Source organism: Williamsia muralis NBRC 105860 (genome assembly GCF_001598915.1).
Classification (GTDB): domain Bacteria; phylum Actinomycetota; class Actinomycetes; order Mycobacteriales; family Mycobacteriaceae; genus Williamsia; species Williamsia muralis.
Genome location: NZ_BDAP01000012.1, coordinates 1 through 57,090, shown reverse-complemented (window position 1 = coordinate 57,090; position 57,090 = coordinate 1). Strand labels below are relative to the sequence as shown.

At 65.4% G+C, this 57,090-nt stretch carries 55 protein-coding genes, 2 tRNA genes and 1 riboswitch (1 of these 58 only partly in view); of the genes, 37 read left to right on the top strand and 20 right to left on the bottom strand.

Annotated elements, in window-relative coordinates:
* Positions 1–84: the 5' portion of a non-homologous end-joining DNA ligase gene (gene ligD, locus WIMU1_RS24945; RefSeq protein ID WP_062801139.1), read on the bottom strand. 882 nt of this gene lie to the left of the window's left edge; only the first 84 of its 966 coding nucleotides appear in the window; its start codon is at positions 82–84; its stop codon lies off the left edge, out of view.
* A gap of 46 nt (positions 85–130) precedes the next feature.
* Here ligD and WIMU1_RS24940 point away from each other — a divergent pair, with 46 nt between their 5' ends.
* Together WIMU1_RS24940 and WIMU1_RS24935 are read left to right on the top strand one after the other, a co-directional pair.
* Entirely contained in the window at positions 131–919 is a 789-nt protein-coding gene (locus tag WIMU1_RS24940; protein ID WP_062801137.1) for an enoyl-CoA hydratase/isomerase family protein, read from the top strand.
* A gap of 29 nt (positions 920–948) precedes the next feature.
* Positions 949–1,914: a class I SAM-dependent methyltransferase gene (locus WIMU1_RS24935; RefSeq protein WP_062801166.1), complete on the top strand. Its 966-nt coding sequence runs from the start codon at positions 949–951 to the stop codon at positions 1,912–1,914.
* Between the two features lie 67 nt (positions 1,915–1,981).
* On the opposite strand, the gene WIMU1_RS24930 is transcribed toward WIMU1_RS24935, so the two are convergent.
* Complete coding sequence (locus WIMU1_RS24930) at positions 1,982–2,695, bottom strand: HNH endonuclease family protein (RefSeq protein ID WP_062801135.1); 714 nt, start codon at positions 2,693–2,695, stop codon at positions 1,982–1,984.
* Between the two features lie 36 nt (positions 2,696–2,731).
* On the opposite strand from WIMU1_RS24930, the gene WIMU1_RS24925 reads away from it, so the two are divergent.
* Positions 2,732–3,922: a THUMP-like domain-containing protein gene (locus WIMU1_RS24925; protein ID WP_062801165.1), complete on the top strand. Its 1,191-nt coding sequence runs from the start codon at positions 2,732–2,734 to the stop codon at positions 3,920–3,922.
* A gap of 22 nt (positions 3,923–3,944) precedes the next feature.
* Here WIMU1_RS24925 and WIMU1_RS24920 read toward each other — a convergent pair whose 3' ends face one another.
* Positions 3,945–5,246: a lactonase family protein gene (locus tag WIMU1_RS24920; RefSeq protein ID WP_062801133.1), complete on the bottom strand. Its 1,302-nt coding sequence runs from the start codon at positions 5,244–5,246 to the stop codon at positions 3,945–3,947.
* 93 nt (positions 5,247–5,339) lie between these two features.
* On the opposite strand from WIMU1_RS24920, the gene WIMU1_RS24915 reads away from it, so the two are divergent.
* Positions 5,340–6,086, top strand: coding sequence for an acyltransferase (locus WIMU1_RS24915; RefSeq protein ID WP_023963874.1), 747 nt, complete (start codon positions 5,340–5,342; stop codon positions 6,084–6,086).
* A 91-nt stretch (positions 6,087–6,177) separates the two neighbouring features.
* Here the strand turns inward: WIMU1_RS24915 and WIMU1_RS24910 are convergent, their stop codons facing one another.
* Genes WIMU1_RS24910 through WIMU1_RS24900 form a run of 3 tightly spaced genes read right to left on the bottom strand, consistent with a single transcriptional unit; the run spans position 6,178 to position 9,835 of the window.
* Entirely contained in the window at positions 6,178–7,449 is a 1,272-nt protein-coding gene (locus WIMU1_RS24910) for a glycosyltransferase family 4 protein (RefSeq protein WP_062801132.1), read from the bottom strand.
* A complete protein-coding gene (locus WIMU1_RS24905) occupies positions 7,446–9,017 on the bottom strand; it encodes a 1,4-alpha-glucan branching protein domain-containing protein (protein WP_084248557.1) in 1,572 nt (523 codons plus the stop codon). Before WIMU1_RS24905 ends, WIMU1_RS24910 begins: the two co-directional genes overlap by 4 nt.
* On the bottom strand, positions 9,014–9,835 hold the full coding sequence (locus WIMU1_RS24900; RefSeq protein ID WP_084248556.1) for a class I SAM-dependent methyltransferase: 822 nt from the start codon (positions 9,833–9,835) through the stop codon (positions 9,014–9,016). The genes WIMU1_RS24905 and WIMU1_RS24900 overlap by 4 nt, the downstream gene beginning before the upstream one ends.
* Positions 9,836–10,048: 213 nt before the next feature.
* On the opposite strand from WIMU1_RS24900, the gene WIMU1_RS24895 reads away from it, so the two are divergent.
* From WIMU1_RS24895 to WIMU1_RS24865, 7 genes are all read left to right on the top strand, one after another.
* Positions 10,049–10,834 carry an electron transfer flavoprotein subunit beta/FixA family protein gene (locus tag WIMU1_RS24895; protein ID WP_023963866.1) on the top strand — a complete coding sequence of 262 codons (786 nt, stop codon included), beginning with the start codon at positions 10,049–10,051 and terminating at the stop codon, positions 10,832–10,834.
* A 51-nt stretch (positions 10,835–10,885) separates the two neighbouring features.
* Positions 10,886–11,842 carry an electron transfer flavoprotein subunit alpha/FixB family protein gene (locus WIMU1_RS24890; RefSeq protein WP_062801131.1) on the top strand — a complete coding sequence of 319 codons (957 nt, stop codon included), beginning with the start codon at positions 10,886–10,888 and terminating at the stop codon, positions 11,840–11,842.
* Positions 11,843–11,974: 132 nt separating this feature from the next.
* Positions 11,975–12,784 (top strand): GNAT family N-acetyltransferase, encoded by an 810-nt coding sequence (locus WIMU1_RS24885; RefSeq protein WP_062801160.1) that lies wholly within the window; start codon positions 11,975–11,977, stop codon positions 12,782–12,784.
* A complete protein-coding gene (locus tag WIMU1_RS24880) occupies positions 12,781–13,665 on the top strand; it encodes a lysophospholipid acyltransferase family protein (RefSeq protein WP_062801130.1) in 885 nt (294 codons plus the stop codon). The genes WIMU1_RS24885 and WIMU1_RS24880 overlap by 4 nt, the downstream gene beginning before the upstream one ends.
* A gap of 61 nt (positions 13,666–13,726) precedes the next feature.
* On the top strand, positions 13,727–14,944 hold the full coding sequence (locus WIMU1_RS24875) for a cysteine desulfurase family protein (RefSeq protein WP_062801128.1): 1,218 nt from the start codon (positions 13,727–13,729) through the stop codon (positions 14,942–14,944).
* Complete coding sequence (gene mnmA / locus WIMU1_RS24870; RefSeq protein ID WP_062801127.1) at positions 14,944–16,092, top strand: tRNA 2-thiouridine(34) synthase MnmA; 1,149 nt, start codon at positions 14,944–14,946, stop codon at positions 16,090–16,092. The genes WIMU1_RS24875 and mnmA overlap by 1 nt, the downstream gene beginning before the upstream one ends.
* Entirely contained in the window at positions 16,089–17,102 is a 1,014-nt protein-coding gene (locus WIMU1_RS24865) for a uroporphyrinogen decarboxylase/cobalamine-independent methonine synthase family protein (protein WP_062801125.1), read from the top strand. Before mnmA ends, WIMU1_RS24865 begins: the two co-directional genes overlap by 4 nt.
* Positions 17,103–17,333: 231 nt before the next feature.
* On the opposite strand, the gene WIMU1_RS24860 is transcribed toward WIMU1_RS24865, so the two are convergent.
* Entirely contained in the window at positions 17,334–17,738 is a 405-nt protein-coding gene (locus WIMU1_RS24860; protein ID WP_062801123.1) for an MmcQ/YjbR family DNA-binding protein, read from the bottom strand.
* A gap of 44 nt (positions 17,739–17,782) precedes the next feature.
* Positions 17,783–17,997, top strand: a riboswitch (cobalamin riboswitch).
* Positions 17,998–18,121: 124 nt separating this feature from the next.
* Here WIMU1_RS24860 and WIMU1_RS24855 point away from each other — a divergent pair.
* The 4 genes from WIMU1_RS24855 to ligA all read left to right on the top strand — a co-directional run bounded on the left by WIMU1_RS24855 (position 18,122) and on the right by ligA (position 23,229).
* Positions 18,122–19,159, top strand: a complete 1,038-nt coding sequence (locus WIMU1_RS24855; RefSeq protein ID WP_062801158.1) for a FecCD family ABC transporter permease — start codon at positions 18,122–18,124, stop codon at positions 19,157–19,159.
* On the top strand, positions 19,159–19,995 hold the full coding sequence (locus WIMU1_RS24850; RefSeq protein WP_062801122.1) for an ABC transporter ATP-binding protein: 837 nt from the start codon (positions 19,159–19,161) through the stop codon (positions 19,993–19,995). The genes WIMU1_RS24855 and WIMU1_RS24850 overlap by 1 nt, the downstream gene beginning before the upstream one ends.
* Entirely contained in the window at positions 19,996–21,000 is a 1,005-nt protein-coding gene (locus WIMU1_RS24845; protein ID WP_062801120.1) for an ABC transporter substrate-binding protein, read from the top strand.
* 93 nt (positions 21,001–21,093) lie between these two features.
* Positions 21,094–23,229 (top strand): NAD-dependent DNA ligase LigA, encoded by a 2,136-nt coding sequence (gene ligA, locus WIMU1_RS24840; RefSeq protein ID WP_062801118.1) that lies wholly within the window; start codon positions 21,094–21,096, stop codon positions 23,227–23,229.
* Between the two features lie 23 nt (positions 23,230–23,252).
* Here ligA and WIMU1_RS24835 read toward each other — a convergent pair whose 3' ends face one another.
* Entirely contained in the window at positions 23,253–23,918 is a 666-nt protein-coding gene (locus WIMU1_RS24835; protein WP_062801115.1) for an ACT domain-containing protein, read from the bottom strand.
* Positions 23,919–23,986: 68 nt separating this feature from the next.
* Complete coding sequence (locus WIMU1_RS24830; protein WP_030172081.1) at positions 23,987–24,328, bottom strand: YbjQ family protein; 342 nt, start codon at positions 24,326–24,328, stop codon at positions 23,987–23,989.
* A gap of 109 nt (positions 24,329–24,437) precedes the next feature.
* Here WIMU1_RS24830 and WIMU1_RS24825 point away from each other — a divergent pair, with 109 nt between their 5' ends.
* From WIMU1_RS24825 to gatA, 3 genes are all read left to right on the top strand, one after another.
* Positions 24,438–25,004, top strand: a complete 567-nt coding sequence (locus tag WIMU1_RS24825) for an antibiotic biosynthesis monooxygenase (protein ID WP_062801113.1) — start codon at positions 24,438–24,440, stop codon at positions 25,002–25,004.
* Between the two features lie 107 nt (positions 25,005–25,111).
* Positions 25,112–25,411, top strand: coding sequence for an Asp-tRNA(Asn)/Glu-tRNA(Gln) amidotransferase subunit GatC (gene gatC / locus WIMU1_RS24820; protein WP_023963838.1), 300 nt, complete (start codon positions 25,112–25,114; stop codon positions 25,409–25,411).
* Positions 25,408–26,901: an Asp-tRNA(Asn)/Glu-tRNA(Gln) amidotransferase subunit GatA gene (gene gatA, locus WIMU1_RS24815; protein ID WP_062801111.1), complete on the top strand. Its 1,494-nt coding sequence runs from the start codon at positions 25,408–25,410 to the stop codon at positions 26,899–26,901. Before gatC ends, gatA begins: the two co-directional genes overlap by 4 nt.
* Positions 26,902–26,969: 68 nt before the next feature.
* On the opposite strand, the gene WIMU1_RS24810 is transcribed toward gatA, so the two are convergent.
* Both WIMU1_RS24810 and WIMU1_RS24805 read right to left on the bottom strand, forming a co-directional pair.
* The gene (locus WIMU1_RS24810) at positions 26,970–28,172 is read right to left on the bottom strand and encodes an alpha/beta-hydrolase family protein (protein WP_062801109.1); all 1,203 of its coding nucleotides are present in this window, start codon (positions 28,170–28,172) and stop codon (positions 26,970–26,972) included.
* 118 nt (positions 28,173–28,290) lie between these two features.
* Positions 28,291–28,782, bottom strand: coding sequence for a hypothetical protein (locus WIMU1_RS24805; RefSeq protein WP_307715696.1), 492 nt, complete (start codon positions 28,780–28,782; stop codon positions 28,291–28,293).
* Positions 28,783–28,948: 166 nt separating this feature from the next.
* On the opposite strand from WIMU1_RS24805, the gene WIMU1_RS24800 reads away from it, so the two are divergent.
* From WIMU1_RS24800 to gatB, 4 genes are all read left to right on the top strand, one after another.
* Complete coding sequence (locus WIMU1_RS24800; protein WP_062801107.1) at positions 28,949–30,226, top strand: sensor histidine kinase; 1,278 nt, start codon at positions 28,949–28,951, stop codon at positions 30,224–30,226.
* Between the two features lie 9 nt (positions 30,227–30,235).
* Positions 30,236–30,889 (top strand): response regulator, encoded by a 654-nt coding sequence (locus WIMU1_RS24795; RefSeq protein ID WP_062801105.1) that lies wholly within the window; start codon positions 30,236–30,238, stop codon positions 30,887–30,889.
* A 112-nt stretch (positions 30,890–31,001) separates the two neighbouring features.
* On the top strand, positions 31,002–32,036 hold the full coding sequence (locus tag WIMU1_RS24790; protein WP_023963826.1) for an ATP-dependent 6-phosphofructokinase: 1,035 nt from the start codon (positions 31,002–31,004) through the stop codon (positions 32,034–32,036).
* A gap of 102 nt (positions 32,037–32,138) precedes the next feature.
* On the top strand, positions 32,139–33,629 hold the full coding sequence (gatB, locus tag WIMU1_RS24785) for an Asp-tRNA(Asn)/Glu-tRNA(Gln) amidotransferase subunit GatB (RefSeq protein ID WP_062801104.1): 1,491 nt from the start codon (positions 32,139–32,141) through the stop codon (positions 33,627–33,629).
* A 4-nt stretch (positions 33,630–33,633) separates the two neighbouring features.
* Here the strand turns inward: gatB and WIMU1_RS24780 are convergent, their stop codons facing one another.
* The gene (locus WIMU1_RS24780) at positions 33,634–34,776 is read right to left on the bottom strand and encodes a PQQ-dependent sugar dehydrogenase (protein WP_371850316.1); all 1,143 of its coding nucleotides are present in this window, start codon (positions 34,774–34,776) and stop codon (positions 33,634–33,636) included.
* Positions 34,777–34,852: 76 nt separating this feature from the next.
* Here WIMU1_RS24780 and WIMU1_RS24775 point away from each other — a divergent pair, with 76 nt between their 5' ends.
* Positions 34,853–35,917 (top strand): DoxX family protein, encoded by a 1,065-nt coding sequence (locus WIMU1_RS24775; RefSeq protein WP_062801102.1) that lies wholly within the window; start codon positions 34,853–34,855, stop codon positions 35,915–35,917.
* Positions 35,918–36,024: 107 nt separating this feature from the next.
* Here the strand turns inward: WIMU1_RS24775 and ilvD are convergent, their stop codons facing one another.
* Together ilvD and WIMU1_RS24765 are read right to left on the bottom strand one after the other, a co-directional pair.
* Entirely contained in the window at positions 36,025–37,872 is a 1,848-nt protein-coding gene (gene ilvD, locus WIMU1_RS24770; RefSeq protein WP_062801100.1) for a dihydroxy-acid dehydratase, read from the bottom strand.
* A gap of 230 nt (positions 37,873–38,102) precedes the next feature.
* Positions 38,103–38,627, bottom strand: coding sequence for a PH domain-containing protein (locus WIMU1_RS24765; RefSeq protein WP_245968959.1), 525 nt, complete (start codon positions 38,625–38,627; stop codon positions 38,103–38,105).
* Positions 38,628–38,952: 325 nt separating this feature from the next.
* Here WIMU1_RS24765 and WIMU1_RS24760 point away from each other — a divergent pair, with 325 nt between their 5' ends.
* From WIMU1_RS24760 to ilvC, 3 genes are all read left to right on the top strand, one after another.
* Entirely contained in the window at positions 38,953–40,974 is a 2,022-nt protein-coding gene (locus tag WIMU1_RS24760) for an acetolactate synthase large subunit (RefSeq protein ID WP_084248554.1), read from the top strand.
* Positions 40,971–41,474, top strand: a complete 504-nt coding sequence (gene ilvN, locus WIMU1_RS24755) for an acetolactate synthase small subunit (RefSeq protein ID WP_023963810.1) — start codon at positions 40,971–40,973, stop codon at positions 41,472–41,474. The genes WIMU1_RS24760 and ilvN overlap by 4 nt, the downstream gene beginning before the upstream one ends.
* Positions 41,475–41,615: 141 nt before the next feature.
* Complete coding sequence (gene ilvC / locus WIMU1_RS24750) at positions 41,616–42,617, top strand: ketol-acid reductoisomerase (RefSeq protein ID WP_030172040.1); 1,002 nt, start codon at positions 41,616–41,618, stop codon at positions 42,615–42,617.
* A 291-nt stretch (positions 42,618–42,908) separates the two neighbouring features.
* Here ilvC and WIMU1_RS24745 read toward each other — a convergent pair whose 3' ends face one another.
* Positions 42,909–43,571: a S1 family peptidase gene (locus tag WIMU1_RS24745; protein WP_023963806.1), complete on the bottom strand. Its 663-nt coding sequence runs from the start codon at positions 43,569–43,571 to the stop codon at positions 42,909–42,911.
* A 257-nt stretch (positions 43,572–43,828) separates the two neighbouring features.
* Here WIMU1_RS24745 and serA point away from each other — a divergent pair, with 257 nt between their 5' ends.
* Both serA and WIMU1_RS24735 read left to right on the top strand, forming a co-directional pair.
* Entirely contained in the window at positions 43,829–45,424 is a 1,596-nt protein-coding gene (gene serA / locus WIMU1_RS24740) for a phosphoglycerate dehydrogenase (RefSeq protein WP_023963804.1), read from the top strand.
* Positions 45,421–46,434, top strand: a complete 1,014-nt coding sequence (locus WIMU1_RS24735) for a 3-isopropylmalate dehydrogenase (protein WP_062801096.1) — start codon at positions 45,421–45,423, stop codon at positions 46,432–46,434. Before serA ends, WIMU1_RS24735 begins: the two co-directional genes overlap by 4 nt.
* A gap of 28 nt (positions 46,435–46,462) precedes the next feature.
* Here WIMU1_RS24735 and WIMU1_RS24730 read toward each other — a convergent pair whose 3' ends face one another.
* Positions 46,463–47,704 (bottom strand): MFS transporter, encoded by a 1,242-nt coding sequence (locus WIMU1_RS24730; protein WP_120802699.1) that lies wholly within the window; start codon positions 47,702–47,704, stop codon positions 46,463–46,465.
* A 120-nt stretch (positions 47,705–47,824) separates the two neighbouring features.
* On the opposite strand from WIMU1_RS24730, the gene WIMU1_RS24725 reads away from it, so the two are divergent.
* The 5 genes from WIMU1_RS24725 to WIMU1_RS24705 all read left to right on the top strand — a co-directional run bounded on the left by WIMU1_RS24725 (position 47,825) and on the right by WIMU1_RS24705 (position 51,224).
* Positions 47,825–48,601 (top strand): fumarylacetoacetate hydrolase family protein, encoded by a 777-nt coding sequence (locus WIMU1_RS24725; RefSeq protein WP_062801154.1) that lies wholly within the window; start codon positions 47,825–47,827, stop codon positions 48,599–48,601.
* A gap of 1 nt (position 48,602) precedes the next feature.
* Positions 48,603–49,430: an alpha/beta fold hydrolase gene (locus tag WIMU1_RS24720; protein ID WP_062801093.1), complete on the top strand. Its 828-nt coding sequence runs from the start codon at positions 48,603–48,605 to the stop codon at positions 49,428–49,430.
* 48 nt (positions 49,431–49,478) lie between these two features.
* On the top strand, positions 49,479–50,951 hold the full coding sequence (gltX, locus tag WIMU1_RS24715; RefSeq protein WP_062801091.1) for a glutamate--tRNA ligase: 1,473 nt from the start codon (positions 49,479–49,481) through the stop codon (positions 50,949–50,951).
* Between the two features lie 101 nt (positions 50,952–51,052).
* Positions 51,053–51,124, top strand: a tRNA-Gln gene (locus WIMU1_RS24710).
* A gap of 27 nt (positions 51,125–51,151) precedes the next feature.
* A tRNA-Glu gene (locus tag WIMU1_RS24705) sits at positions 51,152–51,224 on the top strand.
* Positions 51,225–51,323: 99 nt separating this feature from the next.
* On the opposite strand, the gene WIMU1_RS24700 is transcribed toward WIMU1_RS24705, so the two are convergent.
* Both WIMU1_RS24700 and WIMU1_RS26785 read right to left on the bottom strand, forming a co-directional pair.
* Positions 51,324–52,355, bottom strand: a complete 1,032-nt coding sequence (locus WIMU1_RS24700) for a peptidoglycan recognition protein family protein (RefSeq protein WP_062801089.1) — start codon at positions 52,353–52,355, stop codon at positions 51,324–51,326.
* 38 nt (positions 52,356–52,393) lie between these two features.
* On the bottom strand, positions 52,394–52,624 hold the full coding sequence (locus tag WIMU1_RS26785; protein ID WP_062801087.1) for a hypothetical protein: 231 nt from the start codon (positions 52,622–52,624) through the stop codon (positions 52,394–52,396).
* 144 nt (positions 52,625–52,768) lie between these two features.
* Between WIMU1_RS26785 and WIMU1_RS24690 the strand changes: the two genes are divergently transcribed.
* Positions 52,769–52,993, top strand: a complete 225-nt coding sequence (locus WIMU1_RS24690) for a hypothetical protein (RefSeq protein WP_030172013.1) — start codon at positions 52,769–52,771, stop codon at positions 52,991–52,993.
* 28 nt (positions 52,994–53,021) lie between these two features.
* Here the strand turns inward: WIMU1_RS24690 and WIMU1_RS24685 are convergent, their stop codons facing one another.
* A complete protein-coding gene (locus WIMU1_RS24685; RefSeq protein WP_023963788.1) occupies positions 53,022–53,528 on the bottom strand; it encodes a pyridoxamine 5'-phosphate oxidase family protein in 507 nt (168 codons plus the stop codon).
* Between the two features lie 89 nt (positions 53,529–53,617).
* The gene (locus WIMU1_RS24680; RefSeq protein WP_030172009.1) at positions 53,618–54,337 is read right to left on the bottom strand and encodes an IclR family transcriptional regulator; all 720 of its coding nucleotides are present in this window, start codon (positions 54,335–54,337) and stop codon (positions 53,618–53,620) included.
* 86 nt (positions 54,338–54,423) lie between these two features.
* On the opposite strand from WIMU1_RS24680, the gene leuC reads away from it, so the two are divergent.
* The 3 genes from leuC to WIMU1_RS24665 all read left to right on the top strand — a co-directional run.
* Positions 54,424–55,845 carry a 3-isopropylmalate dehydratase large subunit gene (gene leuC / locus WIMU1_RS24675; RefSeq protein WP_062801152.1) on the top strand — a complete coding sequence of 474 codons (1,422 nt, stop codon included), beginning with the start codon at positions 54,424–54,426 and terminating at the stop codon, positions 55,843–55,845.
* A 30-nt stretch (positions 55,846–55,875) separates the two neighbouring features.
* Positions 55,876–56,484 (top strand): 3-isopropylmalate dehydratase small subunit, encoded by a 609-nt coding sequence (gene leuD / locus WIMU1_RS24670; protein WP_023963784.1) that lies wholly within the window; start codon positions 55,876–55,878, stop codon positions 56,482–56,484.
* A gap of 147 nt (positions 56,485–56,631) precedes the next feature.
* Positions 56,632–57,090: HU family DNA-binding protein (locus WIMU1_RS24665; protein WP_062801149.1), on the top strand; the 459-nt coding region annotated here is incomplete at its 3' end.

The following is a 57,090-nucleotide window of genomic DNA, read 5'->3' as shown; positions in this document are numbered from 1 at the left end:
GTACACCCGTTCAGGACTCGATACGCGCACGACGCGGTCGCCCACGGAGATCTCGATCGGCTCGCCGTGCGAGCTAGCTGCCATCCCCCGACAGTAGGGGATGGACCGGACACCCGGTAGCCTCCGATACATGCCTGAGTTCGTCACATTGCAGACGTCCGACGAGTTCCCCGGTGTCGGCACGATTCTTCTCAACCGCCCTCCGATGAACGCTCTGAGCCGGCAGGTGCAGAGTGAATTGGCCGACGCCGCCCGCGAAGCCACCCGCCGTGACGACATCAAATCGGTTGTTGTCTATGGCGGACCGAAAGTGCTTGCCGCAGGGGCCGACATCAAAGAGATGAACGACATGACCTACGCCGAGATGCGTAAGGTCGCCGGCCAGTTGCAGGACGGTCTGAGTTCCGTCGCCGCCATTCCCAAGCCGACCGTTGCGGCCATCACGGGATACGCCCTCGGCGGCGGGCTGGAAGTTGCGCTCGGTGCCGATCGCCGGATCGCCGGTGACAATGCGAAGCTGGGCGTTCCTGAGATTCTTTTGGGCGTCATCCCGGGTGGCGGGGGCACGCAGCGCTTGGCACGGCTGATCGGGCCCGCCAAGGCCAAGGACATGGTGTTCACGGGCCGATTCGTCGGCGCCGCCGAGGCCCTGCAGATCGGGCTCGTCGACGAGGTCGTCGCTCCGGACGAGGTCTACAACGCGGCGCTTCGGTGGGCGTCGAAGTTTTCGGGCGCGGCCAGCGTGGCGCTTGCCGCGGCCAAGGCGGCCATCGACCAGGGTCTCGACGTCGACCTGCGCACCGGCCTGAAGATCGAGGAGCATCTGTTCGCCGCGTTGTTCTCCACCGACGACCGGGCGATCGGCATGGCGTCGTTTGTCGAGAACGGCCCCGGCAAAGCAGAGTTCACGGGTAAATGAGTATCGATCCGAAAGCAGTTGTGGAACCAATGACTTCGCCTACCAGTGATCCCGCTCCCAACCCGCATGCCACCGCGGACGAGGTCGAGGCCGCACTCGCAGACACCAAGCTCGCGCAGGTTCTCTACCACGACTGGGAAGCCGAGACCTACGACGACAAGTGGTCGATCAGCTACGACGAGCGCTGCATCGACTACGCCAGGGGTCGCTTCGACGCCGTTGCGGCCGACGAGCCGTTGCCGTACGGGCACGCGCTCGAATTGGGTTGTGGCACGGGATTTTTCCTGCTCAATCTCATGCAGGGTGGGATCGCGACAAAAGGTTCGGTGACCGATCTGTCGCCGGGCATGGTGAAGGTGGCGTTGCGCAACGCGGCGAACCTGGGCCTCGACGTCGATGGCCGGGTGGCCGACGCAGAGACGATTCCCTACGACGACAACACCTTCGACCTCGTGGTGGGTCATGCGGTGCTCCATCACATCCCCGACGTCGAGAAGTCGCTGCGCGAGGTGCTGCGAGTACTCAAACCCGGGGGACGGTTCATCTTCGCCGGCGAACCGTCGACCATCGGTGACTTCTACGCACGGTGGCTCTCGCGTGCCACGTGGGCAGCGACGACGAAGGTCACCAAACTGGGGCCGCTGCAAGGCTGGCGCCGACCGCAGGCCGAACTCGACGAGTCGTCGCGCGCTGCGGCGCTCGAGGCGGTCGTCGACATCCACACCTTCGATCCCAGCGACCTGGAGCGGATGTCCACATCAGCCGGAGCTGTGAACGTGAAGACCGCAACCGAAGAGTTTGCCGCCGCCATGCTGGGCTGGCCGGTTCGGACCTTCGAGGCCGCCGTTCCGCCGGAGAAGCTCGGCTGGGGCTGGGCGCGGTTCGCGTTCGGCGGCTGGAAGCGGCTCACCTGGGTGGACGAGACCATCTTGCGAAAAGTGGTGCCGCCCAAGTTCTTCTACAACGTGATCATCACGGGCACCAAGCCGGAGTAGTTCCGGGCCCGCCTGAGTCGGAAAAGGATGCAGGCGCTCACGGCGACAGCCCGGTCCGTGTAGTCGATCAGCAGGTGGCCACGATTTGGGCCATGGCTTGCTTCTCGGCTTCCGTGACCCACAGGCTGTAACGCGCCTTGACGTCGATCTGCCGAGACACATAGGTGCAACGGTAGGACTTGTTGGGTGGAAGCCAGGTGGCCGCATCGCCCGCGCCCTTGCTCTGGTTGGTCGGCCCGTCGGTGGCCTGCAGATTGGCCGGGTCGTTCGCGAAGTCTGTCCGCTTGGTGCGGTCCCATTGCGCTGCTCCCTTCTGCCAGGCGTCGGACAACGCTACGACGTGGTCGATTTGTACTGCGGGAGAGGTTTTCTCGCCTCGGACGAAGTCGATGCGACGGCCGGTGTAGGGGTCGTCCAGGACGCCGGTGAGAATGACACATTCGCGTGTACCGGGCTTCACCGTGACAACAGTCAGGTCGCGACGCAGGATGTCGTTGCGGGTGTCACATCCGTTGTGGCCCTGCGCGACATTCACGTCGTCGGTCCACGCCTGCCCGAATTGCTCGCGGCTGTAGCCGGTTTTGGGCGCCCGGCCCTTGACCGTCAGCGAGTCGAGCCGAGCAAGCACAGGGCTCTGGGCCGTCGGCGCGTCGGGTTGGGCAGGGCGGGCCGCGGTCTGACTCCCGGGCGGGACGGGCGCGTCCTCGATCTGACAGGAGGCGACTGCCAGCACACTCAACAACGTGAGCGCCAGGTGGCGGCCCTGTTCGGGTCGGTTCACGTTCTCCTCGGTTTCGGCACGGATACTGTTATACCCGTGGGCTACGACTTCTCGACCGACGATGTGGCGTTCCTTCGTTCCGAAACCGGACGCGAGGCACTGCGGTTGGCGGATTCGCTTGCTCTGCAGCCGGATTCATTGATGACCGACATCGGACGCCTGACCGCTGCCTATCCCGGACGGCAGGCGGCGCTGGTGGAGACGGTCACGTGCCGCCGTCGGGCAGTCGGGAAACTGCGCGACCCGCATCGCTGGCTACTGACCTCTGACGCCCTGCAACAGGCCACCGCCTACCCGGTCGCCGATCACCGGGCAGCTGAACTCGCCGCCCGATATCCCGGTGCCACCGTCCACGACGTGACCTGCTCGGTAGGCGCCGATCTCGCGTCGCTGACGCAGGCCGACGGGTTGGGCGGCGTGATCGGCAGCGACATCGACCAGATCAGGATGGCGATGGCGGCGCACAACGTGCCCCAGGCCGCGCTGGCCCGCGCCGATGCACTCACGCCGACGAGTGCTGCCGACGTCTATGTGGCCGACCCCGCACGCCGCAGCGGGGGTCGCCGGAGCTTCCGGATCGAGGACACCGCGCCGCCGCTCCTGGAACTGCTGACCGTCTACGCCGGCCGGTCACTGGTGGTCAAGTGCGCGCCCGGGCTCGACTACCGACTCTTGCGCGATCGTTACGGATTCGCCGGCGAAGTACAGATCATCTCGCTGAACGGCGCGGTGCGCGAAGCGTGCCTGTGGAACGACCCCCGCCCTGGCGTCAAGCGCCGGGCAACCGTGATCCGCACGGACGGCTCAGGTTTCGAGATCACCGACGCTGCCGACGACGATGCAGGCGTCGATGACGCAGGGGAGTGGATCTTGGACCCGGACGGCGCCGTCGTCCGGGCCGGTCTGGTCCGCCACTTCGCAAAAGCCCACCGGCTGTGGCAACTCGACCCCCAGATCGCCTATCTCAGCGGCGATCACCTGCCGACGGGTGAACGCGGATGGCGGGTCATGGAACAGTTCAACTTCTCGGAGAAACACCTCAAGCGACGCCTGGGCGAGTTGGGTTGTGGCACCCTCGAAATTCTGGTTCGCGGTCTCGACATCGACCCCGACAGGTTGCGGAAGAGACTGAAGCTCAAGGGTTCTGCGGCCCACGCTGTGGTGATCACCAGGATCGGGCGGCGCGGGGTGATGTTCATCTGCGAAGAGGGGGTGCGGCAACGCTGATGACCACCGCGATGTGTGCGGTCTATTTGTCCTTCGGTGCGTCGTAGAAGTAGACCTCACCGAGGTTGGTCGCAGTCGCGACCTGCCCGGTGTTCGACACGGCCACACCCGTGGTGAAACCGACCGACCCGGGGATCGCAAACTTCCGCACCGTGGCACCGTCGGCGGAATCTACCTCCATCAATGTCAGTTCGTCCGCGTTGTTCTCGCGCACGACCGTCCAGGCGGTCCCGGAGGTGGTGAGTGCCGACAGCCCCACCGATTGCACATCGGTGCGTTGCCACACTCGTTCGGCCTTGTCGCCCAGATCTCGGTAGGCGCGCACCGGTGCGTTGAGCAGTCCGGTCGGGATGATCAGGCCGTCGGGTGAGACTGTCATCGTCCCGAAACCGTAGTTGTCCACGAAGTAGTCCCATTTGGGCGTGCCGGTGAGGGCGTCGAGGGCGTAGATGCTGCCGAGGCGGTTGAACACGTACAGCGTGCGACCGTCGGCCGACAAGGTGGGCGTCCCGATGACGCCGCCCGGGATCTCCGCTTGCCACGACTCGCGAATCGAGCGGGTGCCGTTCTCCTCGGAGTAGTCGTAGCCGCGGACCCCAGATGCGATGACACCCTCGGGCCAGTAGTTCAGATAGAAGCGCTCGCGATCGGAATCGACTGCGGGAGGCGCCTGGACGGGGCAACGAGGACCACCCGAGACGCAGTCGCCGAGGCCGTACAGCGGCTGTGCCGGGTCGGCATCAGGACGCAACGCGATACCCGGCGCGGCAAGTTTGCCGGTCTGCGAGTCGAACAGCAGGATCTGGCCGAGATGGCTCACCATCAGCACCAGCCCGGGCGCCGCGAACTTTGCCGAGAGCGGCACGCCGACGACGCCGAAACGCCACCGGAAATCACCTGCTCCGTTGAGCCCGTAGAACATGCCGGCGTCACCGATGTAGATGTTCTCGTACTGATCGAACAGCATCGAATTGAGTTCGATGCCCGGTCCGTAGTACTTGCAGAAGTTCTTCCGTCCGGCCCGCTGATCGAAGAGGAATGTGTTGCAGCCCCCGGGGGTGGCGGCCGTGACGCCTACGTTGGATCGACCGGAGATCGTCAGGGGCGAGGAAATCGGCCCACCGACCGGCCGCGACCACGAGAGCTCGAGTTCGCCGGTCTTGGGATACACGAAGTTCGAGTTGTGGGCGTTGCCCCCATAGCTGGACCAGCCTGCGCTGGCCACCGAACGCACGTCGTCGACACCGTCAGAGCACGAACTGAGCAGAACGGCCAGCAACATCACCAGGGCCGCGGCGGCTCGTGCGGTGGTCCGGCGCCCCATCGTGCTCCTCTTCGTTGCTTCGGCAGATCGGGCCTGAGCCTATCGCGAGTGACCCGCAGGATCGGGTATCGGCGTCCATTAGTGTTCGTATCCATGACGAGCATGTGGAACGCACCGCTGCATCGCCGGTGGCGTGCTGGAATGCGGCGGGAGCCGGAGCAGGCCCGTTTCCTCACCCGGGAATCGCTGCGGTGGGTGCTGGAACATCGGGCGTACACACCCTGGTATCTGGTGCGGTATGTACGGCTCCTCCGGTTCAAACTCGCCAACCCACACGTGATCCTGCGCGGGATGGTGTTCCTCGGCAAGAACGTGGAGATCCACGCGACCCCTGAACTGTCCCGGCTCGAGATCGGCCGGTGGGTACACATCGGAGACGGGAACTCGATCAGGTGCCACGAGGGTTCGCTGCGCATCGGCGACAAGGTCGTCTTCGGTGAGAACAACGTCGTCAACACCTACCTGGACATCGAGATCGGCGCGTCGACTTTGGTCGCGGACTGGTGTTACATCTGCGACTTCGACCACCGGATGGACGACATCACCGTTGCCATCAAAGACCAGGGGATCGTCAAGGGGCCCGTGCGGATCGGCCCGGACACCTGGATCGCCGCCAAGGTGTCGGTGCTCCGCAACACCCTGGTCGGCAGGGGTTGTGTGCTCGGATCTCACGCGGTGGTGAAAGGGACGATCCCGGACTACTCCATCGCGGTCGGTGCGCCGGCGCGAGTGGTGAAGAACCGCATGGACGACTGGGCGAGCAACGCTGCCGAGCGAGCCGAACTGGAGCGTGCTCTCGCCGACATCGAACGGAAGAAGGCTGCTGCCCAAGGGGATTGAGCCCACGGGGATTGAGCCCAGGGGATTGAGACCAGGCGGTTCAGGCCGGGGGGATCGAACCGGCAGGCCGGATGGCCCTCACGTCGACGGATCAGATCGGTTGAGCGGGGTCCCGCTCGGGCAGTGGCCTGTCGACGATGGTCGGCCGCCCCAGTGGGCGCCGTGGGCGCCGTGTGGCCTTCTCGTAGACAGCCGCCGTGCGCGCCGCGACCTGATCCCAGGCGAATCCCTGTGACACCCGGACGCGCGCGGCGATGGCGCGCTGTTGGGCGGCCACGGGGTCGGCGAGAGCGGCGCGGATCGCAGCCGTGAGGCCACCGACGTCGGCCGGGGCGAAACTGAGCCCGGTGACCCGGTCGGTGACGGCCTCGCCGAGACCGCCGGCGGTCGAGGTGACCAGCGGGGCGCCGGTGGCCGCCGCCTCCAGGGCGACGATCCCGAACGGTTCGTATCTGCTGGGAAGCACCATCACGTCGCAGTCCTTCATCAGTTCGGCCAGTCCCGCCTTGTCGACGGCACCGACGAAACGGACCGCCCGCGACACCTTGTGGTCGCGGGCGACCTCCCGCAGCCACGACAACTGCGTGCCGTCACCAGCGACCGTCAGCACTGCTCCCCGGTGGGTGCGCCGAATGCGTGCAAGGGCCGCGATGGCGTCCTGGACACCTTTCTCGTATTCCAGGCGCCCCGCGAACAACAGGCGCGGGGGGCCGTCGTGCGCGACGCGGCGCGCGAATGGCCACGCATCGATGTCGATGCCGTTGTGGATGGTATGGATCTCGGCCAGTTCGGGGCCGAACAACCGATGCACCTCGTCCCGCATCGACGCCGAACAGGTGATCACGGCGTCGGACTCGGCTGCCAGCCACCACTCCACCGAGTGAACCTGCTTGTTCACCCGTCCGCTGACCCATCCGCTGTGCCGGCCCGCTTCGGTGGCGTGGAAGGTACTCACCAACGGCACGTCGAAGTGTTCGGCCAGAGCTATCGCCGGATGGGCGACGAGCCAGTCGTGGGCGTGTACGACGTCGGGCACCCACGTGCCCTCGCCGTCAACGTCTTTCGGATACCCGAGCCCGAGACCGGCGCGGATGAGCGTGTGGCCGAGAGCCAGGACCCATGCCATCATGTCCTCACCGAACACAAAATGCGGGGGATCTTCGGCCGCGGCGATCACGCGAACCCCGTCGCACACCGTGTCGGTGCCCGGATGTGTGAGTCCGTCGCTGCCCGTGGGTTGTCGCGACAACACCACCACGTCGTGCCCCGCTCGGGCGAGCTCGGTTGCCAGGTGGTGGACGTGCCTTCCGAGGCCGCCGACCACCACCGGGGGATACTCCCAGGAGACGACCAGGATCCTCATGTGATCGCGTCGGCGGGCAATCGGCGGGCGTCGAGTCCGGGGAATACGTTGTCGGCGAGATTCCAACGCGCGGAGAGGGTTTCGGCCCATTGTTCCCGACCCCGGTCGGCGTTGTCGCAGATCTCCCTGGCAGCGTGTGCGTGGGTGTACAGGCGCCGGCGCGCATAGTCGGCTGCGGTGTTCTTCGACACCATGAAGGGCCAGTCGGACGACAGCATCATCAGCGTCTCGCGCAGGATCTGATCACTGACCCGGTCACGTCGGCGGCCGTGATCGTTCATGCGTTTGTCGACGGTCGCCAGGGCTGCGGTGACGACCTCGGCGTTGATTCGGACCAGATCGTGGACCTGCGGCCCGTTCCACACCCGCCAGTCTTTGCCTGAGCCCCAGGAGGTCTCGGGAAGGTCGACCGGATCGCCGACGAAGCCCCCGGCTTTGGCGCTCTGCAGGCTGCCCACACGGACGCCGGCGCGCGGGAGTGCACGCAACACTGCATCGAGCCATTGGGGGCCTTCATGCCACCAGTGGCCGAACAGTTCGGTGTCGAAGGCGGCGACAACCAGTGCCGGCCTTCCGATCCGTTCGGTCTCGGCGATCAACCGGGCTCGGACGTTGGTGACGAAGTCGTCGACGTGACGCTGCACAACTGCGTGGGTGCGCTCCGGTTCGTACGGCTTCTTGTCGCCGGCGGCGACGGAGCGGCCGGTCACCCGCGAGGCCTTGAGCCCGAATCGGTGGTCGTAACTGTGGAAGTCGCGGTAGGCACTGTGCCCGGGATATCCCGAGCGCGGTGACCACACCCGGTACGACACCGGCAGATCCCGGCCGAACGCGATCACATCGCTCCCACTGACCGGGCGTCCGAGTGCCGTATCCCCGTGCAGCGCAGGGCCGTCGACCATGAAGTGCTCGACGCCGGCTTCGTCGTAATCCTCTTCCATGCCGGGTGCGTAAGCGCACTCGGGTGCCCAGATCCCGCGCGGACGTGCGCCGAAGCGTTGGCCCGCATCTGCCAGTCCCTCCCGGAGGGAGAACGCCCGGAGGCGCGGATCGAGCAGGGGGCCGAAGTGATGTGCCAGCGGGCCGCCGAGCAACTCGACGGTTCCCGCGTCCACCAACGACCGGATGAGCGGGGAACCGCCGTGGCGCCAATGGCTTTCGAAGTCATCGAGAGCTTCTGCCGCACTGCGGTATTCGCGGGCACCGAGGTTGTTGATGTCGGAGGGCCGGCCGTCTGGGCTGTCTGCGACCGCGGCCTCACCGGCCCGCAGCTGCCAATCCGCGAGCCATTGATACATCGAATCCAGGCAATGCGGATCATCGAGCTGCGCCGCCAGCACCGGCGTAATCCCGAGACTCAGTTGGTCTGTGTATCCATCTGCTGCGAGTCCCCGCAGGACTGCGAACACACGTTGATAGGAGCCGGCCCACGATTGGTACAGCCACTCCTCGCCGACGGGCCATCGGCCGTGATTGGCGAGCCAGGGGAGATGCGAGTGCAGGACCAGGGCGAACATGCCGGGGACGGCGTCCGCGCCCCCGTCGTCGCGAAGACCCGCTTCGGTCACGGCTTCACCGCGACGAACAGCAGGTCGAGGCTGTTGTCGAGATCGGTGCCGGAGATGTCGAAGTCGGCGGTGCTCACCCCCGCCACGTCCGCGGTCAAGTCGTTGGGCCAGGCCTGGCCGGACAGCGCCCGGTCGATCTGGGCGTCGATGAACGAGCCACCCCATCGGGTGTCGAGTTCGCGGAGTCCCCGGCCATGACGGACGCCCAATCGCTCGATGACGGAGAAGCCCGCTGCGGAGAGCAGTTCATGGAGTTCGGCGGGATCGAGTTCCCGGGTGTGGAACGGGTTGAGTGGGGTGTCGCGGCCGGGGGAGAAGGTGATGCGGTTCGGCGTGGACATGAGCAACTCACCACCGGGTCGGAGCACCCTCAGGCACTCGGCCACGAACGCCGGCTGATCCCACAGGTGTTCGATCACCTGAAAGTTGACGACGCTGTCGATCGAGGCGTCGGCAAGGGGTAGGTCGATCAGGTTCGCCTGGTGGATGGTGAGGTGCGGGTAGCGGGCCCGCGTGTGCTCGACGGCGGACTGGTCGTAGTCGACGCACGTCACCGATCGGGCGACGGCGGAGAGCAGGTCGGCGCCATAACCCTCGCCTGATCCGGCTTCCAGGACATCGCGTCCGTGACAACGGTCGGCGATGTACTCATAGGCGACCTCGTGGCGGCGGAACCAGTAGTTCTCCTCGGGAATTCCGGGAACTGTCCGCTCCCCGGTGAGCGATAAACCCTGCTCGGGGGCTGTTGCGCCGTCCTCGGCGCCGATCGGGGCAGGCGATCCGACGGCGTTGTTGGATCCATGCGTGGGGCTGACCATCCAGCAGAGCCTAGTGGGCCGTGTGTGGAGCCGGAGGCGGACCTCACGGTGACCCTCGCGATGCGGGGTTCGGCAAGGCAGTGTGACCGACTTCATTCCCCTGCAATCGGGTGTTCGACCTGCCGGAAGTGCGCGCTAAGGTGGTAAAGAAACAGGAGTACTTACCGACGGGTAAGTTGTCCAGAACCCTACGCAGGAGGTCGACGAAGACCCATGACAAACATTGTCGTTCTGATCAAGCAGGTCCCTGACACCTACTCCGAGCGCAAGCTCAGCGACGGTGATTACACCCTCGATCGCGAAGCCGCCGACGCCGTACTCGACGAGATCAACGAGAAGGCCGTCGAAGAGGCTCTGAAGATCAAAGAAGCGGACGGCGGTGAAGTCACCGTGCTGACGGTCGGACCGGATCGCGCGACCGACGCCATCCGTAAGGCACTGTCGATGGGGGCCGACAAGGCCATCCACGTCAAGGACGACCAGATGCACGGCAGCGACGCCATCCAGACCGCATGGGTCATCGCCCGTGCGCTGGGCACCGTCGAGGGCGTCGAACTCGTCATCGCAGGCAACGAGGCCACCGACGGTCGCGTCGGCGCGGTGCCGGCCATCATCGCCGAGTATCTCGAGCTCCCGCACCTGACCCACATGCGCAAGCTCACCATCGAGGGCGACAAGATCACCGGCGAGCGTGAGACGGACGAGGGCATCTTCCATCTCGAGTCCACCCTGCCTGCCATCGTCAGCGTCGGAGAGAAGATCAACGAGCCTCGCTTCCCGTCCTTCAAGGGCATCATGGCGGCGAAAAAGAAAGAGGTTCAGGTTCTTTCGCTTGCCGACATCGGCGTCGAAGCCGAAGAGGTCGGACTGGCGAATGCCGGATCGACGGTCACCAGCGCGACCCCCAAGCCGCCGAAGAGCGCGGGCGAAAAGGTCGTCGATGAGGGTGACGGCGGCACGAAGGTCGCCGAGTTCCTGGTCGGTCAGAAGATCATCTGATCCCCGCCGATCACATCCCCCGACATCGACCACACCGCAAGGAGTTAACAAATGGCTGAAGTACTCGTCCTCGCCGAGTTGGACGCGGAAGGTGCCCTGAAGAAGGTCACTTCCGAACTCATCACCGCTGCCCGCGCACTGGGCACCCCGTCTGTTGTCGTTGCGGCCAAGCCCGGCACAACCGACGCCATCGCCGACGAGCTCAAGGAGTTCGGCGCCGAGAAGATCTACGTCGCCGAGTCCGACGACGTCGACGGCTACCTGATCACGCCGAAGGTCGACATCCTCGGCACTTTGGTGGAGCAGGTCTCCCCGGCCGGTGTCCTCGTTACCGCCAACTTCGACGGCAAAGAGATCGCCGGCCGCCTTGCCGCACGGCTCGGTTCAGGCGTTCACGCCGACGTGGTCGAGGTCAAGGAAGGCGGGGTGGGCGTCTACTCCATCTTCGGCGGCGCCTTCTCCGCCGAGGCACAGGCCGGCGGCGACGTCCCGGTGTACTCGGTGCGTCCCGGCGCGGTCGAGGCAGCCCCGCAGGCCGGCGCAGGTGAGCGCGTCGACGTCGAGGTGCCCGAGGTTCCCGAGAACGCGGTCAAGATCACCAAGGTCGAGCCGAATGTCGGCGGTGACCGTCCGGAACTGACCGAGGCCACCATCGTGGTGTCCGGTGGACGCGGCGTCGGCAGTGCCGAGAAGTTCTCTGTCGTCGAGGAACTCGCCGATTCGCTCGGTGCCGCTGTCGGTGCCTCGCGTGCGGCTGTCGACTCCGGTTACTACCCCGGCCAGTTCCAGGTCGGCCAGACCGGTAAGACCGTGTCGCCGCAACTGTATGTCGCTCTGGGTATCTCAGGCGCCATCCAGCACCGTGCGGGTATGCAGACCTCCAAGACCATCGTGGCGGTCAACAAGGACGAAGAGGCTCCCATTTTCGAGATCGCCGACTACGGCATCGTCGGTGACCTCTTCAACGTGGCACCGCAGCTCACCGAAGCGGTCAAGAAGCGCAAGTAACACCGCTCGCAGCTGAACCACAGATGACCCCCTGGCACCCTGCCGGGGGGTCATCTGCTGTTCATGCACGTTGCACCGACACGACACGCCGCCGATTCCGACCGGTCCGACGCGCTCGATACACCTGTGCCCATGAGGACACCCGCAGTCATCAGCACGACCGCACTCGTCTCCGGGCGTGACTACAGCCTGTATCTGAGTACCGACCCTTCCGACATCGACGTCATCGCACGTCTGCGTTACCAGGTCTTCGCGAACGAGCCGGGTTTCGGCGGCGCGATGGCCGGAGTCACCGACGGACGCGATTGCGACCCGTTCGACGAGTTCTGTGACCACCTCATGGTGCGCCACAACATGACCGGCGCCGTGGTCGGCTGTTATCGCCTCCTGCCGCCGCCGGGTGCCATCGCCGCCAGAGGCCCTTACACCGCTACGGAATTCGACGTCCACGAATTGGATTCGATTGCGCCGCAAACGGTCGAGATGGGCCGGGCGTGTGTTGCCCTCGAACACCGGTCCGGATCGGTCCTGGCTCTCATGTGGGCGGGCATCTTGAGGTATCTGGATCTCAGTGGCTACCGATACCTGATGGGTGCGACCTCGGTGCCGATCTGCAAGGACAGCGACCGCGACCGGCCCGGCGCACAGGTTCGCGGTATCCGGGACTTCGTGCGCGACCGGCACCGTGGTCCGTGGGAGGTGTACCCGCACAGGCCGGTGGTGCTCGACGGCCTGCGGCTCGACGACATCGCACCGCCCGAACGCCTGGCATTCCCGCCCCTGCTCAGTGGATATCTCAGGATGGGGGCCTGGGTGTGCGGAGAACCGGCCTACGACCCCGATTTCGGGGTGGCCGACTTCTTCACGGTGATCGATCGCGAGCGCGCGAACACCAGGTACCTGGACCGGCTTCGCCAGGCTGCCGAGCGGGTACCCGGATGACAGACGACCCGATGGTGACGAACGCGCCCGCTCGGCACAGCTGGTTTCCGGCGAGTGCCTGTGACAGCAGTTGCCTGTCCACCTCGAGCTGCGCAGCGGGGCGGGTACGCAGGAGCTGGCGCGTCATCGCACTGCTGACCACCGTGGCGGTCGCGGTCACCCTCGGGGTCCTGGTGCCTCTGCTGCCACGGTCGGCGCGTGCCGGGTACGTGCGGTGGATGGCTGTCCTGTTGCTGGCTTCGATCGGCATCCGGGTACGCGTCCGGCACAGCGAATTGTCTGCGGGACATCCGCGGGCCGCAGGCGCAGGCCTCATCGTCGCCAACCACATCTCGTTCCTGGACATCCTCGCGATCGCCACCGTCAGCCCTGCCCGCTTCGTGGCCAAGGCAGAACTGACCCGATGGCCGGTGATCGGAACGCTCACCCGTCGCCTGGGTGTGATCCCGATCCGCCGTGAGTCGTTGCGCGACCTCCCATCCGTCATCTCGGACGCCGTCGACGGACTCCGAGCGGGGGACAACGTCGGGTTGTTCCCCGAGGGGACGACGCGATGCGGTCGCGGCGGTGGTCGTTTCCGCCCCGCGATCTTCCAGGCCGCGGTCGAAACGGGGGTTCCGGTCCAGCCTCTGGTGGTGAGTTTTCACACACCGGACGGCGCGATCAGCCCGGTCGCGGCCTTCATCGGAACCGACAACATCGTCGACACGATGGGTCGGGTCCTGCGGGCCAAAGGTCTGACCGTGCACGTCCGCCTCTGCGAACCCCAATGGCCGGGATCGGACCGACGTGAGCTCGCCGACCGCTGCGAGCGGATCGTGTTCGGAGAACCTTCGTTGATCGGTCTCTCGTCGGACATCCCCGCCGCGATGGTGAGCTGACCACCGCACGAGACGCAGGTGGAATAGAACCTGCTCTGCGAGCGGTTATCCTGGATTGGTTATGTATTCCTCCGACCGGGCCCCGATCTACCTCGATCACGCAGCGGCAACCTCGATGGTGCCTGCAGCAGTCGTGGCGATGAGTCAGATCCTGGGCACTGCGGGCAACGCTTCGTCGCTGCACGCGTCAGGGCGGCGCGCCCGTCGGCACCTGGAGGAATCGAGGGAATCCATCGCGGCCTCGCTGGGTGCGCGACCGTCTGAGGTGGTCTTCACCGGGGGCGGAACCGAAAGCGACAATCTCGCGGTCAAAGGCATCTTCTGGGCGCGGAACAAGTCGGGTTCGCCGGCCGCCGTCCGTCGCCGCATCATTGCGTCATCCATCGAACACCACGCCGTTCTCGACCCTGTGCTCTGGCTTGCCGACACCGAGGGAGCCGAGGTCACCTGGCTACCCGTCGACCATCAGGGTCTTGTCGACCCCGCAGATCTGCGGGCCGCGCTCACCGCGCACGCAGAGGACACCGCACTGGTCAGCGTGATGTGGGCGAACAACGAGGTCGGCACCATCGAGCCGATCGCGGAGCTTGCCGCGATCTGCCGGGAGTACGGCGTTCCCATGCATTCCGACGCTGTGCAGGCGGCCGGACACCTTCCGCTCGACTTCGCCGCCAGCGGCCTCTCGGCGATGAGCATCGCCGGACACAAGTTCGGTGGGCCCCACGGGATCGGCGCGCTGTTGCTGGGCCGCGATGTGGACTGCGTGCCGCTGCTCCACGGTGGTGGGCACGAACGGGACGTTCGCTCGGGTACCCCCGACGTCGCGGCTGCGGTGGGAATGGCTGTAGCACTTGAACATTCGGTGCGAGAGCTGTCGGTCACCGTCCCGGCAGTGACGAACCTGCGTGACCAATTGTTCGCGGTGCTGACCGAGAACACCGACGACTGTGTGGTCAACGGACCCACCGGCCCCGCACGGCTGCCGGGCAACGTGCACGTGTCGTTTCCGGGCTGCGAAGGTGATTCGCTGTTGATGTTGCTCGACGCCAACGGCATCGAATGCTCCACCGGCTCGGCCTGCACCGCAGGCGTGGCCCAGGCGTCTCATGTGCTGACCGCGATGGGCGTATCCACTGCGCGGGCCCGCAGTTCGCTGCGGTTCTCACTGGCGCCCTCGACAACTAGCGATGACATCGACGCCGTAGGCGCCGTCATCGGTGAAGTGGTCTCCCGCGCCCGCGCCGCCGGGATGGCCACGGCAATGGCAGGAGAGCGCTGATGCGAGTACTCGCAGCAATGAGTGGTGGTGTCGACTCGGCGGTGGCTGCCGCACGGGCGGTTTCCGCCGGACACGACGTGGTCGGGGTACACCTGGCACTGTCCACTGCGCCCGGCGCACTGCGGACCGGATCCCGAGGTTGCTGTTCGCGGGAGGACGCGTCTGATGCCCGTCGGGCCGCAGATGTTCTCGGAATCCCTTTCTACGTCTGGGATTTCGCCGATCGCTTCAAAGATGACGTCATCGACGAGTTCGTTGCGGCGTACGCGGCCGGGCAGACCCCCAATCCCTGCCTGACATGCAACGAGAAGATCAAGTTCTCGGCTCTGGCCGAACGCGCCATCGCCCTGGGCTTCGACGCGGTTGCCACCGGCCACTACGCACGGCTCGAAGGCGGCCGGTTGCGTCGGGCGGTCGACCACGACAAAGACCAGTCGTACGTGCTCGCCGTGCTGACGCCGGAGCAGCTGTCGCGGGCGATGTTCCCCGTGGGCGACACACCCAAGGACCAGATCCGGGAAGAGGCCGCCGCTCGCGGCTTGTCCGTTGCCAACAAGCCCGATTCCCATGACATCTGCTTCATCCCCACCGGTGACACCCGGGCGTTCCTGGGTGCCACGATCGGTGTCCGGCCCGGCAAGGTCGTCGACGCCGACTCCGGTGCCGAACTGGCCCAGCACGAAGGCGTCCACGGGTTCACCATCGGACAGCGCAAGGGGCTCGGTATCGATGCACCGGCTGTCGACGGCAAACCGCGGTACGTGACCGAGATCGATCCCGACTCCGGAACCGTGACGGTGGGTTCCTCCGAGCATCTCCAGGTGTGGACGATCACCGCCCGCAAGGCCATCTGGACGTCCGGACACACTCCCACCGAACCGTTCGAGTGCATGGTCCAGGTCCGGGCACACGGCGGATTGGCGCCGGCCGTGGCCGAGGCCATCGAGCTTGAGCCTTCAGACGGTGTCGACGGACAGGGCCCGGGTATCCGCATCACCCTGCGCAGCCCTCTCACCGGGGTGGCCCGCGGGCAGGCGGCGGTGCTGTACCAGCCGGATTCGGTGTCGGGTGACCTGGTCATCGGCAGCGGACGAATTGCGGCCACCGGTTCGGTCCCGTCGGATCTCGTCAGCAGCGCCACCACGTGACCGTCCTGCCGGCCGGCACCGGAACCGGTGTCGGATCGATGCCGGGTACCGATCCGATCGAATCCGCGGGCATCAGCCTGGGCGAGTGCGAGCTGGCGTTTCTTCCCGAACTGCCGCAGCGCGGGCTCGGGGCCGACATGATCGGGCGGTCGGCTGCCCTGCTGGTGGACATGCCGATGGACACCGTGGCCTCCGGCTACCGCCTGTCGGCACGCAAATCCGGGTTGACCCGTCGCGCGCGTGACTTTCTGAACGCCGACCTCGACGCCTTCGAAGAGGCCTGGGAGCGTGCCGGGATGGCCGCGACCGACCGCTTCGTCAAGCTGCAGGCGTGCGGCCCGTTCACATTGGCCGCGTCGGTGGAACTGCGCAACGGTCACAAGATCCTGCACGATGTCGGGGCGTGGTCGGATCTCGTGGATTCGATGGCCGAGGGACTGCGAGTGCATGCCGACGAGGTCCGTCGCCGCACCGGAGCTCAGGTGATCGTCCAGATCGACGAACCGATGATCGGGCGGGTGATCGAGGGCTCGGTGGAGCCGCTCACCCGTTTCGACATCATCAGGCCCGTACCCGTCGCTGTGCTCGCCGAGAAGTACGACGGCTTCATCGATGTCGTCGGCAGGCCGGTGGTGATGCACGACTGCTCGGCGAACCTTTCGTGGGAGCTGTTGGAGCGCACCAGATTTGCTGCGGTCAGTGTGGATCTCGTCCAGATCCGCACGGCGGACCTGGACGGTATCGGGCAGCTGCTCGACGAGGGTCGGGACGTCATCCTTGGCGCCGTGCCGACAGCTGCCCCCGCAACCGAACTCGCCGCAGAACAGGTGGCCGCGTCGTGCGCCGCTCTGACCGACCGAATCGGGCTGTCCCGGAAGGTCCTGGCGGAGCAGGTGGTGATCAGTCCCGCGTGCGGTCTGGCCGGTGCCGATGCCGCCTGGGCGAAGACGGCGCTCTCGCTGTGCACCACAGCGGCGGCCGGCTTGCTCGCCGACCCGACCGCGGTATAGCGACCCGGCCCGGTCGATCGGGAACATTCATCGTCTGCGCAGCCTCTGATGAGGTATGGACAACTTCGCCTGCCGCGCACGGATATGCGCGAGACCGACGCGGGTTCGAACCGCGATGCAGGGCGGCACTTTCATCTGGCCGCTCCCGTGCCATGGCCGTGACGATGCGGGGCCCCAGCCCGCAGAGGATGGTGATGAGTTCGGCCCCGGCGCAGCAACCGAGCGATGACGTCAGGTCAGTTCGTCGGGGCGCTCGCCGGCGTCGAGCCGGGCGATCAGCTTCTTGGTCGCGACAGAGCGGTAGCTGGCATCGAGTAGTTCGGCCACCTCCGTCCAGTCCGGCCGTGCCGACAGGTCGATCCCCATCCATCCGTACGGTCCCACGTACGCCGGATAGAAGAATCGCGAGTCTTGTTCCAGTGCAACGCGTTCGGTCTGCTCCACCTTGAACAGCAGCGATTGCTCGAACTGGGGTCCACCTTTGACCCCGCCGCCGTACATGCCGAACATCTTCGCGCCGCGGAACGTCGGGCGACCGTGTGCGATCTTCTCCGTCGCATCCGGGAACGCGAGGGCGATGGTGCGCAGTCGAATCAGGACCGGGTCGTCATCGGAGTACATGATCGGGTGGGGCATGGCGACAGTCTAGAACCGGTGTCTGTTCGGGTGCCGGTGAAATGTTAGGTTGACCGGGCGTTGGTTTCCGCCGGTCAGTGACCGGCGGATCGTAAGAGGGAATCCGGTGAAGATCCGGAACTGCCCCGCAGCGGTGAGTGGAAACGAACGCGGTCACCAGCACTGGGTGTATGCCTGGGAAGCGACCGCCGGTAGGAGACACCGACTATTCGGTGTCATGTCCACGAGTCCGAAGACCTGCCAACGCGACCGCGCCGCCGGCGTGGTCGCCCGTCGACTCCGAGGGACACGGTTGACGCGGTGATGGTGTGCTCGCGCGCGCCTTCATTCGCTGACGCATGCGTACGGGTCGGCCGGCATCCGGTACAGCGGAAAGTGCGGCGATGCGCCCTCATTCGGTGACTGCGTTGGTGGTCGGGTTGTGTCTTGCGCTGGTCGCTGTGTCGGTGGTGGCACTCATGTTCGGTACCGTTCACGTTCCCTGGCGCGACACCACCTCGTTCCTCTGGGCCGAGTTGGTCGGAGGCGCAATATCCGCGGACGACGTGCCCAATTACCGGATAGTGAGCGATTCCAGAATGCCGCGACTGATCGTGGCAATGTTCGTCGGGGCCGGACTCAGTGCTGTGGGTCTGCTCGTACAGGCGATGGTGCGCAACGCATTGGCGGACCCGTATGTCCTCGGGATCTCGTCGGGGGCATCCGTGGGCGCAACCGCGGTTGTCCTGTTCGGCACTTTTGGTGCGCTGGGCATCTACGCGCTGAGTACCGCAGCGTTCCTGGGCGCCCTCGGTGCCACCGCCCTCGTCTATCTGATGGCGAGATCGGCAGCCGGATTGGTGCCTCTGCGGCTCGTGTTGACGGGAACGGCGCTCGGATACGGTTTCTCGGCGGTCACCACCGTCCTGATCTTCATGGCGCCGCAAGGTGACGGTGCGCGCAGCGTGATGTTCTGGCTCCTGGGGAGCCTGTCGGGCGTAAGCTGGGGCATGGTTCCACTGGTGGTGGTCGTCGCCGCGGTGGGAATGGTGTCCATCGCCCTGTGCGCGCGACGCCTGAACGCGTTGTCGATGGGCGACGAGGTCAGTGCCGCACTGGGACTGAACGCATCGCGGTTCAGGATCCTCCTGTTCGTCATCGCGGCCGCGATGACGGGTTGTTTCGTGTCCGTGTGTGGCGCGGTCGGATTCGTCGGTCTGGTCGTCCCACACGTGGCGCGACTGCTCGTCGGCGCCGATCACCGGCGACTCATCATCGTGACGCCCTTGCTCGGCGCCGTCTTCCTCGTTTCTGCCGACCTGTTGTCGCGCACGGTGGTACCGCCCCAGGAACTGCCACTGGGGGCGATCACCGCGGCAGTCGGGGTACCGGTGTTCGTGTTCTTGATGAAACGCCGTGATGCATCGATGGTGCAGATCTGATGCGCGTGCAGTTCGATCACGTAGACGTCGAGATCGGCGGCCGTCTGGTGGTGGGCGGCATGAACCTGACCGTCGAGGCGGGTCAGTTCGTCGGAATCGTCGGGCCCAACGGCAGCGGCAAATCCACGACGCTGCGCTGTCTGTATCGGGCGTTGAAGCCGTCCGACGGTCGTATCATGGTGGGTGAGCGCGACATTCGTGCCATCAGCATGCGCGAGAATGCCCGTCAAGTGGCCGCGTTGACCCAGGACAACACCCTGCACTTCGACTTCACAGCGCGCGAGGTGGTCGCCACCGGGCGATTGCCACACAGCGGGATCGTCGCCCGCGACCGTGCCGCCGAAGACGAGGCCATCGGGGAGGCGATGGACAAAGCCGATGCCGGGGATCTGCGCTCGCGATTGTTCTCGTCACTGTCCGGCGGTGAGAAGCAGCGCGTCCTGATCGCCCGTGCTCTGGCCCAGGAACCACAGGTGCTCGTGCTCGACGAACCGACCAATCATCTCGACGTGCAACATCAACACGGCGTGCTCGGGGCGGCAAAAGCGTTGGGCATCACGGTGATAGCGGCATTGCACGATCTCAATCTGGCCGCGCAGTACTGCGACCGTGTCCTCGTGCTCGTCGACGGCGCGGTGGTGTGTGCCGGGACCCCTCACGAGGTCTTCACCGAAACCGTGATCAACCGGTGGTTCTCGATCGGCTGCCACATCGTCGCCCATCCCCGCCTCGGCGTTCCCCAGATCATCTTCGACGGTCTCAACGGGCCTGTCTCCGACGGGCACAAGCCGGTGCCGAATTGCACACCCCACGCCCTTCACCACGAGGAGAGCTGAATGTACCGAAATCGCTGTGCCCTTGCGATGATCGTGATGGCGGTGGCAGTCAGCGCGTGCGGCGCCGACGTGGAGCAGGAGGCCCCGTCCGGCGGGCCCACGGTGACGGTGACGAATTGCGGTGCGCCACTGACGGTATCGGGGACGCCGACTCGTGTGGTGACCAATGACACCGGCATCACCGAGATGATGTTCTCGCTCGGACTGGCCGACCGGCTCGTCGGGTACACCACGTATCCCGGCAAAGAACGGGACGTGCAGACCTCGCCCTGGAAGGCGGATTTCGAATCGACCCCCGAACTGGGCAAGGCATTCACCCGGGAGATCGTGCAGGCCGCCGACCCCGATTTCGTCTTCGCCGGGTGGAACTACGGCTTCCGGGAGTCGACCGGCCTCACACCGGACTGGATCAAGCAGATCGGCGCCGTCCCGTACCAACTCACCGAGGCATGTCGTCAGCCCGGAACAACGCGCCGGGGGATCATGTCGCCGTTCGATGCGCTCTATGCCGATCTGAAGAACCTCGGCGACATCTTCGGGGTCCGCGAGCGTGCGGACAACCTGGTGGAGGAGTACCGGACCCTGGTGCGCGGGGTGAACGAGGCTGTGCCGCGAGACCGTGACCCGGCCAGGGTCTTCCTCTTCGACAGTGCCGCCCCCGAACCCTTCACCTCGGGCAGAACCGCTGCGCCCCAACAGATCATCACCGAGGCCGGTGGCCGCAACATCTTCGATGACCTGAACGACTCGTGGACCACCACCTCGTGGGAGGCCGCCGCCCAGCGTGATCCCGAGGTCATCATCATCGTCGACTACGGGGCGGGGCCGGCCGACTCCGTCGCCGCGAAGATCCGTCAGCTCGAATCGCACCCGTTGATGTCGGGTTCGACCGCGGTTCGAGAGGGACACATCATCTCGCTGCCCTACGCCGCCTTGGTGGAGGGCCCCAGGAATCCGCAGGCTGTGGTCACGGTCGGGAACTACCTACGATCCATCGGCCGCTAGAGCACTGCGGGGTCTCCACCGCGCGGTTCTTACTGATGGATCGAACCCCGCGAGTCCGGTTTCGGTGTCAGCCCTCTGGACTATCTTCGAGGGGTGGCCAACAGTGCAGACATCAGTGAGCAGACGCCCGCGGAGCCGACTCCTTCTGCGGCCAGAGAGCAGTGGTCGCAGCTGGCCGAGGAGGTGCGTGACCACCAGTTCCGCTACTACGTGAAAGACGCTCCCGTCATCACCGACGGCGAGTTCGACACGTTGTTGCGCCGCCTGCAGGCCCTCGAAGTCCAGTACCCGGAGTTGGCTGTCGCCGATTCGCCCACCAAGTTGGTCGGCGGCGGTTTCGCCACCGAGTTCAAGGCCGTCGACCATCTCGAGCGAATGATGTCGCTGGACAATGTGTTCGACGCCGAGGAGATGCGCAGCTGGGTGTCGCGGGTGGAGGCTGACGCCGGTTCGGGCTTGGAATATCTGTGTGAGCTGAAGATCGACGGCGTCGCCCTGGCGCTGGTCTACGAAAAAGGTGTCCTCGTGCGCGGCACCACCCGCGGCGACGGACGTACCGGTGAGGACGTCACGCTCAACGCCAAGACCATCAACGACGTACCGCACCGGCTCACCCCGTCCGACGACTACCCGATACCGGATCTGCTCGAGGTACGCGGTGAGGTGTTCTTCCGAGTAGCGGATTTCGAGGCGCTCAACGCGTCGCTGGTGGAGGCGGGCAAGGCGCCGTTCGCCAACCCACGCAACTCTGCCGCCGGGTCCCTCCGTCAGAAGAACCCGCAGATCACCGCCAGACGACGGCTGGGGATGATCTGCCACGGGCTCGGCCGGATCGACGGAACACCGCCCAAGACTCTCCATGACGCCTATCTGGCGCTGGGTGCCTGGGGACTGCCGGTCTCCGAGCACACCACCAAACTCACGGGCGCCGACGCCATCCTGGAGAAGATCGCCTACTGGGGCGAGCATCGTCACGACGTGGAGCATGAAATCGACGGGATTGTCGTCAAGGTCGACGACATCTCACTGCAGCGCCGTCTCGGCTCCACATCCCGCGCTCCGCGTTGGGCCATCGCGTACAAATATGCCCCCGAAGAGGCGACCACGAAACTGCTCGACATCTTGGTCAATGTCGGACGCACCGGACGGGTCACTCCTTTCGCATCGATGAAGCCTGTTCTGGTGGCGGGCTCGACGGTCGGCATGGCAACGCTCCACAACGCGTCCGAGGTCAAGCGCAAGGGCGTTCTGATCGGCGATACCGTGACCATCCGGAAGGCCGGCGACGTCATCCCCGAAGTACTCGGCCCTGTGGTCGACCTGCGAGACGGCACCGAACGTGAATTCGTGATGCCCACGCACTGTCCCGAATGCGGCACCGAATTGGCGCCGCAGAAGGAGGGCGACGCCGACATCCGCTGTCCCAACAGCAGATCGTGCCCGGCCCAGCTGAGAGAGCGGCTGTTCCACATCGCCGGTCGCGGATCATTCGACATCGAGGCTCTCGGATACGAGGCTGCCACCGCGCTTCTGAGCTCCGGGGTGCTCGACAACGAGGGTGATCTGTTCAGCCTGACCGAGGACGATCTCCGCAAGACCACTTTGTTCACCACCAAATCGGGAGATCTCTCCGCGAACGGGAAGCGGTTGCTCGCGAACCTTTCTGCGGCCAAGAAGGTACCGCTCTGGCGGGTATTGGTCGGGTTGTCGATCCGGCACGTCGGCCCGAGTGCCGCACGCGCATTGGCCACCGAGTTCGGCAGTCTGGAGGCCATCGAATCGGCAACAGCCGAACAGCTCGCGAGCGTGGAGGGTATGGGTAACACGTTGGCGCAGAGCGTCGCTGACTGGTTCACGGTCGATTGGCATCGTGAGATCGTCCGCAAATGGCGTGAGGCCGGTGTGCAGCTGGAGGACGAGCGCGACGCTTCTATCCCGCGCACGCTTCAGGGCCTGAGCATCGTGGTCACCGGCTCGCTGCAGGACTTCTCGCGCGACGGCGCCAAAGAGGCCATCCTGGTGCGCGGGGGCAAGGCGTCGGGGTCGGTGTCGAAGAAGACAGCTTATGTTGTCGTCGGGGATTCGCCCGGTACCAAGGCGGACAAGGCAGAACAGCTCGGCGTACCCATACTCGACGAAGACGGGTTCAAAAAGCTTCTGGCAGAAGGGCCTCCGCCGGCGGAGACAGACGAATCAACTGTCGACGTGAACGAAGGTGACGCGCCGTAGGACTGATGACGCGGCCGACCAGATCACGGTTGTTTGAGCACCGTCGTCACGATCTTCGCGAGGTAGCCGATCCGGGCAATTTCGGACGGACGGAAGTCCGGGCCACCCGGTCGACCGAGGAGTAACGCCTTGCCCGGTGACCCGATGGGCGCTGCGGCCAGCCGAGTGTCCATGTCGCGCCAGGACTGCGGCACCCATGGCGATTCCGGATCCAGTTCGGCCTCGTGGTCGATCGGCAGCCAACTCGCATCGGTGAGTTGGGTTTCCGGGGCGCCAGAGCTCCCGAAGAGCTGGATCGCCCCGTTGGCGCCTGAGGTGATGATGGTGGCCCATGCAACCCGCAGAACCCGGGGGGCCGCCTCGACCAGAACCTGTAGCCGATCGCGGCCGGCGGCCGCGATCTCGTTGACCAACTCGAGTTCCCGGTGGGTCTCGAGGATGCCGGTGTACGGGCGGATCGAATCCACCCGCACGCCATCAACCTTTTCTGCGGCAGTGATCAGGGTGTCGGGCAGCGAGCTGCGCGGAACCTCGACGACGATGTCATCGACTGCGTACCCTTCGCCGCGTTCGACAACGTCGAGCGACAGGATGTCGGCACCGATCGAACCCAGGGAAACGGCCAGGAGGCCCAAGGATCCGGGTCGGTCCTGGAGGTAGACGCGCAGCAGATAGGACACGGTCGACATTCTCCCACCGCTACGTCGGCCCTGCCGTGTGGCGCGCCCTCAGTGGCCGGCGCTCAGTGGCCTGGCGGTCAGGCCGGAGGAGTGGTCCCGGGGAGCGCCTCGACGCCTACTGCCGTGCCGTACGCGCACACCTCGATACCGGTTCCACCGAACTCGGTGGTCTCGAACCGGAACGCCACCACGGCGTTCGCGCCGCGTTGCTGCGCCTCGGTCGCCAAGCGCTGCAGTGCTTCCTGACGGCAATCGTGGAGTAGCTGTGTGACTCCCTTGAGTTCGCCACCCGCCATCGCCTTGAAGCCGGCACCGAGGTTCGATCCGATGTTGCGTGACCGGACGGTCAGCCCGAAGCACTCGCCGAAGGTGTAGGTGATCCGGTAGCCGGGGATGTCGTTTGTTGTGACGATGATCATGAACGAGACGATACGTCGGCGACCCATCATCCGCCCGCCGGATATTCGCCTGATCACGAGGCGGGCCCAGAGTTCGGGGCGGTTGCCGGTCGGGCTCGATAATGACCGGATGGCAATCGACGATGCGCGCGATAATTCCGACGTGACCACGTCCGTGGCACGCCGGATCGAGCCTGATCGAGAACACGACTTCATCGCCTGGACCGACGCCGGAATCGCACTGGCCCGGACATTCCCGGGCTTCCTCGGCGGAGGGTGGTTGCGCTCATCGAAGGTGCCCGGCGAGTACTACGTCATGTACCGGTTCGAGAACCACGCACAGGTCGACGATTGGGTGTCGTCGCCGGTGCGCAAGGCCTGGCTCTCGCGTGGGGAGGGGATCGCGGTGGAGTACGCCACCCATCGCCTGTCCGGCATCGAAGGATGGTTCGAGCCACAGTCCACGTTGACGCAGGCGGTACGCGTGATGGGCGCTCCGCCACCACGCTGGAAGCAGGCGATCACCATCTGGCTCGGCTTCTTTCCGCTCAGTCTGGCGATCAACATCGGCATCATCGCCCACCTGGGGGACACGCCGCTGGTGGTGAAGACGTTGATCGCCACATTGGTGAGCACACCGCTGATGGTGTACCTGCTGCTGCCGTGGATCACCGCGCGACTCAGACGCTGGTTGTAGGGCTCGCGGCACCTGAGGCGATCGGGGGACCGGCGCCGACTAGTCTGGACCGGGGTTCGGGCCGACATCATCGTGGGCCGCCCTCGAACAGAAAGGGTGCATCTCTCGTGTCTGCCATCTCGCGTGATGAGGTTGCGCATCTCGCCCGGCTGTCGCGGCTGGCGCTGACCGACGACGAACTCGACCACTACGCCGGTCAGCTCGATTCGATTCTGTCCCACGTCGCCAACATCTCGGAGGTCGCCGCGGCCGACATCCCCGGCACCGCACATCCGGCAGACATCGCCAACGTCTTACGGCCCGACACCATCGTGCCCAGTCTCACCACCGAGGAAGCCCTCTCGGGTGCACCTTCGGTCGAGCAGGGACGGTTCGCAGTGCCGCAGATCCTCGGAGAAGAACAGTGACCGCACCCACCCGCCAGTCCGGCGAGATCACCGGCCTGTCCGCCGCCCAACTGGCGGAGAAGATCCATGCCGGTGACCTGTCTGCCGTGGAGGTCACCAGCGCGCACCTCGACCGGATCGCCGAGGTGGACGGTGAGCTGAACGCCTTCCTGCACGTCAATTCCGACGAAGCACTGCAGGCGGCCGCGGCCGTCGACAAGTCCATTGCTGCGGGCGAGTCCCCGGCATCGCCGCTTGCCGGTGTTCCTCTGGCCCTCAAGGACGTGTTCACCACCACCGACGCGCCCACCACCTGTGGTTCGAAGATCCTCGAGGGCTGGGTACCTCCGTACGATGCCACCGTCACCTCACGGCTGCGTGCTGCGGGCATCCCGATCCTCGGCAAGACCAACATGGACGAGTTCGCGATGGGATCGTCCACCGAGAACTCGGCATACGGCGTCACCCGAAACCCTTGGGACACAACAAAGATCCCCGGCGGATCGGGTGGCGGCAGTGCGGCGGCCCTGGCGTCGTTCCAGGCGCCGCTCGCCATCGGCACCGACACCGGCGGTTCTGTCCGTCAGCCGGCGTCGGTCACCGGGACCGTGGGCGTGAAACCGACATACGGCACCGTCTCGCGGTACGGACTGGTGGCATGTGCCTCGTCGCTCGATCAGGGCGGACCGTGCGCGCGCACCGTGCTGGACACCGCGCTCCTGCACCAGGTGATCGCCGGGCACGACCCACGGGATTCGACGTCGATCGACCAACCGGTCGGTGACATGGTTGCCGCCGCGAAAGCCGGCGCTTCGCAGGACCTTTCAGGTGTCAAGGTCGGCATCGTCGCCGAATTGCAGGGTGACGGTTACCAGGCGGGCGTGCTGTCCTCGTTCAACGCGGCCGTGGAGTCATTGCGTGAGCGTGGCGCCGAAGTGGTCGAGGTGTCGTGCCCGCACTTCACCTACGCACTCGGTGCCTACTACCTGATCCTGCCGTCCGAGGTGTCCAGCAACCTCGCACGATTTGATGCGATGCGATATGGACTGCGGGTCGGCGACGACGGCAGCCACAGCGCCGAACAGGTGATGGCAATGACCCGTGCGGCCGGCTTCGGTCCAGAGGTCAAGCGACGCATCATGATCGGAACCTACGCGTTGTCGTCTGGCTACTACGACGCGTACTACGGTCAGGCACAAAAGGTTCGCACGCTCATCGCCCGCGACTTCGCCAAGGCGTACGAGACCGTGGACGTCCTGGTGTCGCCGACTACTCCGACAACGGCGTTCGCGATCGGTGAGAAGGTCGACGACCCGCTGGCAATGTATCTCTTCGACCTCTGCACCCTCCCGGTGAACCTGGCCGGGAACTGCGCTATGTCGGTGCCGTCGGGGTTGTCCGAGGACGATGGACTGCCCGTGGGACTGCAGATCATGGCTCCGTCGATGGCCGACGAGAGGCTGTATCGCGTCGGCGCCGCCTACGAGGCGGCCCGCGGCCCGATCGTCTGACCCCCACCTCCCGATGATGTGCCCTTCTGGCGACGAAAACCCCAGGTGGGGTACGCCATAAGGCCACATCATCGGGGGCAGACGGGGATGACGTGACCCTGTTCGGTTCCGTACTGATGACCGTGACCGGCGGGAAACGACAGTGCCCCGATCAGGTCCGCGCTGGCCTGGACGAATCCGGCCACCGGTAGCCACGGTGGTGTCGGCAAGTCGTGGGTGATGCCGGACGCCAGCGCCGGCGGCTGCCAGATCAACCGTGGGGACCAGCGCACCACAGGATCCGATCCGTTCGCCAACACGGTGGTCGACGGCGCCGACAATGACGCTGTGCCCGCCGGGGCGCCCGCGAGCACCGTGTGGCACAGCGCGCCGGAACGATTGTCCTGCGCCCATTGCCGTGCCGCGTCGGCGCCGACCGCGCCCAGACTCTGGCCGTAGAGGTAGATGTGTGGGCGGCTGGGCGAGGCCGACCGATTGACCGCATCGATGAGCGCGGCCGTGACCGCGATAGCGCTGTCGCGGGCCGGTGCGGAACTCGACAGAAAAGCCTGCCAAGACGGAATGTCGCTGTATTGCAGGGCAACAACTCCCACATCTCCGGCCATCCGCGACTCGATCCCGACCAGAGCGTCCGGGTCCACCCACCCCGATCCGGTGGGTACTGCGACCACCACCGCACTGCGGTGCATCCCACCCGCGGCCTGCCAGCGTTTCACCAGATTCTGCGCGCGGTCGGTGACGTCGCGGGTGTCGAGTTCCCCGTAGACCCGTAGCGATGTTGATTGGGCGCCGATAGCGGTGAACTTGTGCGCCACAGACTCGCCTGACCCCGCAGCACCGGCAGGCGACGGGGCGACCGAGAGCGCGATGGCGGCAGCCAGCACCGCGCCGATCATGCGGATACGGGAAGGCAGGGCAACACCCACGGCCACCAACCCGGAGGGCGCGGCGGCCACGGCCACCCATCCGAGGTCGAGGGTCTCCGTGCCCAGAGCCCATCGCAACCCGAGTTGCCACCAGATCATCTGTACGAACATCGCAACGATGACCAGGCCCCCGGCGACGGCAGTGACCTTCCTCGCGCGCGCGGCCGGCCACGGGACGAAGCGAGACGCCAGCATGCCGATGAGGGCGCCGATGCCGGCGAACGCCGCGAGCAGCACGCCCTGGATCAGTGCTTCGCGGGGCAGCGAGCCGGGGGCCAAAGCGATTGCCGCGCCCGCTGTGGTGCCGGCGGTCACCAATGGGTGTGGCCACGTGCGTGCCTTCATGCCAGACCCACCAGAGATGCGAGCGACTCGCCACCGCGGACGAAGGTGGATGCAACGATCGCCGGAAAAGACTCCCGCGCGACCGGGGCGCCCGAGTGCTGACGCCAGGTGTTGAAGCTCAGCCCCACCCGGGCGAGATCGGCGGCCCAGTCGCATGCGGGATCGTCGCAGACCTCATGCATACGCTCGGGAGCATGGTGTCGAGTGCCACCCGAGCCCAACCGGCCAGCGGAACGCCGTCCTTGTCGGCGAGGCGCAACAGGTCGTATCCGAAATCGTGTGTCTTGCACAGTGTTTCGAACCGATCGGGCAGCGGGATGGGTGACGAGCAGGCGCCCGCGGGATCGATCGGCATGCCATCGACCACCTCGGGCCGATATCCCATCGCTGCCTCGAAGTCCACGGGCAGTACTGCGATCGCATCGGTGGGCCTCGGCCCCGTCAATGCCGCAATCGCCGCGCCGGCCGGGGTACGGATGTCGGCGGCCTCGGCGGGCGACATCCCCGGGGCGGAGGTGGCTGCGACGACGGTTGCCGGCCACAGACCCAACGCCACCACGAAGCAGATCACCAAGCTGGACAGAAAGATTCGGTTGTGTACGGCTCGCATGGATTGAACGTAGGAATCGGGAGCACCCTGGCGCATCGGTCGTCGGACGCGTTGTCCGGTGGCTACAACGGGGTGCACCGGGGGTGCGCGTGCTACCTGCGGGTCGGCGCAGATCTCACTCTCAGGTATGGGGTCGGACGAGGAATGGGTGGCTACTGTCGAACCAATGAAACTGTGGACTGCTGCCGCCGACTATGTGGTCGACGAGGCCAAGAAACTGCCGATCACCGCCGACCCGGCGGTCATCGGATTCTTGAGTCGCAAGGTCAACATCTTCTTCACGCTCGTCGCACTCATCATGTACGCCATTGCGTGGCCGACCCTGGCCGTGACACACGACGTGCAGCCTGCGCTGATGCCCGTCGTCGCGGCATTCGCGGCCCTCCCGATCATGCTGGGTTGGGCGAATCCCACACTGGGCTGGGCGATCTCGGTGGTGTCCTCACAGGTCATCGGGCTGACCATCGATCGGCTCGACACCTGGAACTACTCCATTCAGGTGGTGCACTTCATCGAACTGGTGGTGCTCACGGTTCTCGCCTATCTCAAGGCGCCGCTACGTCTTCTGCCGGTGATCTGGCTGGTGTCGGCACTGGTGATGTTCTCGGTTGCACCCAGCGAGGCCGAGGTCGGCTGGGTGATCGGACTGGCGGTCGCCGGCATCATGTGCGTGCTGATCCGCATCATCGTGCGATCCCGTGCCCAACTCGCCCAGCAGACCAAACTGAAGGACACCGAGAAGTCGAAGAATGCGGTGCTCTCGGAACGGACCCGCATAGCCCGTGACCTCCACGACGTTGTGGCCCACCGGATGTCGGTGGTGGTGGTGCAATCACAGACCGCGAAATACCGGATCGAAGGTGTCGGCGACGCGGCTGCGGCCGAGTTCGATGCCATCGCCAACGTCGCACGCGAAGCCCTCGACGAGGTGCGCACCATGCTCGGTGTGCTTCGTCTCGAAGATGATTCGGCCGCGGATGCACTGGCACGCAACCCGAACCCGGGGCTGGCGCAGATCGACGGACTGATCTCCGCGACGAGGGGCGCGGGGATCGACGTCACGTATTACCCGGCCGTCGGCGCGGACGAGGTGGGTGACGCGTGTGCGTTGGTGGCGTACCGGATCGTGCAGGAATCGTTGGCGAACGCCACCCGTTACGCGGCGGGGTCGCAGGTGCGCGTCGATGTGACGGTCAAGGGAACCGAACTCGCGGTGACCATTGCCAACACCGCACCGACGGAACAACCCATCGGGCTCGATTCCGAAGGGGGACTGGGTATTCCGGGGATGATCGAGAGGGCCAAAGCCGTCGGTGGTGTGCTGTCCGCAGCGCCGCAACCCGACGGTGGGTTTGTCGTGCAGGCACGCCTGCCGATTCGGGCGCCGGGTGTGGTCGATGATTCGGGACAGTCGGGTCTGCAGGCCGGGATGGTGGAAAAGTAGGCTGTCGACGTGTCGATCACGGTCTTCATTGCGGACGATCAAGCAATGGTTCGACAGGGCTTCGGTGCCCTGCTCGCCGCACAGTCCGACATCTCGGTGGTCGGGGACGCGCCGGACGGCAAGGCAGCGGTGACGGCGGTCCGTCAGCTCCACCCGGACGTGGTGCTGATGGATGTGCGCATGCCCGTCCTCGACGGACTCGCAGCAGCTGAACAACTGCTGTCCGGACCGGCAAAGGTGTCCAGCAAAATCCTGATGCTCACCACCTTCGACATCGACGATTACGTCTATCAGGCCCTGCGGATCGGTGCCTCGGGCTTCATGCTCAAAGATGCGCCCGCCGAAGAGCTGGTGCGTGCGGTCCGCGTGGTGGCAGCCGGTGACGCACTGCTCGCACCGTCGGTGACCCGTCGGCTGATCGCCGAGGTGACCAGTAGACAACGCCCTCGCCGCGCCCCGTCGAGCGAACTCTCCGGGTTGACCCCTCGCGAACGCGAGGTGCTCGAGCAGGTGGCCGAGGGCAAGTCGAACGCCGAGATCGCCACCCATCTCTTTGTGGCCGAGCAGACGGTCAAGACCCATGTCAGCAACTTGCTCTCGAAGTTGCAGCTGCGCGACCGCGCGCAAGCGGTTGTCTATGCCTACGAAAACGGCGTGCGCTGAGCCGTAGCTTGCATTCGGTTGCACAATTGAAGCCAGTGGCGCCCGCAGAGCGCGTGCTGTCCGAGCAGAGATGACAGTCTGAGCACAGATGAAAAGGGAGCGGGAACACCAGATGCGCATTGGAGTGCTAACCGGTGGCGGTGACTGCCCAGGATTGAACGCGGTGATCCGGGCCGTGGTCCGGACCAGCGAGGTCCGGTACGGGTCGGCGGTGGTCGGATTCCTCGACGGCTGGCGGGGATTGCTTGAGGACCGGCGGATCCATCTCGCCGCCGACGACCGGAACGATCGGCTGCTCGCGAAGGGCGGCACCATGCTGGGTACTGCCCGCACACATCCGGACAAGCTGCGTGCCGGCCTCGACCAGATCCGGCAGACATTGGACGACAACGGCATCGACGTACTCATCCCGATCGGCGGCGAGGGCACGTTGACCGCCGCGTCCTGGCTGTCCGATGAAGGTGTCCCGGTGGTCGGGGTGCCCAAGACCATCGACAACGACATCAATTGCACCGACGTGACGTTCGGGTTCGACACCGCGCTGACCGTCGCAACCGACGCCATCGATCGTTTGCACAGCACCGCCGAGTCGCATCAGCGCGTGATGCTGGTGGAGGTGATGGGCCGCCACGCCGGCTGGATCGCGCTGCATTCGGGCATCGCATCCGGTGCACACATGATCCTCATCCCCGAACAGCCGTTTGATGTCGAAGAGGTGTGCCGTCTGGTCAAACGCCGCTTCCAGCGCGGTGACTCGCACTTCATCTGCGTGGTCGCCGAGGGGGCCAAACCTGCCGAGGGCAGTAACTTCTCGGTACTCAAGGGTGGACTCGACGAGTTCGGACACGAGCGGTTCACCGGAGTCGCTCAACAGCTCGCCGTCGAGATCGAGCGCCGGATCAACAAGGAAGTACGGACGACCGTGCTCGGTCACGTGCAGCGCGGTGGCAAACCGACACCTTACGACCGGGTGCTGGCCACCCGATTCGGGGTCAACGCCGCCGACGCCGCGCACAACGGGGACTACGGGATGATGGTCAGCCTCCAAGGGCCGAACATCGGATTGGTTCCCATCGGTGAGGCCACCAAGGAGCTCAAACTCGTTCCCCAGAACCGCTACGAAGACGCCGCGGCCTTCTTCGGCTGACTCCCTACCCCGATGATGTGCCCTTATGGCGGGTAAAAGCCCAGGTGAGCGCCGCCAAAAGGGCACATCATCGGGGGTGTGGGGGCCAGTTAAACTCGGTGCATGACCGAACTGCTCGACTACGACGATGTCATTTCCGAATTCGACCCCGTGATGGGCATGGAGGTGCATGTCGAGCTGGGCACCAACACCAAGATGTTCTGTGGCTGCCCGACCACCTTCGGTGCCGAACCGAACACCCAGGTGTGCCCTGTCTGCATCGGCCTGCCCGGCTCCCTGCCCGTGGCGAACGAGAAGGCCATCGAGTCGGCGATCCGCATCGGCCTGGCCCTCAATTGCTCGATCCGTCCGTCGAGCACCTTCGCTCGGAAGAACTACTTCTACCCGGATCAGCCGAAGAACTACCAGATCTCGCAGTACGACGACCCCATCGCGTACGACGGCTACCTAGACGTCGCGCTCGACGACGGCACCACCTGGCGCGTCGAGATCGAGCGGGCCCACATGGAGGAGGACACCGGCAAGTCTCTGCATGTCGGATCCACCGGTCGCATCCACGGCGCGAGCCACTCGCTGCTCGACTACAACCGCGCGGGCGTGCCACTGATCGAGATCGTGTCCAAGCCGATCGAAGGAGCGGGGGAGCGGGCACCGGAGGTCGCTCGCGCATATGTCACCGCACTGCGTGATCTGCTGAAGTCGCTCGGTGTCTCCGACGTTCGTATGGACCAGGGCTCCATGCGCTGCGACGCCAACCTGTCGTTGATGCCCAAGGGCGCCACCGAGTTCGGTACACGCACGGAGACCAAGAACGTCAACTCACTCAAGAGTGTCGAGGTCGCGGTCCGGTACGAGATGCGGCGCCAGGGTGCGCTGCTCAAGTCGGGGGTCGACATCATCCAGGAGACCCGGCACTTCCAGGAGTCCGACGGATCCACCTCGGCCGGGCGCCGCAAGGAAACCGCAGAGGACTACCGCTACTTCCCCGAACCGGATCTGCCTCCGGTGCAACCCGATTCGGCATGGATCGAGGAACTCCGCGAGACCATCCCCGAACTGCCATGGCTGCGGCGCGCACGGATCCAGCAGGAGTGGGGTCTGTCCGACGAGGTGATGCGTGACCTGGTGAACCTCGGCGCCGTGGACCTGATCATCGCGACCGTGGAGGCCGGTGCGTCGGTGGACGCCGCGCGTGGCTGGTGGGTCTCGTTCCTGGCCCAGCAGGCGAACTCCCGGAGTACCGAACTGGCGGATCTGCCGATCACCCCGAAGCAGGTTGCGGCAGTTGTCGCTCTCGTCGACGAGGGCAAACTCACCAACAAGCTCGCGCAGCAGGTCGTGACGGCAGTGCTCGACGGTGAGGGCGAACCCGAACAGATCATCGCCGACCGGGGCCTGGAGGTCGTGCGCGACGACTCCGCGCTGCAGAAGGCAGTCGACGAGGCGTTGATCAACAACCCCGACATCGCGGAGAAGATCCGCAGCGGCAAGGTGGCCGCAGCAGGCAAGATCGTCGGCGATGTCATGAAGGCCACACGGGGACAGGCAGATCCGGCACGGGTCAAGGAACTGGTACTGGCCGCCTGCCAGTAGCGGCTCAGATGTTGGTGTCGGCGGGGCCCTGCGGCATCGGGATGATGATCACCCGATCGTCTGTGGGGCCGGCCGTACCGGTCTGTTTGTTCACCGTCGCGACCTGAAAGAGGCCACCGGGTACAGCCGTGAGGCGTCCGAGCGACCCATATCGCTTCTCCAGCACGGTGACCGGTTCAGCCGTGGTGGGCTTCTCCTCGGTCGGTGCCGCGAGGGCCTGAAGTCGTTGAGTCCTGGTCTGCGACACCATGATCATGCCGTTGACCGCAGCACATCCCGCCGTTTCCGGTTTGTCGGGCCAGGTCCACAACGTGCGCGCCACACCGGTGGCGCTGATCAGCTGGAGGCGGTCCTCGGCGGGGGCGCGGTCGGTCAGGTACAGCGCACCGGTGGCGACGTCGGGGCACAGAGCCGGATTCGATCCCAGCCCCGAGGTCAGCACCCGGGGTGGGGTGGCGCTACCCGATGCCAGGTCCGTGACCGACAGAATCTTGCCCGCCAGGGATGCCGGGTCAGACGCCGACTGTGGATTGCCTGCGTCGCCGGTGGCCACCAGGAGTTCGGTCGGACTCTTGAAATAGATGGTTCCCATGTTCCCGACCGGGCCCTTCGGGATCCCGACGAGGATCGGCTTGGGCACGTCATTCGGGGCCAGCCGGACAACACGGTTGTCGGTGGGGGTGGTGATGTAGGCGTAGAGCAACTGGTCCTGCGCGAAATCGGGGGAGAACGCGAAGTCCAGCAGGCCGCCGTCGCCTGAGGCATCGACCTCGAACGAGGCCACGTCCTGAATCGGCCCGCCGCGCTTGGTGCGCACGATCTTTCCCGTGGTGCGTTGCGCGACCACGGTCGCCGTCGCGTCGGCATTTCCTGGGAGCACGCCGCTGGTGGTGTCGAGACACGTGGCGATGACGGTCGGGTCGGGGTCTGGGCACGGGCCCGTCGGAGCGCCCGGATCGGTCGGTGGCGGACTGCTCGGTGTCTGTTCCTGCTGCTGCAACGGCGGGTTGGGGTTGGTCGAGAACTGGCCGGCGTCGCGGTTGCGGTCCTGCTCGGCGAAGCCGTCGGCACATCCGGTCACCACGGTGGCTGCCGCCACCAGCATGATCACGATCCGTGCGATCGCAGACCCGTGGTGCATTGTCATGGCGTCCACCCTACTGATCGGGCGCGCCCGGCCCGGCGAACACTTGGGTTGCCCGGTGAGCCTCTAAGGTCGAACTGTGACCGAACGAGATCCTGACGGCCAGGGGTCGAGCCCCTACGACGAGCCCACCGAACAGATCGGAGTGCCGCAGAGTGCGGCGCGCGACCCGCAGGCGACCCGGCCGGAGGGCGATACCGGCGCCTATGGCTACGCGCCGTACCGCTCGCCTCGCTCCGGTGAAAGTGGTCAGTTCGCCCAGGACGAGGCGGAACTGGAAGAGACCGAGCAGATCCCGACCATGCGCAAGCAGCCTGCCGGCGCGACGCCGGCCGGTGCGCAGGCCGCCGACGACGATCTGTCCCGTCAGGACACCGATGTGGTGGCCAGGCCCGCTGCAGCGGCGCCCTCCACCGCGACAACCCGGATTCCGACGGCGGGTGTGGACCGGGACGACTTCCATCGTCAACACGGCCCGCAGCCGCGATACGACGACGATGACGACTTCGCGACCCGCGGCCCGGCTGAGCCCGAACCCGTCGGTCCGGTGGTCACCGAGGCGCCCGTGCGGCGTGGGACCACCGATCTGGGATTGCTGATCCTGCGGGTGGGTGTCGGCCTGATCGCGATGGCCCATGGCAGCCAGAAGCTGTTCGGGTGGTGGAACGGCCCCCGGCTCAGCGGCTTCGAGGACTACCTCGTCAACTCGGCGAACACCAACATCGGGTTCAACCCGGATGCCGCCAAGTGGCTTGCCGTGCTGGGCGCGCTCTCGGAGACCATCGGCGGGTTGATGCTGGTGCTCGGACTGCTGACCCCCATCGCGGGCGCGGCGGTCCTGGGTGTCATGGTTGTCGCCGCACTGTTCAAGTCGACCCTCGCGGGCGGCGTGTGGTTCTTCGCGGTCGACCCCGACTTCACCAACAAGGGCATCGAGTACGAACTGTTCCTCGGTCTGGCGGCCGCGGTGATCATCTTGACCGGGCCAGGCCGTATCTCTCTCGACTTCAACCGGGGCTGGGCCACTCGGCCGTTCATCGGATCGGTCGCCTGGCTTGTTGTCGGCATCGCCGCACCCGTGGCGATCTGGTTCCTGTTCAACGGAACCAACCCGTTCGAATCGCCGGGTAACCCCGCCCAGTAGTCAGGCCCTTCGCAACGTCGCCAACTTCGTCGCCGTGGCGGGCCGCCGGGGGCCTATGTCCCTCGGCGGCCTCGCAACGGGCCGATCTCGGGGCCGATCGAGACAGGTCAATCGACCTGGCGGACCGCACCCTTGTCGGCTGACGTGGCGAGCTTGGCGTACGCGCGCAGCGCGGTGGTCACCTTGCGATCGCGGGCTTGCATCGGCTGCCACGGGCGTTCGGATGCGTCCATCTTCGCTCGGCGATCGGCGAGGACCTCGTCGTCGACGAGCACCTCCAGCTTGCGGGTCTTCACGTCGATCAGGACCTGGTCGCCGTCCTCGATGAGTCCGATGACACCACCCGCGGCCGCTTCCGGCGAGATGTGACCGACCGACAGGCCCGAGGAACCACCCGAGAAACGCCCGTCGGTGATGAGCGCGCACTTCTTGCCCATGCCCGTGCCCTTCATGAAGGCGGTGGGATGCAGCATCTCCTGCATGCCGGGCCCACCAGCAGGACCTTCGTACCGCACCACCAGTACTTCGCCGGCCTGAATGGTCTTGCTCAGGATGACCTGGACTGCTTCGTCCTGGGACTCGACCACTCGAGCCGGGCCCTGGAAGTGCCACAGTTCCTCGTCGATGCCGGCCGTCTTGAGTACCGCGCCGTCCTCGGCGAGATTGCCGCGCAGCACGCACAACCCGCCTTCGACCGTGTAGGCGTGTTCGATGTCGCGGATGCATCCGCCGGCAGCATCGGTGTCGAGAGAGCTCCATCGATTCGCAGTCGAGAACGGTGTGGTGGTGCGAACGCCACCGGGGGCGGCGTGGAACAGCTCGAAGGCCTCGTCGGTTGCCTTGCCGCCGCGGATGTCCCAGTCGTCGAGGAAGGCAGCCATCGTCGGCGAATGAACCGTGCTGGTGGTGTCGTCGAGCAGTCCTGCCCGACGGAGTTCGCCCAGGATGGCGGCGATTCCGCCGGCCCTGTGCACGTCTTCCATGTGGTAGTCCGAGTTGGGCGACACCTTCGACAAGCAGGGCACCCGACGGCTGATCTCATCGATGACCGTGAGATCGAAGTCGCGGACCTCGCCTTCCTGGGCGGCAGCCAATACGTGCAGAACGGTGTTCGTCGAGCCGCCCATGGCAACGTCGAGCGCCATGGCGTTGCGGAATGCACTGGGGGTCGCGATGTTCCGGGGGAGCACCGACTCGTCATCGTCCCGGTAGTACCGCAGCGCCGCCTCGACCATCACCTGTCCGGCCCTGCTGAACAGACTGCGGCGCGCTTCGTGGGTCGCGAGGGTGGAACCGTTGCCCGGCAGGGCCAGTCCCAGCGCCTCGGTGAGGCAGTTCATGGAGTTGGCCGTGAACATGCCCGAGCACGAACCGCAGGTCGGGCACGCGGCGAGTTCGACCTCCCGGAGCGCGGCATCGTCGACGGCGTCGTTGGCAGAGGCCGAGATCGACGTGATCAGGTCTGACGAGGGATGCACCGTGTCTCCGACGACAACTGCCTTGCCGGCCTCCATCGGGCCGCCCGAGACGAAGACGGTGGGGATGTCGAGCCGCATGGCCGCATTCAGCATTCCCGGGGTGATCTTGTCGCAGTTGGAGATACACACCAGCGCGTCGGCAGTGTGGGCGTTGACCATGTACTCCACCGAATCGGCGATGATCTCCCGGCTGGGCAGCGAGTAGAGCATGCCGTCGTGGCCCATCGCGATACCGTCGTCGACAGCGATGGTGTGAAATTCCCTCGGCACGCCTCCCGCGGCACGAACAGCGTCTGCCACGATCTCGCCCACGTCCTTGAGGTGCACATGGCCGGGTACGAACTGGGTGTACGAATTGGCAATGGCCACAATCGGTTTGCCGAAATCGTCGTCGGTCATCCCGGTGGCGCGCCAGAGCGAGCGGGCGCCCGACGCATTACGTCCGACAGTGGTGGTGCGTGACCTCAAATTCGGCATGACTGCTGATTCCTCGATTGCTCGACCAGATCCGGCCGGGCTGCGGCACGGAATAGTTGCGCGGTCAACCGTACTCCGGTGCGCGCGGCCGCATTTGCGCGGCCGTACGGATTCAGCAGTGCTCAGTGCGGGTTTCGACCCACCCGGTTTCGGCGCACGCGGAGTCGACGCAGATCATCTCGACGCTGGTCATCTCGACGCGGACGGGTTTGGCGGGAGCCCTCCGGGACTCAGGTGGTCGTACCCTCGCCGGGTTTGGTGCCGGACTGTCCATCGTTGTCGGAGATGGTGCCATCGGTCGACGAGGTCGACTCGGGCGTGGGCTCCTCGACCTCGGCTATCCGTTCCTGCTCGGGGCTGTCGATCGCGTAGGGGTCGGGTATGCGTCCGCGGCTGGCCGCCGACAGGCGGGGTAGGTCACGGAAGGTGATGGCGGGCAGCACGAGTTTGGACTTGTCGGTCCGGATCGCACGCACGGCGCCCCACTTGGGGAATTGCAGCCCGGCGATCTGGTCCCACGTTGCCGACCGGCGACCCCGCAGACTCACGGCGGTGACCCCGTCCTCGGTGACGATGGTGCGCAGCCGATGGATCCACAAGGCCAGCAGGATCGGGACCACCAGGGTCCAGCCGAGATAGCGCAACGATGCGCCCGCCAGGGCCAGCGACGTCACCGCCATCATGAACGCAGCAAAGTAGGCGACCGGAGTGATGCGGAACACCGCGGGCAGCTCGATTGATTCGGTCTCGGACACCGAGACATTGTGGCATCCCCGAAGACGCAGACGGAATCGGCGATGAACACAGCCCTGCAGCCTGGGCGTTGATCCGGTCCCACGATGTGGGATCGGATCTCAAGGAGTTTGACTCACTGCATCCGCAGTTCTAGCCTGGCTAACTGTGATGCAAAAACAGATTCTCGTACTCGGCCGGCGCGTCATCGCCTGACCGGGTATCTCCCACGAGTACTCACAAAGCATCGACGCGCCACCCTCGCACAGCAACGGCTGTCGGGGGTTTTTTGTTGTCCACCGACGCATACGGCCCAGGGCCGTGGTGTCCGAACAGAGGGAAGGTGCAGTGAGCGCACCAGCAGCACGCACCCAGCCGGGGTCCCACCCCGGTGGTCAGACAACGCAGCAGGCCAAGGGGCCCGTCGCCCCGCGGCGTACGCCAGGGAATGGTTCGCCGGTAGGCCCGTCCGCAACCGGTCCCCGTCGAACGGTGGCACCGGAGCGGGTCAGTGGTGCCAAGGCAGTAGTGCGCGCCCTCGAGGAACTCGGCGTCGATGCGGTCTTCGGCATTCCCGGCGGAGCGGTCCTCCCGGTCTACGACCCACTGTTCGACTCCAAGCAGGTCCGCCACGTCCTGGTCCGCCACGAGCAGGGGGCCGGCCACGCCGCCACCGGTTACGCGCAGGCCACCGGACGCGTCGGAGTGTGCATGGCGACCTCCGGTCCCGGTGCCACCAACCTGGTCACGCCCCTGGCCGACGCGCAGATGGACTCGGTGCCCATCGTCGCGATCACCGGGCAGGTCGGCCGCGCGCTGATCGGTACCGACGCCTTCCAGGAAGCCGACATCTCCGGTATCACCATGCCGATCACGAAGCACAACTTCTTGGTCAACAGTGGTGCGGAGATCGCGAAGGTGATGGCCGAAGCGTTCCACATCGCCGAAAGTGGCCGTCCCGGAGCGGTTCTCGTCGACATCCCCAAAGATGTGTTGCAGGCCCAGACCACGTTTTCGTGGCCGCCGCAGCTCGATCTGCCCGGCTACCGTCCTGTCACCAAGCCTCACGGCAAACAGGTCCGGGAAGCCGCCAGGCTGATCGCGTCGTCGCGTTCACCCGTGCTCTACGTCGGCGGCGGGGTCATCAAGTCAGACTCCTCTGCTGAGCTGCTCGAGCTGGCCGAATTGACCGGTATTCCCGTGGTCACCACCCTCATGGCCCGCGGCGCGTTCCCCGACAGCCACAAGCTGCACCTCGGAATGCCCGGAATGCACGGAACGGTTGCCGCGGTCGCGGCCCTTCAGCGCAGCGACCTGCTGATCACCCTCGGCGCTCGCTTCGACGACCGTGTCACCGGCGCGCTCGATTCGTTCGCTCCCGATGCCAAGGTCATCCACGCCGACATCGACCCTGCCGAGATCGGCAAGAACCGGCACGCGGACGTGCCGATCGTCGGCGATTGCCGTGCGGTGATCACCGAGCTGACCGAGGCCATCCGTGACGAGCGGGCGACCACCGCGGCTGCGCCGGACCTGAGCACCTGGTGGAGCTACCTCGACGGCATCCGCCGCACCTACCCGTTGAGCTACGACCGCCCGGCCGACGGCTCGATGTCGCCAGAGTTCGTGATCTCGGCGATCGGCAAGACCGCCGGCCCGGACGCGATCTACTGCGCGGGTGTCGGACAGCACCAGATGTGGGCCGCACAGTTCATCTCGTACGAGAAGCCGCGTACGTGGCTGAACTCGGGCGGACTGGGCACCATGGGTTACGCCGTCCCGGCTGCCATGGGCGCCAAGCTCGGGATGCCCGACACCGAGGTGTGGGCCATCGACGGCGACGGCTGTTTCCAGATGACCAATCAGGAACTGGCCACCTGCGCCATCGAGGGCATCCCCATCAAGGTCGCCGTCATCAACAACGGCAATCTGGGCATGGTCCGGCAGTGGCAGACCCTCTTCTACGACGAGCGGTACTCCAACACCAACCTCTCGACTCACCATTCCGAGTCGTCGGTGCGCATCCCGGACTTCCTGAAGCTCGCCGAAGCACTCGGCTGTGTCGGATTGCGTTGTGAGCGCGAGGAAGACGTCGATGCCGTGCTCGCCGAGGCGCGTGCGATCAACGATCGTCCGGTGGTCATCGACTTCGTCGTCGGTGCCGACGCCCAGGTGTGGCCCATGGTCGCGGCGGGCACAGGCAACGACGAGATCATGGCGGCCCGCGGAATCCGGCCGTTGTTCGACGACGACGAGGCCGCATCCACCGAACCCGCCGAGATCCATCGGACGATGGCAGGCGGAGACATCGCCGGCGTCGAATCGGTGCAGACCACCCGGATCAGTGACGAGAAAGACGAGACGAAATGACGACGCATCACACCCTCAGCGTGCTCGTCGAGGACCGTCCAGGTGTCCTGGCCCGTGTCTCGGCACTGTTCTCGCGCCGCGGGTTCAACATCGAGTCCCTCGCTGTGGGAGCCACCGAACTCAAAGGTGTCTCGCGGATGACCATCATGGTCGCGGTCGAGGATTTCCCTCTCGAGCAGGTCACCAAGCAGCTCAACAAGCTGATCAACGTGATCAAGATCGTCGAGCAGGACCCGGACACCTCCGTGGCCCGCGAGCTCATGATGATCAAGGTGCGCTCGGATGCGTCGGCGCGCGGAGAGGTGATCGAAGTGGTCAACCTGTTCCGGGCGAAGGTCATCGACGTCTCGCCGGAATCGATCACCGTCGAGGCGACCGGTACTCCCGACAAGCTCGAGGCACTGCTGAAAATGCTTGATCCGTACGGCATCCGCGAGATCGCCCAGTCGGGCATCGTCGCGCTCGGTCGAGGTCCGAAGAGCATGTCGGCGGCACGCTGAGGCGTTCGCCGGAACGCGCTCGGCTCGTCTCTCGGGCCGAGTTCGGCACCACACCAGAAGTTCGAGTCGAATAAAGAACTAGTCCCTGGCCAATGAGGGCCGGGGGATCACCGAAGAAGGGAAAACCAAGTGGCAGTCGAGATGTTCTACGACGACGATGCCGACCTGTCGATCATCCAGGGCCGCAAAGTTGCGGTCATCGGATACGGCAGCCAGGGACACGCTCACTCGCTGAGCCTGCGTGATTCCGGCGTCGAGGTCGTGATCGGCCTGCGCGAGGGCAGCGCTTCGCGCGCCAAGGCCGAGGAGCAGGGCCTCAAGGTCCTGACCGCGTCCGAGGCCGCCGCCTGGGCCGACGTCATCATGGTGCTCGCGCCGGACACCTCACAGGCGAAGATCTTCAAAGATGAGATCGAGCCCAACCTCAACGACGGCGACGCGCTGTTCTTCGGCCACGGCCTCAACATCCACTTCGACCTGATCGAGCCGGCCGACAACATCACCGTCGGCATGGTCGCACCCAAGGGCCCCGGACACCTCGTGCGTCGGCAGTACGTCGACGGCAAGGGTGTGCCCTGCCTCATCGCGGTCGATCAGGACCCGAAGGGCAACGGCGAGGCCCTGGCCCTGAGCTACGCGGCCGCCATCGGTGGAGCCCGCGCTGGCGTCATCAAGACCACCTTCAAGGAAGAGACCGAGACCGACCTCTTCGGCGAGCAGGCCGTGCTCTGCGGCGGCACCGAGGAACTGGTCAAGATCGGTTTCGAGGTCATGGTCGAAGCCGGCTACGCGCCCGAGATGGCGTACTTCGAGGTGCTGCACGAGCTCAAGCTCATCGTCGACCTCATGTACGAAGGCGGCATCGCCCGCATGAACTACTCGGTCTCCGACACCGCCGAGTTCGGTGGCTACGTCTCCGGTCCTCGGGTCATCGACTCGGGTACCAAAGAGCGTATGCAGGGCATCCTCAAGGACATCCAGGACGGCACCTTCGTCAAGCGCCTGGTCGCCAACGTCGAGGGCGGTAACAAAGAGCTCGAAGGCCTGCGCAAGCAGAACGCCGAACACCCCATCGAGGTCACCGGCCAGAAGCTGCGTGACCTGATGAGCTGGGTTGATCGTCCGATCACCGAAACTGCCTGATACGCAGTAGCTTTCACAACAAGCCCCGGGCCACTTTGGTCCGGGGTTTGTTTGTTGTGCATTTGTCGCGATCTCGACCACAACGCGGGCGGCCCGCGTCGTCTGGACTGAGGAGCGAGGGAGCGCAGCGACCGAGTCGACGAGGGAAGACGGCGCGAGAAAGGGCCGCCCGCACGCGAGCGCCAGCGAGCCAAAGACACAGCTGGTGAGACGAAGAGCTGAGTGGGGGACAGCTGAGTGAGCGAAAGGCTAATTGGCGCCAACCGATAGCGAGCGCAGCGAGCAGATGGCTCAGAACACTCTGAAACCCTCGACGCCCCGCTTGGGCATGTCATCGAGGAGCGCCTTGATGTTGGTGCCGGTCTCCGGCCCGATGCACCCTACGAAGTAGTAGGCGTTGACCATGCCGATGAGCCTGTCGCCGACCACAACGGGGCTTCCGGAATCGCCTTCGACAACGCAGATCTGGCTGATGTGTTCGGTGCCGTTGGAGAACCAGGTGATGCCACAGGTGTTGCCGGTGGTGCGGCCTTCCTTGCAGGCGATGCTGCCGACTGCCGGGGGAGTGGTCTGGACGCCGCGGATGGTGACACTGCCGACCGTGCGGGTGGGGGTCACCTTGGTGTTGTCGAACTTGATGATGGCGTAGTCGAGTTTGTGGTTGGAGAACGCGATGCGGCCGAGTAGACCCCGGTTCTGGAACTGTTCGGAGATGACCCGCTGGCCGCCCTCGCCGCAGTGTGCCGCCGTCAGCCCGTAGAGGTCGCCCCGGTTGTCGGTGCCGATGGTGGTGAGGGTGCACGCGGCTGCGGTGTTGCCCCCGGTGAGGATGAGGATTCCCGACCCGCCTCCGAGGGTGACCTTGGCGGGATCCGCGCTCGCCGTGCCGGCCCCCACCAGCACGAGTGCGGCCATTGCGATCGCAGCGCAGACGGCGAGCAGTTTCCTGAACATTTCGATTCCCCAATCGTGTGTGCGGGCCACCTGAGCGCCCCCCGCCCGGATGCAATATAACCGTAACGCAAGTCACAGGGAGCTAGATTGCCTGCACGCGAATGAAGATCCTTTAATCGCGCAGGTCGGATGCTTGTCGGTCTACCCACCCGCGGGAAATCCGCAGGAGAGGGCCTCTAAGCTGATCGCTGGAGTTGCCAACTGAGTTTGCTCCCGGTAGAGCACCGGGCGCGGCCCGACACCAGGAGAAAATCACCGTGAGTCCCACCGGCCGCCCAGTCGTCCTGATCGCCGACAAATTGGCCCAGTCCACCGTTACTGCACTGGGTGAGGATGTCGAGGTGCGCTGGGTCGACGGCCCGGATCGTCCCAAATTGCTCGAAGCCGTCAAGGACGCCGATGCGATCCTGGTCCGATCGGCCACTCAGGTTGATGCCGAGGTCCTGGCCGCCGGCCCCAATCTGAAGATCGTCGCCCGCGCTGGAGTGGGCCTGGACAACGTGGACGTGCCGGCTGCCACCGAACGCGGTGTCATGGTCGTCAATGCGCCGACCTCGAACATCCACACCGCCGCAGAGCACGCAGTCAGCCTGCTGCTGTCCGCGGCCCGACAGATCCCCGCAGCCGATGCGACGCTGCGTCAGCACGAATGGAAGCGGTCGAGCTTTAACGGCGTGGAGATCTTCGGCAAAACCGTCGGTGTCGTCGGGCTCGGCCGGATCGGACAGCTGTTCGCGCAGCGCCTCGCGGCCTTCGAGACCAACATCATCGCGTACGACCCCTACGTGTCCCCGGCTCGCGCCGCTCAGCTCGGCATCGAACTCGTCAGCCTCGATGAACTGCTCGAGCGTGCCGACATGTTCTCGGTGCACCTGCCCAAGACGCCGGAGACCCTCGGACTGATCGGCGCCGAGCAGCTGGCCCGTACCAAGAAGGGCGTCATCGTGGTCAACGCTGCCCGTGGCGGTCTGATCGACGAGCAGGCTCTTGCCGACGCCATCGCGTCCGGTCAGGTCTTCGCTGCCGGGCTCGACGTGTACGCCACCGAGCCGTGCACCGATTCGCCGCTGTTCGAGCTGCCGCAGGTCGTCGTCACCCCGCACCTCGGTGCGTCCACCTCGGAGGCCCAGGACCGTGCAGGCACCGACGTCGCCAAGAGTGTTCGGTTGGCCCTGGCCGGCCATTTCGTTCCCGACGCAGTCAACATCACGGGCGGGTCTGTCGACGATGAGGTCGCGCCGTGGCTCGAACTGGTGCGCAAGCTCGGCGTCCTCGTCGGCGCGCTGTCCGGTCAGGTTCCGGCCAACCTCACCGTCGACGTACGCGGCGAGATCGCCGTCAAGAACGTGGACGTCCTCGGACTGTCCGCGCTGCGCGGGTTGTTCTCGGCGGTCATCGAGGAGCCGGTCACGTTCGTGAACGCTCCGGCTCTGGCCGCAGAGCGCGGCGTGACATCCGAGGTCACCACCGCGTCCGAGAGCCCGAACCACCGGAACCTGGTCGACCTGCGCGCTGTGTTCGGCGACGGCACCGTGCTGAACGTGGCCGGCACCCTCTCGGGTCCGGCCGAGGTCGAGAAGGTCGTCAACATCAACGGCCGCAACTTCGACCTGCGTGCCGAAGGCCGCAACCTCGTTGTCGCCTACGGCGACAAGCCCGGATCGCTCGGCAAGATCGGCACGCTGCTGGGCAACGCCGGTATCGACATCCAGGCTGCCGGCCTCTCCCAGGACGCCGAGGGTGAAGGCGCAACCATCCTGCTCCGTGTCAGCCAGGAAGTTCCGGCAGCTGTCGTCGAGGCCATCGGCGAGGCCGTCGACGCCACCCTCATCGAGCAGGTGGACCTGTCGTGAAACTGGCTGTCATCGCGGGAGACGGCATCGGACCCGAGGTCGTCGGGCAGGCGCTGGCCGTTCTCGATCAGGTGCTTCCGGGTGTCGAGAAGACGGAGTTCGACCTCGGCGCCCAGCGCTACCACCGCACGGGCGAACTGCTCACGGACAGCGACCTCGCCGCCATTCGCGAACACGACGCGATCCTTCTCGGTGCGATCGGGGATCCGTCGGTGACGCCGGGCATCCTCGAGCGCGGGCTGCTGCTGAAGATGCGATTTGCGCTCGATCACCACGTGAACCTGCGCCCCAGCAAGCTGTTCCCGGGCGTGCGTTCGCCGCTGGCCGGCAATCCTGACATCGACTTCGTGGTGGTACGGGAGGGCACCGAGGGTCCGTACACCGGAAACGGTGGCGCGATCCGTGTGGGCACCCCCAACGAGGTCGCCACGGAGGTCAGTGTCAACACTCGCTTCGGCGTCGAACGTGTTGTCCGAGATGCTTTCTCGCGTGCGCAGGCACGCCGTAAGCACCTCACCCTGATCCACAAGACGAACGTGCTGACCTTCGCCGGGTCGCTGTGGAAGCGCACCGTCGGCGAGGTCGCGGCCGAGTTCCCGGAAGTGACGGTCGATTACAACCACATCGACGCGGCAACCATCTACATGGTCACCAACCCGTCGCGCTACGACGTCATCGTCACCGACAACTTGTTCGGCGACATCATCACCGACATCGCCGCGGCGGTCAGTGGCGGTATCGGTTTGGCGGCGTCCGGCAACATCGATGCCACCGGTACCAATCCGTCGATGTTCGAGCCGGTTCACGGCAGCGCACCCGACATCGCCGGGCAGGGCAAGGCCGATCCGACGGCTGCCATCTTGTCGGTGGGACTGCTGCTGCGCCATCTCGGTCACGACGCCGAAGCCGACCGCATCGACCAAGCGGTCGCTGCCGACCTCGCGGGACGCGGCGATCAGCCGGTGACCACCGACGAGGTCGGGACCCGGATCAAGGCTGCACTCGGCTGAATCGGATACTTCCGAAAATCCGCTCCACCTACTTCTGTTCGCTCCCGTCGCAAGCGGTGCGAACGAAAGTAGGTGGAGCGGATTTGTTTGGTGGCTCTTCGTCGGCCGGGACCAAGCCGATCGCGATGGCCGGCGCGGCCGCGGAGATCAAGAAGGCCGCCGGATAGCCGAAGGCGCCGATCGCCATTCCGAACAGGGGAGTGGATCCAGCCATCCAGAGATACTGGCCGGTGTTCTGGATCGCGAGTCCGCGCCCGCTCCACCCGGGACCCGCGAATTCGGCGATGGCGGTGAAGGCCAACCCGTTGTCCGCCACGGTGATCACGCTCGCGACAACCATGACGATGGCTGCGGTCGGGCTGTCGAGCCAGTCCGTGAACGCGAGCAAGCCAACCGAGGCAGCCGCGCCGACGGCGATCAGCCGAATGGGTTTGGTCCGCGACCCCCACGAGTCCGACCACCGCCCGGCGGCGATGCGACCGAATGCGCCGAGTACCTGGCTGATCGTCACCAGTATCCCGGCGCTGAGGGCTGACCATTCGTGTTGCACGATGAGCCACGCCGGGACGAAGGTCCACAACATCCCCTGCGGGATCGACAGCAGGATGCTGACGCCGTGTACTCGCGGCAGAAAACTGCTCCCACGATAGGGATTCGGGGACTCGACCGCGGATCCGTCCGCCTTGGTCTCACGGGGCGGGTCCGCGATGACTACTGCCACGAATACGGCCGCCAATGTTGTGACCACCAGAGGAACAGCCAAACCTGCGGTGACGCCGAAGGTTTCGGCGAGTACGGGGATCGTCAACGCGCAGACCCCGATGCCCAACGGCTGCGCCATCTGCCGGACCCCCATCGCGGTGCCCCGGCGATCGGGAGGAAACCATCCGACGACGATGCGCCCGCCGGCGCCGTTGGTCGCCGCCGAAGTGATTCCCGCGACCAGTAGACACGCGCCGAGGATCACGGTCGGCGCTTCCAAAGCGTTGGCCAGGCAGGCGGATCCGGTTGCCGCGACGGTCAACGTCAGCGACAGCAGCAAGATGCGACGTTCACCGAAGCGGTCCAGTGCAACGCCCCACGCAATGGTCGCGAGCAGCAGGCCGACCATGGGGACCGCGGCAAGGGTCGAGGCGGCCGTCAGCGACATCCCCTCGGACCGGTGCAGCTCCGGGATCAGGAAAGCTATTCCACTGACCACGCACGTGGTTGCCATTGCTGCCGTCAAGGAAGCGGCGAGCATCGCCCGACGTCTGGTTTCCGTAGGCACCGCACACCTCCATCGATCTCAACATATGAAACTTATAGTCCACATTCTAAAACACTTAGGGAATGCAACCAACCCGGCTCCCGCCCTGTGAGACGGCGCCGGTGCGATAGTGTGGCGACCATGCGTCTAGGTCGAATTGCGAGCCCCGACGGGGTTGCCTTTGTCAGTATCGAGGGAGAAGGCGGTGATGCCACCGCCCGCGAGATCGCCGAGCATCCCTTCGGCACACCCACGTTCACGGGCCGCAGCTGGCAACTGGCCGACACCAGGCTGTTGGCGCCCATCCTTGCCAGCAAAGTGATCTGCATCGGTAAGAACTACGCCGCGCACGCGGCGGAGATGGAGACGGAAGTGCCGGCGAACCCGGTCATCTTCATCAAGCCGAACACGTCGATCATCGGTCCCCAGGTGCCCATTCTGCGACCCAAGTCGTCGGAGCGGGTCGACTACGAGGGCGAGCTGGCCGTTGTCATCGGGCGACCGTGCCGTGATGTGAAGGCCTCTGCCGCCAAAGACGTCATCCTCGGTTACACGGTCGGCAACGATGTGACTGCTCGCGACCAGCAGAAGGCCGACGGTCAGTGGACCCGCGGTAAGGGGCACGACACGTTCTGTCCTCTCGGCCCATGGATCGAAACCGAGCTCGACCCAAGCGATCTCGAGATCCGCACAGAACTCGACGGCGAGGTGAGGCAGCGCAGTCGGACCAGTCTGATGCTCCACGACGTGGGTGAGATCGTGGAGTGGATCAGCGCGGTGATGACCCTGCTCCCGGGCGACGTCATCCTGACGGGCACCCCAGAAGGTATCGGCCCCATGAACGCCGGCCAGACGGTGAGCGTGACGGTCGAGGGCATCGGAACCCTCACCAATCCGATCGCCGATCGGGGTAAATGACATGCGCCCACAACCCAAGACCGCTCAGTTCAACGGAATTCAGCTGAGTTATGAAGACGCGGGGACCGGTCCACTGGTCGTGATGGTGATGGGGACGGGTAGCCCCGGCCGGGTGTGGAAAGCGCACCAGCAGCCGGCGTTGGTCAAGGCCGGCTACCGGGTCATCACATTCGACAATCGTGGGATCTCGCCGTCGAGCGAGTGCCCCGGTGGGTTCGCCCTCGCCGACATGGTGGCCGACACCGCTGCGCTGATCGAGTTCATCGGTGCGGGTCCGGCCGCGGTGGTCGGCACCTCGCTGGGAGCGAAGATCACCCAGGAGTTGGCGCTGGCTCGTCCCGAACTCGTCAAGTGCGCGGCGATGATCGCCACGTACGGCCGCAGCGGGCCTCTCCAAGAGGCGATCTCAGAGGGTGAGCGTGCGCTGTATGACCAGGGCATCACGCTCCCGCCGCGCTATCACGCTGCGATCACCGCGCACCTGAACCTGTCGCGACACACACTCGACGACGACGCCGCGGTCCGGGATTGGCTGGACGTCATCGAATTCTCGGGTCAATCCAACACCGCGGGAGTTCGTGCGCAACTGGCGTTGCACGACGGCGAGAGTGACCGGCTGTCGGCCTATTCGGCCATCAACACGCCTTCTCTCGTGGTCGGCTTCGCCGACGATCGGACGTTGCCACCTCACCTTGCGCGCGAGGTCGCCGACGCGATCGGCAGTGCCGAGTACCGCGTTGTCGAGAAGGCCGGACACTACGGGTATCTCGAGCAACCCGACGAGGTGAACTCGTTGCTGATCGGGTTCCTCGACCAGCACGCCCGCTGAGCCACGACCGGGCGAGGGCCGGCCGGCGGTCAGCGATAGCCTGGGGACATGAGTGATTCGCAGGTCCGCGTCCGTTTCTGTCCATCACCGACCGGCACCCCCCACGTCGGTCTGGTGCGCACCGCGCTGTTCAACTTCGTCCACGCGCGGCACACCGGCGGCACCTTCGTGTTCCGGATCGAGGACACCGACGCGGCGCGAGACAGCGAGGAGTCGTATCAGTCCTTGCTCGACGCCCTTCGCTGGCTCGGGCTCGAGTGGGACGAAGGCCCCGAGGTCGGTGGCCCGTACGAGCCGTACCGTCAGTCGCTGCGCAAGGCGCAGCATCTCGACGTGGTGGCCAAGCTGCTCGAGGCCGGCGAAGCGTATGAGGCCTTCTCGACGGCCGACGAGGTCGAGGCCCGTCACAAGGCGGCCGGCCGTGACCCCAAACTGGGTTACGACAACTTCGACCGCACGCTGACCGATGAGCAAAAGCAGGCCTATCGCGACGAAGGCCGAACCTCGGTGGTGCGTTTGCCGATGCCCGACCGGGACATCGAGTGGGACGATCTGGTGCGCGGCCGCACGGTTATCCGGGCGGGCACGGTCCCTGACTTCGCCTTGACGCGCGGCAACGGTGATCCGTTGTACACGTTGGTCAATCCGGTCGACGACGCCTTGATGAACATCACCCACGTACTGCGGGGCGAAGACCTGCTGTCGTCCACGCCGCGCCAGATCGCGCTGTACGAGGCGCTGGCCCGGATCGGAATCGCAAAGCGCACACCAGAATTCGGTCACCTTCCATTTGTGATGGGCGAAGGCAACAAGAAGCTGTCGAAGCGCGACCCGGAATCGAGTCTGTTCCACCACCGCGACCGGGGATTCATCCCCGAGGGGCTGCTGAATTACCTGGCGCTACTCGGCTGGGGCATCGCCGACGATCACGACATCTTCACCCTCGACGAGATGATCGCGGCGTTCGACATCCGTCAGGTCAACTCCAACCCGGCCCGGTTCGACCAGAAGAAGGCCGACGCAATCAACGCCGAGCACATTCGACGCTTGGCTCCGGAGGACTTCGCCGACCGGCTGCGCACGTACCTGGTCTCCGCTGGGCTGCTGACCCAGCCTGTGGACGACAAACAGTTCACCGTGGTCGCCGATCTGGTGCAGACCCGCATCCAGGTTCTCGGTGACGCATGGGGTCTGATCGCGTTCCTCTATGTTCCCGACAGCGAGTTCGCCATCGACGAGACGGCTGCGCGCAAGAACCTGGGAGCTGATGCCGGGCCGGTGCTCGACGCCACCATCGCCGCTCTGAGCGCTCTGGACGAGTGGACCACCCCCGCGATCGAGGCGGCCCTCAAAGATGCGCTGGTGGACAAGCTGGAGCTCAAGCCGCGCAAGGCGTTCGGCCCGGTGCGGGTGGCGGTGACCGGATCCCACATCAGCCCGCCACTGTTCGAGTCGCTCGAGCTGCTCGGCGAGGCGCGCAGTCTCGATCGTTTGCGGCAAGCCCGGGCAAACTTCTGCTGAAAACCCGTTCTGAGCTGGCGATTGTAGGTTCTGGCGGGGGGTTTGATACCCTTCTTTTCGGCGCTTTTCCGGCGGTCACAAGCGGCTTGGAAAGCACCCATTGGGGTATGGTGTAATTGGCAACACAGCGGTTTCTGGTACCGCCATTCTAGGTTCGAGTCCTGGTACCCCAGCGTTCACAGCGCAGCTGTGACAGTTCTGGCCCCGTCGTCTAGCGGCCTAGGACGCCGCCCTCTCAAGGCGGTAGCGCGGGTTCGAATCCCGTCGGGGCTACAACAGAAAGACCCTCTCACCTGCAACGCAGGGGAGAGGGTCTTTTGTTTTGGGCCGCGGCAGCGAGGTTTTCGGGTCGGCGGGGCCTGTCTCCCCGGTTCAGTCGGCGGACGGTGTGGAAATACGAACGGCCCCGGTGGGATGCCAGGCCAGCGAGCCGTTTTCGAAGTCCTGTGCTCGGCCGCCGTTGTACTCGTACTCGTTGGACACCGGCCAACCCAGCTCACCGGTTTCGGCCCCTCGGCGGTAGTACGCGTCGCCGATCACGCCGTGAACATGGTGTCCGGGGTCGTCTCCCAATTTGCGGAACACGACGCCGCGTTCGAACGCCTGGATGTCGCCCACCCCCTCCACGTAGGTGTGACCCTGCACGGGGTATCCCAGAGGACCGTTCTCCCAGTTCAATCCGGCCCAGTACTCGAAGATGCGCATGTTCACCGCATGTGCGCCGAACCGCGGGTGCCAGTAGACGTAGCCGGCGCGGAATTTCGCGTACCTGCCTGCGCCGTCTGATCCGCAGATCATCTCTCCGGGTGTCTCACGTTCTCCCAGCCAAAAACCCGCGACCTTCTGGACCTCATCGATCTGGTTGACCGCCGGCGGTGTCGGGCCTCGGTTGATCTGTTGCTGGATGTCTTGCCGAAACGCGTCCATGTCGATACCGCCCGGGTCCCACTTCCCCTGCGAGCGGCCGGCCCATTCCTTGTGACCGATGACGCGATCTGCGCCCAGTCCGAGCTGACGGCAGATCGCTGCACACACCTTCACGTAAGCCCAGTACTGCGCCGCGGACCATCCTTCGGTGCCGCTGTTCTCCGCCTCGATCCCGATGGAGACCCGGTTGGCGTCATCGGTGGGAATGCCGGGCCAGTCGCCAGGACCGGCATGCCATGCGATGCCCGCGCCCACAACTGTCGCGACACCGTTGCGGGCAAGGTGTATCTGGGAACTCAGGCCCAATTCAGGATGCTCGGCGATGGATCGGGGACTGGCATTACCACCGGTGTGGTGTGCCATGACGTGGGTGATCTGGCCGAAATCGCCGTGGCCGCGGTCAAGCCAGCCCGGATACTCCACGGTCTCCACACCCTCGGCGCGCAGAACGTCGGCGAGCCAGACGGGATCTGCCACGGCAGCGTCTCCTAGGTGTCTTGTCGGGTGCGGTCGCGTCAGAGAGGTTGGGAGACGTGGAACACCATCCAGGCCGCCCAGCGCCCCGGTTGCACGGCGAGCGTGGTGATCTCCACCTGGCCGTCCATCACGATCGGGACGTTGACGAACGCTTGCGCTCGAACGCCTTCGGCGAGCCATGTCTGGATCGAGTCGGGATCGGCATCGTGATGGAGCCGGTAGTTCAACTCGCGACCAGAGTCCGAGACGAGGCGCAGATAGTGCACCATCGGTACCTCCTCGAGTACGGGGTCAACCCGATGAGCGTACAAAAGCCGTCGGACAGCTGAGTGGATCCACCGCGTGTGCATCTCTGATGCCGTCGGTCGGGCGACGAGTTGAAGAAACCGACGTTGCTGACGCAGGATTGGCCAATGACCAAGAAGATGACGAAGAACGAGCTGCTCGCCGAACTCGACCTGAGGATCGGATCATCATCACCGGATATGCCGGGGACGTCATCGACAACCAGCGCCACCGAGAGTGCGGACGACATCCACGCCAGGGATGCGAAATTGTCGTCGTGGCGCGATCAGGTCCAGAATGCCGCCGACGGTGACCCGGTCCTGGACGAGATCGCCGCGCACCTGGCCGAGTGATCACACACTCGGCGGTCGGTGCACGCGATCACTGCTGGTTCAGGAACTCAGCTGTGCTGCCGGCCAACGGGATCTCGGGCATACCCAGTTTGCGGTGATCCCAGCTGCGGACGCGGTCGGGTGAGACCCGGACCGCCACGCGCTTGTTCATCATCTGGTCCACGAACGGTCGCATCTCTTCGGTGTATGGGCCGTTGTACCGTTCCCACACACTGATCCCGACCTTCAGGATGGTGTCGGGATCGTCGTGGATCGATGCCGTGCCTTCGATCGCGACGCCGCGGAGTTTGTCGTAGGTCAGGCCGTCTTCGATCATCACGGTGCAGATCGGGTTGCGGCGCACGTTCACCGCCTTCTGTGACTTGGCCTTGGTCTCGAACCAGATCTCGCCGTCGATCACCGCGTACCACATCGCGACGAGGTGCGGCCTGCCCTGAGCGGACACCGTTGCCAGTGTCGCGGTTCGGCTCTGGACGATGAACGTCGAGATCTCGTCCTCGCTCATGACAATCTTGCCGCGCTCGTTCGTACCCACTCGGTGCCCTCTCGCCGCGGGAGAGTGATGGGTCGATCGACCCTCAATCTCCGTCTCAGATGAACGTGTTCTCACACACTAATGCCGCGCTACAGCCGCTTGTTGATCGCATCGGCTGCAGCGAGCAGGTCAGCGGCCCATCGCGATCCCGGCCGCCGGCCCATCCGGTCGATCGGGCCGGATACCGAGATCGCCGCGATCACCTCACCGCTGGGGCTGCGAACCGGGGCGGACACACTCGCGACGCCGGGCTCGCGTTCTCCGACGCTCTGCGCCCAGCCGCGTCGTCGCACCTCGAGCAATGTCCGCTCGCTGAAGCCGTTCTCTCCCAACAACAATCGTGCGGTAGCCGGATCAGCCCAGGCAAGAAGGACCTTCGCTCCGGAACCGGCGTTCATCGGCAGACGCGCGCCAACCGGGACCGTGTCCCGAAGTCCCGACGGCGGTTCGATCGCCGCGACACAGATGCGGTCGGCACCCTCGCGGCGATAGAGCTGCACACTTTCCCCGGTGATCTCGCGCAGCCTCGGCAGCACCAGGGCTGCGGCCTCGCGCACCGTGTCGGTCGCTCCGGCCGCCAATTCGCCCAAGACCGGACCCGGGCACCACAAGCCGGATGTGTTGCGTGCCAGCAGTCGATGGGTCTCGAGGCCGACCGCCAATCGGTGCGCGGTGGCGCGGGGCAGGCCGGTGCGTGAACAGAGCTCTCCCAGATTGCACGGGCCCTCGGCGACGGCGTGCAGAACTGCAACAGATTTGTCCAGAACACCGATGCCACTGGAGGTGGCTGATGCGGTATCATTTCTCACAAGCCGATACTATGCTCTCGCATACTGAGATGCCAGCCCCAACTCGGTAAGACAGAAAAGTGGTGATTGTGGTGACCGACCGTCCGATGACCCTGGCCGAAAAGGTCTGGGAAGAGCATGTTGTGGTCCGCGGTGAGGGAGAAGGATCCTCGCGCAACCCCGACTTGATCTACATCGATCTACATCTCGTGCACGAGGTGACCAGTCCGCAGGCATTCGATGGGCTCCGCCTGGCGAACCGTCCGGTGCGCAGGCCCGACCTCACGATCGCGACCGAGGACCACAACGTCCCGACGGTCGACATCGACAAGGTCATCGCTGACCCCATCTCGCGGTTGCAGGTGGACACCCTTCGCCGCAACTGCGAAGAGTTCGGTATCCGACTGCATTCGATGGGCGACGCCGAACAGGGCATCGTCCACATCATCGGGCCGCAGCTCGGACTCACCCTGCCGGGTATGACAGTGGTCTGCGGTGACAGCCACACCTCGACCCACGGCGCCTTCGGTGCGATCGCGATGGGCATCGGCACCTCCGAGGTCGAACACGTCATGGCAACTCAGACTTTGTCGTTGCGCCCCTTCAAGACAATGGCGATCACCGTCGACGGCGAGCTGCCGCCCGGCGTGACGAGCAAGGACCTGATCTTGGCGATCATTGCCAAGATCGGCACCGGCGGAGGGCAGGGCTACGTCCTCGAGTACCGCGGATCGGCGATCGAGAAGCTGTCGATGGAAGCACGGATGACCGTGTGCAACATGTCGATTGAGGCCGGCGCACGCGCGGGTCTGATCGCTCCCGACGACACCACCTTCGAGTTCATCAAGGGCCGTCCGCACGCCCCGCAGGGTGCCGATTGGGACGCGGCGGTGGAGAATTGGCGACAATTGCGTACCGATCCGGATGCTCTCTTCGATGCCGAGGTGCACATCGACGCGGCGTCGCTGACGCCGTTCGTCACCTGGGGGACCAACCCCGGACAGGGCGCGCCCCTCGGTGCCACGGTGCCGGACCCGGCCGAGATGACCGACGAGGGGCTGGCCGCCTCGGCGCAGAAGGCGCTCGAGTACATGGATTTGAAGCCCGGAACCCCACTGCGTGATGTGGAGGTGGACACCGTCTTCGTCGGATCGTGCACCAACGGGCGCATCGAGGACCTACGTGCGGTGGCCGAGATCCTCGACGGTCGCAAGATCGCCGACGGGATGCGCATGCTGATCGTTCCAGGGTCCACCCGTGTGCGGCTGCAGGCCGAGCAGGAGGGCCTCGGTGAGATATTCGATGCCGCAGGCGCACAGTGGCGACAGGCGGGGTGCTCGATGTGTCTGGGGATGAACCCGGACCAGCTGGCGCCAGGGGAACGGTGTGCGTCCACATCGAACCGGAATTTCGAAGGGCGACAGGGCAAGGGCGGCCGAACCCATCTGGTCTCACCGGCGGTGGCGGCGGCCACCGCGATCCGAGGTCGGCTTTCTGCGCCCACGGATCTGCCCGATCCCGTCCGATAGATCTCACAGGCCGAAAAGAAAGAACAGACGATGGAACCGATCACCACGCACACCGGCATCGGCGTCCCGATGCGCAGGGGCAACGTCGACACCGATCAGATCATCCCGGCGGTCTACCTGAAGCGGGTGACTCGCACGGGCTTTGAGGACGGTTTGTTCGCCGCGTGGCGCAACGACCCCGATTTTGTCCTCAACACCGAGCCGTACAACCGCGGCTCGGTGCTCGTGGCCGGGCCCGACTTCGGCACCGGGTCGTCGCGCGAGCACGCCGTCTGGGCGTTATCCGACTTCGGATTTCGGGTTGTCATCTCGTCGAGATTCGCCGATATCTTCCGCGGGAACGCCGGAAAAGCGGGTTTGGTGGCCGCCCAGGTCGAGCAGTCGGACGTCGAACTGCTCTGGAAACGGCTCGAAGAGCAGCCGGGACTGGAATTGACGGTGAGCCTTGAAGATCAGACCGTCACCGCAGGGGACCTAGTGGTGCGCTTTGCAATTGATGAGTACACAAGGTGGCGTCTGATGGAGGGTCTGGACGACATCGGACTGACATTGCGGCAGGTCGAAGCCATTTCTGCGTATGAAAAGGTAAGGCCCGTATGGAAACCGAAAACCCTGCCGGTCCCTCCTTCGGGAGCCTGAAGCCGGCCTCTGACGTAACCTGTTAGAGGACAAACCTTTCGCCACGCCGGGTGAATTTGGCGTGGATCGTGGACGTTTTGCCATTTGACGTTTACCGTGTCCTGTAGCTGGCCCAAAGTGGGCCAACAGTTTGCGGAGGTTGAATCCATGAACAAGGCAGAGCTCATCGAGGAACTGACAAAGAAGTTGGGGACCGATCGCCGGACGGCTACAGATGCCGTTGAGCACATCGTCGATACGATCGTTCGCGCTGTGAACAAAGGCGAGAGCGTCACGATCACCGGCTTTGGTGTTTTCGAAAAGCGTCGCCGCGCTGCACGGGTTGCCCGCAACCCCCGCACCGGTGAAACAGTCAAGGTCCGTCCGACTTGGGTTCCGGCATTCCGTCCGGGCGCCCAGTTCAAGTTGGTGGTCTCCGGCAAGCAGAAGCTGAGCGCGTCGGGACCAGCAGTCAAGCGGGGCAGTGCAACTGCTTCGAGCAGTGCACCGGCCAAGAAGACCGCCGCCAAGAAGGCGGCTCCGGCCAAGAAGGCGGCCACTCCGGCCAAGAAGACCGCCGCGAAGAAGACCACGGCAGCACCGGCCAAGAAGACTGCTGCCAAGAAG

Coding starts and splice junctions, on each gene's coding strand:
- WIMU1_RS24940 (WP_062801137.1), top strand. CDS start 131: ATGCCTGAGTTCGTCACATTGCAGACGTCCGACGAGTTCCCCGGTGTC.
- WIMU1_RS24935 (WP_062801166.1), top strand. CDS start 949: ATGACTTCGCCTACCAGTGATCCCGCTCCCAACCCGCATGCCACCGCG.
- WIMU1_RS24920 (WP_062801133.1), bottom strand. CDS start 5,246: ATGGGGCGCCGGACCACCGCACGAGCCGCCGCGGCCCTGGTGATGTTG.
- WIMU1_RS24915 (WP_023963874.1), top strand. CDS start 5,340: ATGACGAGCATGTGGAACGCACCGCTGCATCGCCGGTGGCGTGCTGGA.
- WIMU1_RS24910 (WP_062801132.1), bottom strand. CDS start 7,449: ATGAGGATCCTGGTCGTCTCCTGGGAGTATCCCCCGGTGGTGGTCGGC.
- WIMU1_RS24900 (WP_084248556.1), bottom strand. CDS start 9,835: ATGGTCAGCCCCACGCATGGATCCAACAACGCCGTCGGATCGCCTGCC.
- WIMU1_RS24895 (WP_023963866.1), top strand. CDS start 10,049: ATGACAAACATTGTCGTTCTGATCAAGCAGGTCCCTGACACCTACTCC.
- WIMU1_RS24890 (WP_062801131.1), top strand. CDS start 10,886: ATGGCTGAAGTACTCGTCCTCGCCGAGTTGGACGCGGAAGGTGCCCTG.
- WIMU1_RS24885 (WP_062801160.1), top strand. CDS start 11,975: ATGAGGACACCCGCAGTCATCAGCACGACCGCACTCGTCTCCGGGCGT.
- WIMU1_RS24880 (WP_062801130.1), top strand. CDS start 12,781: ATGACAGACGACCCGATGGTGACGAACGCGCCCGCTCGGCACAGCTGG.
- WIMU1_RS24875 (WP_062801128.1), top strand. CDS start 13,727: ATGTATTCCTCCGACCGGGCCCCGATCTACCTCGATCACGCAGCGGCA.
- mnmA (WP_062801127.1), top strand. CDS start 14,944: ATGCGAGTACTCGCAGCAATGAGTGGTGGTGTCGACTCGGCGGTGGCT.
- WIMU1_RS24860 (WP_062801123.1), bottom strand. CDS start 17,738: ATGCCCCACCCGATCATGTACTCCGATGACGACCCGGTCCTGATTCGA.
- WIMU1_RS24855 (WP_062801158.1), top strand. CDS start 18,122: ATGCGCCCTCATTCGGTGACTGCGTTGGTGGTCGGGTTGTGTCTTGCG.
- WIMU1_RS24850 (WP_062801122.1), top strand. CDS start 19,159: ATGCGCGTGCAGTTCGATCACGTAGACGTCGAGATCGGCGGCCGTCTG.
- WIMU1_RS24845 (WP_062801120.1), top strand. CDS start 19,996: ATGTACCGAAATCGCTGTGCCCTTGCGATGATCGTGATGGCGGTGGCA.
- WIMU1_RS24835 (WP_062801115.1), bottom strand. CDS start 23,918: ATGTCGACCGTGTCCTATCTGCTGCGCGTCTACCTCCAGGACCGACCC.
- WIMU1_RS24830 (WP_030172081.1), bottom strand. CDS start 24,328: ATGATCATCGTCACAACAAACGACATCCCCGGCTACCGGATCACCTAC.
- WIMU1_RS24825 (WP_062801113.1), top strand. CDS start 24,438: ATGGCAATCGACGATGCGCGCGATAATTCCGACGTGACCACGTCCGTG.
- WIMU1_RS24810 (WP_062801109.1), bottom strand. CDS start 28,172: ATGAAGGCACGCACGTGGCCACACCCATTGGTGACCGCCGGCACCACA.
- WIMU1_RS24805 (WP_307715696.1), bottom strand. CDS start 28,782: ATGCGAGCCGTACACAACCGAATCTTTCTGTCCAGCTTGGTGATCTGC.
- WIMU1_RS24800 (WP_062801107.1), top strand. CDS start 28,949: ATGAAACTGTGGACTGCTGCCGCCGACTATGTGGTCGACGAGGCCAAG.
- WIMU1_RS24790 (WP_023963826.1), top strand. CDS start 31,002: ATGCGCATTGGAGTGCTAACCGGTGGCGGTGACTGCCCAGGATTGAAC.
- gatB (WP_062801104.1), top strand. CDS start 32,139: ATGACCGAACTGCTCGACTACGACGATGTCATTTCCGAATTCGACCCC.
- WIMU1_RS24780 (WP_371850316.1), bottom strand. CDS start 34,776: ATGACAATGCACCACGGGTCTGCGATCGCACGGATCGTGATCATGCTG.
- ilvD (WP_062801100.1), bottom strand. CDS start 37,872: ATGCCGAATTTGAGGTCACGCACCACCACTGTCGGACGTAATGCGTCG.
- ilvN (WP_023963810.1), top strand. CDS start 40,971: ATGACGACGCATCACACCCTCAGCGTGCTCGTCGAGGACCGTCCAGGT.
- ilvC (WP_030172040.1), top strand. CDS start 41,616: ATGTTCTACGACGACGATGCCGACCTGTCGATCATCCAGGGCCGCAAA.
- WIMU1_RS24745 (WP_023963806.1), bottom strand. CDS start 43,571: ATGTTCAGGAAACTGCTCGCCGTCTGCGCTGCGATCGCAATGGCCGCA.
- WIMU1_RS24725 (WP_062801154.1), top strand. CDS start 47,825: ATGCGTCTAGGTCGAATTGCGAGCCCCGACGGGGTTGCCTTTGTCAGT.
- WIMU1_RS24720 (WP_062801093.1), top strand. CDS start 48,603: ATGCGCCCACAACCCAAGACCGCTCAGTTCAACGGAATTCAGCTGAGT.
- gltX (WP_062801091.1), top strand. CDS start 49,479: ATGAGTGATTCGCAGGTCCGCGTCCGTTTCTGTCCATCACCGACCGGC.
- WIMU1_RS26785 (WP_062801087.1), bottom strand. CDS start 52,624: ATGGTGCACTATCTGCGCCTCGTCTCGGACTCTGGTCGCGAGTTGAAC.
- WIMU1_RS24690 (WP_030172013.1), top strand. CDS start 52,769: ATGACCAAGAAGATGACGAAGAACGAGCTGCTCGCCGAACTCGACCTG.
- leuC (WP_062801152.1), top strand. CDS start 54,424: ATGACCCTGGCCGAAAAGGTCTGGGAAGAGCATGTTGTGGTCCGCGGT.
- leuD (WP_023963784.1), top strand. CDS start 55,876: ATGGAACCGATCACCACGCACACCGGCATCGGCGTCCCGATGCGCAGG.